This window comes from Thermoactinomyces vulgaris (assembly GCF_005886755.1).
Taxonomy (GTDB): Bacteria; Bacillota; Bacilli; order Thermoactinomycetales; family Thermoactinomycetaceae; genus Thermoactinomyces; species Thermoactinomyces vulgaris.
Map to the genome: position 1 here is coordinate 1,832,601 of NZ_CP039710.1, position 56,411 is coordinate 1,889,011.

Below are 56,411 nucleotides of genomic sequence, written 5' to 3' on the forward strand. Positions count from 1 at the left end.
TCAGCGGGGTATGGCGGACATTCGTCAAACGCCATGATAATGTCTGCTCCCAATGCGTTTTGGATCTCCATTGCCTTCTCCGGACCGATAAACAGCTTTTCCCCGCTGATATGGGAACGGAACGTCACTCCTTCTTCCGTGATGTCGCGCAACTTGCTCAGACTGAACACCTGAAACCCGCCACTGTCCGTCAATATCGGACGATCCCAGTTCATGAATGCGTGCAATCCCCCTGCTTCCCGGACAATATCATGTCCCGGACGCAAAAACAGATGGTAGGTATTGCTTAAAATAATTTGCGCATTCATTTCTTTGAGTTCTTCCGGGCTCATTGTCTTCACGGTTGCTTGCGTTCCCACCGGCATAAAAATAGGAGTATCGATGGTTCCGTGTGGTGTATGTAAGCGACCCAACCGGGCGCCGGACTGTTTGCACGTTTTAGTGAGTTCATATTTTACAGCCAAGGTGTTTCCTCCTATTGAACTAACCATTCTGACAAAAATGTCATACTCCTTCTAAACATTATAGAGAACACCATGAACAAGAACAAGCTTTTCGTAAACTCTTTTTAAAGAATCAGCATCGCGTCCCCGAAACTGAAAAACCGGTATCGTTGGTTCACTGCTTCTTCATAAGCCGACAAAATCAATTCACGGGAGGCAAAAGCGCTCACCAGCATCAGCAAGGTGGACTGCGGGAGATGGAAATTCGTCAAAAGACCGTCCACCACACCGAACTGAAACCCGGGATAAATGAAGATATCCGTCCAGCCCTGATCTTTTTTGATTTCCCCGTTTAATTTCCGGTACACGGTCTCCAAAGTGCGCACACAGGTGGTTCCCACAGCAACCACTTTATTTCCCCTCTGTTTGGCGGCATTGATTTCTCTTGCGGTCTCCCCGCTTATCTCATAGTATTCCGCATGCATCTGATGGTCCTCAATCCGCTTGGCCGTCACAGGACGAAAAGTTCCAAGCCCCACATGCAACGTGATGAAAACCACTTTGACTCCTTTTTCACGGATTTGGGCCAATAACTCCTCCGTGAAATGGAGTCCTGCCGTCGGGGCCGCTGCCGATCCGACCACTCTGGAAAAAACGGTCTGGTACCGTTCCGGGTCGTCCAGCTGTTCATGGATATACGGGGGAAGAGGCATTTGCCCCAGTTGTTCAAACAACTTTTCGAGATCCTCCTCTTCGTACTGCAACGCAAACACCCTTCCGCCCGCCACTTCCGTCTGCTCTTGGGCGACAGCTTTCAACCGGCCTTCCCCGAATTGTATCACGGTTCCCTGTTTGACCCTTTTTGCCGGGCGGACCAATGCTTCCCACCGGTCATTTCCGAGCGGATTTAACAAGAGCAGCTCAATCTTCGCACCGGTTTCTTCTTTCACACCGATTAACCGGGCCGGGCGGACACGGCTGTCATTTAAGACAAGCACATCCCCGGGATTGAGATAATCGAGGATATTTGTAAACTTCGCGTGGCGGATTTGTGATGTTTTCCGGTCCACCACCATTAGCCGGGAGGCATCCCTCCTTTCGGCCGGAGTTTGTGCGATCAATTCTTTCGGCAAATGATAATCGTACAAGGATACATCCATTTCGTCGTTCCCTTCCTTCTTCCATCCAAGCTCAAAGAAAAAAGCCCGTTCCTATCGAAACAGGCGAAACAAATAGCTTAATAACGATAAGACAATGCTGATTACAATGCAAGTGACAATCGGGAAATAAAACCGCGTATTTCCTTTTTCGATCACAATGTCACCGGGAAGTTTGCCCAACTGCAAATACTTCCCTCCCACTTGCCAGAGAAGCCCGATCACCACAAGAACCAAGCCCATGACAATCAACGTCTTTGCAAAAGGATTCATTTCGGCCACTCCATGTTAAAATGCTCGTAACATCGTTTGGTAACCATCCGGCCCCTCGGGGTGCGCTCCAAATAACCGATTTGCATCAAATACGGTTCATATACGTCTTCAATCGTGTGCGCTTCTTCCCCGATCGTGGCCGCCAGCGTGTCCAAGCCGACGGGACCGCCCCGGAACTTTTCGATGATGGTCATTAAGAGCCGGTGGTCCACATGGTCTAACCCCATTTTGTCCACTTGAATGCGATCCAATGCATCCCGGGCGGCTTCTTCCGTAATCAATCCGTCACCTTCAACCTGGACAAAATCCCGGACCCTTTTTAACAGCCGGTTGGCTATCCGCGGCGTTCCCCGCGCCCGGGAAGCAATCTCTCTGGCTCCGTTTCCAACCACCCGGACATTTAACAAATCGGCCGCCCGCTCCACAATTAAGGCCAACTCTTCCACCGAATAAAATTCCAGACGGCTCATCACCCCAAACCGGTCCCGCAACGGCGAAGACAGGGAACCGGCCCGGGTGGTGGCCCCGACCAAGGTGAACGGGGGAAGATCCAGCCTTACCGAACGGGCGCTGGGGCCTTTTCCGATCATAATGTCCAAAGCAAAATCCTCCATCGCCGGATATAAAACTTCTTCCACCGAGCGATTCAGACGATGAATCTCATCGATAAACAACAAGTCATTGGGTTCCAGATTGGTTAAAATCGCCGCCAAGTCCCCCGGACGTTCAATGGCCGGGCCGGAGGTGACCCGGATGTTTACGCCCATTTCATTGGCAATGATTTGGGAAAGCGTGGTTTTCCCGAGTCCCGGCGGACCGTACAGCAGCACATGATCCAATGACTCGCCGCGCATCTTGGCCGCTTCTATGTATACTTTCAGATTCTCTTTTACCTGCTTTTGCCCTATATATTCGTGAAAATACCGAGGGCGCAGACTGTATTCGACCATCTCATCGTCATGGTTCGCCTTGGCAGAGATGATCCTCTCTTCCATGTCCGACCCTCCTACCTGTTCATCATGATCTTCAATGCCTGTTTAATCCATGTTTCGGTGTCCAACTCTTCTTCCGATCCTTTCAACACTTCCTGTACAGCCCATTTTGCTTCTTCTTCATTATAGCCAAGGACCTTTAATGCTTCAATCACATCCCTTTCTTTTGCAGCCGGCACGGACCGGGGCATCGGGGATGCAACCGCAAGATCCGGAAGATGAATCTTTTTCAACTTGTCTTTTAAATCCAACACCAGGCGTTGAGCCGTTTTTTTCCCCACTCCCGGCAACCGGGTCAATTGTTTGACATCCTCCATTTGGATCGCCCGCACCAACTGATCCGGCTTCATTCCGGAAAGCATGCCCATCGCCGCTTTCGGGCCGATGCCGGAGACTTCCAACAGCAGGCGGAACAAATCCCGTTCTTGTTTGGTGTCAAATCCGTATAACAGTTGGGCATCTTCCCGCACCACAAAATGGGTGTACAAAAACACTTCCGCCTCCTGCTCATAGGCATACGGTTTCGTCACATAAACCTGGTAACCGATTCCGCCTGTTTCCACCGCCAAATAATCCTCTTCCAGATAATGAACTATCCCTTTCACAAAATCGATCATCGCTTCAATCCCCACTTTTTGTATTTTTGCACCGTTCCGGAAGAATGCGCTTCACAAATGGCAATCGCTAGCGCATCCGCCACATCGTCCGGTTTTGGCACGGACGGCAAATGAAGCAACAATTTCACCATTTCCTGCACTTGCTTCTTGTCTGCTTTTCCGTAACCCACCACAGCCATTTTCACTTGCAAAGGGGTATACTCCGTGATCGGGATCCCGGCCTCTTCCGCAGCCAGCATCATCACGCCCCTTGCTTGTCCGACGGTAAATGCCGTCGTCACATTCCGGTTGAAATACAATTTTTCAATGGCCACGACGTCGGGCCGGTATTTGGAAAAAAGCAATGTACAAGCATCATAAATTTCCTTCAAACGCGCGGGAACCGGCATCCCGGCCGGCGTTTGGATACTGCCGTAATCGACATCTACCAGCCGGGTGCTCCCCTGTTTGTCAAGGATGCCGTATCCCACGATGGCGATCCCCGGATCTATGCCCATAATACGCATCTCAGTGGTTCCTCCCCAGAACAAAGCGAACATTTATTCTTAAACCATGACTAATTATATCACAAGTCTCCGTACAAATTGGCCAAGGATTTCCACCGCCGATTCCCTCCGGCAAAAAGCCCAATAAAAAAACGCTTCCCGAAGCGGTCAGCGTTTCTTCCATCCCAACATGTCAAAAATTTTTAATTCCCTTTTGGCCTGTTCTCTCACCTCTTTCGGCCATCTGCTTTCCCACTCTTCCCAGGTTCCTTGACCGCTTTGTATCTCCAAAGCTTCTTGAATCGCCTTGTCTAGCACAAAGTTCCAATAGATCCTTCCCATCCAGAAAACCCCTGTTCCAAAAATGGCTTACAGTATATTTTATGGAACAGATGACAAGACATGAACTTTGTTTCTTTTTATTTTCTCCAACGACCAACGTTTTATCAGCCCCCAAACCAACGGCCTCACACCTCCATAGGCGGGAAACCGTCTACTTCCTAGCCTCCGGCAAAAACGTGCGCGGCCGCCCTCCCGCACAAAAAAGAGACCATCGATTGGCAGATGGTCTCCTCCTAAACGGCCGTGTGCATATACACGGCTTCAATCCTGGATGTATTCAGCCAATTCCTCATCGTTCACTTCAAAATTGGCATAAACATTTTGCACATCATCATGATCTTCCAACGCATCAATGAGCGAAATCACGTTTTTGATGATGTCTCCGTGGATTTCTGTTTTGTTGGACGGGACAAAGGTGACTTCCGCCGTGGAAAAAGAAAACCCTTCTTTCTCCAACGCTTCTTTGACCGTTTCAAACTCTTCCGGTGCAGTGGTCACCTCATAGCTTTTCCCGGTGGATTCGATATCCTCGGCACCGCATTCCAAAACGGTCAGCATCAGTTCTTCTTCATCCAGATCGGTTTGATCCCGGACAATCACCAGCAATCCTTTCCGTTCAAACATCCACGAAACACACCCGGACTCACCCAGGTTTCCGCCGTTTTTGGAAAAGATGTGGCGTAAATCGGCAGCGGTCCGGTTCCGGTTGTCCGTCAAAGCTTCCACCATGATGGCCGTTCCGCCCGGACCGTAACCTTCATAAGTAATCGCTTCATAATTCTCGCCTGTTCCGCCGCCTGCGGCTTTTTTAATCGCACGTTCGATGTTTTCATTGGGCATGTTTTTGGCTTTGGCTTTGGCGATTGCAATCCGCAATTGGTGATTGTTCTCGGGATCTTTATCCCCGCTTCGGGCCGCCACATAAATCTCACGTGCCAGTTTGGCAAAAATTTTCCCTTTCAGCGCATCTTGACGCCCTTTGCGATGTTGAATATTTTTCCATTTGGAATGCCCTGCCATCCTCCATCACTCCCCTTGCAAATTACGATCCCCAATCCCGTAAATAACGGAAATCGATGCCGACCGTCCGTTCGCTCAATTTGATAATCACCGGCATCGTCCGTTTATACTGATTGCGGATGATCCGTTTACTCACCTGACGAATAAATGCATCATCAAACTGGAGGGCTTGCAATTGCTCCAGGGTATATTGCCGGTCAATCATGTAATACAAGAGCCGGTCAACGTCCAAATAGTTAAACCCGAGTTCGTCTTCGTCGGTTTGGTCTTCCCATAAATCAGCACTCGGCGGCTTGACGATGATCGGCTCCGGCACGCCCAGGTAAGCCGCCAGCTGGCGGACTTGGGTTTTGTACAAGTCCCCGAGCGGGTTGACGGCCGAGGCCGAATCTCCGTATTGGGTGCCGTAACCCAACAACAATTCCGTCCGGTTGCTTGTGCCGATCACCAGTGCTTCGTATTGAGCGGATAAGTCATATAAAATGGACATGCGTTCCCGGGCCATCTTATTGCCGCGCCGCAAAGGCGTCGCATCCGGAACGCGTTCAAAATACGCATCAATCTGCGGGGTGATATCAATGGTCAAGCTTTCCACACCGGTATCGTCAATAGCCAGTTGCGCATCTTCCAAACTCGCCGGACTGCTTGTCTTATACGGCATCCGCACGGCGATCACGTTTTCCGCGCCGAAAGCTTTGACACACAAATACAAGGACAAAGCAGAGTCGATTCCCCCCGACAAGCCGACAATGACTTTATCGAATCCAGCCTTGTTCACTTCTTCACGCAAAGCGGTTGTCAAGAGACGGGTCGCCACTTCTTCATCCAAGCGCAAAAAAGGCGCTTTTTCCAACATCTCATCAATCATTTGCATGATCAGCTTCCCCCTCCAGTCCGCTTTTGCCTGATGCGATTTAATTCACGAATGGTCAAGTCCAAATTTTCATCCCGCAACACGGGAAGTTGAAAACGGGCTTTCCGGATCTTGTCAAGATCCAAGTCAACAATCATGAGATCCTCTGTAAACAGTTCCGCTTGCGCTTCCACTTCCCCAAACGGATCCACCACTTGAGAACCGCCGAAGAAAGTGACTCCGTCCTCGGTTCCCACGCGATTGCAATAAATCATGTAACTTCCGTGGCAAACAGCGTTGTTTCTCAGCATCAAATCCCATGATTTTTGGGAACCCGGTACCGGGCTGCTGACATCCCGCACCGGGGCATTGGACAACACAATCATTACCTGCGCCCCGTCCTGAGCCAGCAGATAAGGGGCAGAGCTGTGCCAAACATCTTCACAAATCAACAAGCCGAATTGTCCAAACCGGGTCGGGAAGCTGCGAATCCATTCGCCTTTTCCAAAATAACGAGCTTCATCAAACATTCCGTATGTAGGCAAATACACTTTTCGATACAAATAATGCAAATTTCCGGCCGTCGCATAAATTGCAGAGTTATACAAAATATGTTCAGGGCTGTGCTCCACGAAACCAAACACCAGATCCATATCACCGGCGGATTGGATCAGCCCTTGTATTTCAGGACTAAAAGGATCTCTGGCCATTTCGTATGTCAGATCCAACAACTGGTATCCTGTCAGACTGAGTTCCGGAAAAATAAGAAGATCCACCTGTTCCTCCCGGGCCCGATGGATCATTTCCTCATGCAATTCCAGATTTAAATCCACTCGCCCCAAGCGTGGTCTGATTTGTGCAAGTCCTACTCTCATTCTTTTGCCTCCTCAAGCAAGAACAAGGCTTCGATAAAATCACTCTACATCATAACATAAGCGCGATCGGACTACCAATACAAGAATTCGGCAATTTGTTTTTTCCATTTCTTTCTATTGACTGCGATTTGTTTGAGGTATGGATAAGAAGCCTTGATTTCATATCCTCTTTTTCTTTCCACCAACCCGATCATTTCCCGAAAAAATTCATTTGGAAACAAAAATAAACAGGCCAGAATCTCTTTTTCCATGGCCTTTAAAGGGCGAACAGACTGGTAAGCCTGAAGAACCGTCGCCAATCCTTGATCCGGAAATTGGTTTGCAGCCAGGATTCGCATCGTCATTTGCCAGAGATCCCCCACTTGCGCATCATAATCCGCCGTTTCAAAGTCGATCAGCCACAATCTTCCCGCTTGGTCCATCATCCAATTATGACTCGCCAAATCGCGGTGGGCCAGCATGTGTTGCATCCGCTCATGTTCCACCCATTCCTGAAAGGGGATTTGCTCCAGCCGCTCCCAAGCTTTGATGCCGTCCAAATAAAAATCCGTTCCGGCTTCGCACAAAAGATCCCGCAACCGTTTGTCTTCGATTTGATCCATTCGTGTGAGGATTTGATAAAATTTTTGCAACCGCCTTTGCAACCGGTGAGTCAAAAGAAACGCCGCCCCTGACGGCGGCGGCGTTTTCAGATATCGGCCCGCCTGATGGAAAAACGCCAAAGTATGAATCATCCGGATGACTTCACTGACATTGTTATAATTGCATGTTTTTCCCTGAATAAACGGGGTAAGAATCCAACTTTCACCATCGGTTATCATCGGAAGCATCGACTGAAAGCCGCGCTCTCTCAGTTCACGATCCACTTGTATCAGCCAACTGGCTTTCAAGCCGTCAAAAGGCTTTGCAATCCACCACATAAAATCGGTCTCAATACACCAATTATTACGGTAAGGACTGATGCGCCGCACTGGTGTATGTAATAACTTTTGTATATGAAGTGGATGGGGTTGAATCATCGGCTCTCCCTCATTCTTTATCCAACACTTGAAGAACTTTCTTTCCATTCCCGGTATTCCATGGCGATATGGTTGCCATAGGCATCGGGATGGTTCATCGGGACAGGCGGCGGATAAAAAGGTTGCAAAGGCCATGCGCTGCTTATCATAAAGGGCTCTTGAAACACCGGAACCGGGAGCATCGGGGCAAAACCTTGCCAATAAGCAGGATAAGGGGCCGGCGAATCCAAATAGGAAAGATTCGGTTCAGCATCATAATACGACGAATCCGTCACAAACGAGGAAGAATCGTCCAACACCGTCGGCGACCACTCCGAAAATTCACCGACAGACGGCGGCTTGGGTAATTCTTCTGTCACAACACCGCTACTTTCGGCGGACTCCTTTTGGAAAGGCGGATCTTCTTCCTCTTGGATATGCGGTTCTTTCTGCTCCCCCTTGGGTAATTCCTTCACTTCCGACGGTCCGGCGGTTTCCCGGGTGTCCTGTCTGGAAACGGCCAGGGGAATTTTGCCGGTGGGAATCCGGATTTTCTCACCTCTTTGCAATTTCTCCGTATCCGCCAAATCCGAATTCCATTCTTGTAACCGTTCCAGCGGTATATTATACTTTTGAGCAATATCCCACAATGTCTCCCCTTCACGGGCAATATGGATTTTCATTGGACAACCCCCTTCATAAAGGCTGAATCAATATCATCCTATGCATGAACAAACACTTTCTTGCTTAAAGAAATAAGGCGTTTCATAAAAAGTCTTTTGCAATCACCAATAAGGAGGAGCCCGGAATGAAATCCATGTCCATTTGGTTGAAGTCCATCTATATCCTCACCTGGGGGTCCCTGTGTCTCATGCTGGCCGGTTTTGGATGGGCCATCCGCGAGATGGTAAAACCGCCTGAAAAAAACAACCCCTGCCGGAAACGGCCTCCCTTTCTCTGGAACCGGGCAAAAAGCTTTTGCTAGGCCTCGGCGATTCCTTGACCCGCGGAGTCGGCGACCACAGCGGACAAGGTTACTTCGGGATCATCCAAAAAAAGTGGCAACACCATTTTCCCCGTTCCCAATCCATCAATTTAAGCGTCCGGGGACAAACTTCCCAACATTTGCGGGATCAATTAAAAAGAGCACACATCCGGGAATTTGTCAAAGAAGCGGATGCGCTGGTGATCACCATCGGCGGCAATGATTTGTTCCACGGAAGCGAAGACTTGAAAAAAACCGACCCCCAAGCCATTTCGAAAAGGGAAAACCGTTTCCGGAAAAATCTCGTGTCCATCTTGTCAGACATTCAGCAGTTGAATCCGGACGGTTCCGTTTATCTTCTCAGCCTCTACAATCCGTTTGCCGATTTAAAAGGGAATGAACTGACATCCAAAATCGTGGCAGATTGGAATGATACCCTGACGGCCACCGCCCAATCTTTTCCGCAAGTCACTGTCATTCCGGTGTATGATTTGTTCTGGAAACATCCTGAAACGTATCTTTACAGCGATCATTTCCATCCAAACCAACAAGGATACAGACAAATTGCCGATCGGTTGTGGCAAGTGATGACCCTTGAATCCCCGGAGGTGGGAAAATCCCATGCAGAACAAGCTGACTCATGAGACGGTGCTGTCGATCCAAGGATTGGGCAAAATCATCCGCGGCCGGCACATTGTCCAAAATCTTTCCTTTGAAGTCCGTGCGGGAGAAATATTCGGTTTTTTAGGCCCGAACGGCGCCGGAAAAACCACAACCATCCGTATGCTGGTCGGACTCGTCCGCCCGAGTGAAGGAAGCATCCACATTGCCGGCCACGACCTGAAAAAATCGTTTACCAAAGCCATTTCCCATGTCGGGTGTATCGTGGAAAATCCCGAATTGTACCCATCTTTAACCGGGTATGAGAATCTGGAATTTTTCGCGCGCATGGCCGGCCTTCCAAAAAAACGGATTGATGAAGTGATCGAACAAGTGCGGCTTTCCGGACGGATTCACGATCCGGTCAAAACCTACTCGCTGGGAATGAAACAACGGCTGGGGATTGCCCAGGCTTTGTTAAACCGGCCAAAGCTGTTAATTCTGGATGAGCCGACCAACGGGCTCGACCCGTCCGGCATTCACGACTTGCTGTCTTTCATCCGGCGGCTCGCCCATGAAGAAGGAATCGGCGTATTTCTTTCCAGCCACATTTTGCATGAAATCCAAGCCCTCTGTGACCGGGTGGCCATTATCCAAAACGGACAATTCATTTACACCGGTCCGGTCCATCCCCCCGCCGGCGACCTTGAACGGGTGGAGTGGAAAGTGACCCCTTGTGACCTAGGGATGCATTGTTTGAAACAACTTCCCTATGTTACAAACATCGAGAAAAAACCCGGTCCCCGTTTGTCGGTGGAGATGCCTGCCGGGAAAATCAGCGAAACCAACCAATATTTATTAAACCACCAGATTCAAGTGTGGGAAATCACGCCCCGAAAACAAACATTGGAGGATCTTTACATGAACCTGACAAAGGGGGATGCCTCTTGAACCGTTTGATTTACAATGAAGTCGTGAAAATGATAAAAAACAAACGGATTTTGGTGATTTTGCTGATTTTGCTTATTTTAATCCCTCTTTTCACTTACGCGCAATACCGAAATACAGCGGAACAGATCAAACAATCGGGAACCGACGACTGGCGCTTGTTATTACAACAACAAATCGTGGATCAGCAAAACCGCCTGGCATCCAGCAGAATTCCGGAAGAGTGGAAAACATGGGCCAAAATCAATATTGAACAGCAACAATATTATTTGGAACACAACATCAATCCGGCAGCTCCGGGTGCCCCCACATTCCTCAGAAAATTCATCGAACAGTCCTCTTCCCTGTTCCTGCCGTTATTGGTGGTCGTATTGGCTTCTGACATCGTTTCCGGGGAATATGTGCGGGGAACCATCAAACTGCTTTTAACCCGGCCGGTTCCGCGGTGGAAAATTTTACTCAGCAAATATATTGCTCTGTTACTGGGGATTTCGCTTTTGTTATTGCTGACGGCGGTCATCGGATACGTCATCTCCGGCATCGCCTTTGGCTACCGGGGATGGTCCCTGCCGGTTTTAACCGGTTTTCAAATCCAGGGGGATCAGCTGCTGACCGAACATGTCCGTCTCATTCCGCAATGGAAATACATTTTTATGGCTTTCGGGCTCGTTTGGTTTTCCAGCATCGTGGTTGGCACCCTATCTTTTATGGTCTCCGTTTTGGTAAGAAGTACAGCGGCCGGCATCGGCATTTTGTTGGCCGGCATCATCTCCGGCAACCTGCTGATGCAAATGGCTCCGTCGTGGAATATCCTCAAATACTTCGCATTCACGCATTTAAGCCTGACGGATTATTTGGCCGGAAAACCGATGAAGATGGAAGACATGAGTTTCCCCTTTTCCCTGTTCATTTTAAGCATCTGGGCTTTGGCCGCTTTGTTCATCTCATGGATCACCTTTGTGCAAAAAGACATTTTGTCTTGAAAAAGCAAAGCCATGCTCAAAAGAGCATGGCTTTGCTTATGTCCGGCATTGATTGAGCAGGGGATATTATCCCACGACTCCGAATTTTTTGTTTTCGTAGACGGGAACCCCTTCCTGGCGGGCATATTGCGCAAACGCTTCTTTTAGTTCTTTCGTCACCTTTCCGGGAACCCCTTCCCCAATGGTTCGTCCGTCCACTTCCACAACCCCGATGACTTCGGCAGCCGTTCCGGTCAGGAACACTTCATCCGCCACATACACATCATGTCTTGTAAACGGCTGTTCTTTGACCTCATACCCTTTTTGCCGGGCCAAATCCATAATGGTGGCACGGGTGATCCCTTCAAGCGCCCCGATATAACTGGGCGGTGTATATAAAACGTTGTTTTTGACGATGAAAATGTTGTCTCCGGATCCTTCCGCGACATACCCTTCAGAATTCAACATCAAAGCTTCGGAAACCCCGGCCAAATTGGCCTCGATTTTCACCAGAATGTTATTGAGGTAATTGAGCGATTTGATCTTGGGATCCAGGGCATCGGGAATGTTTCGCCTCGTGGGAACAGTGATGATGGAAATTCCCTGTTCATAATATTCATTGGGAAATAACCGGACCTGATCGGCGATAATGATGACGCTCGATTGGGAGCATTTATTCGGATCCAGCCCCAAATCCCCCACTCCCCGTGACACCACCAAACGGATATAAGCATCCCGGAGCTGGTTCCGGCGCACGGTGTCACAAACCAAGCGGCTCATTTCTTCCTTCGAATATGGAATCGTCAACAAAATGGATTTGGCTGAATCATATAAACGGTCAATATGTTCTTTCAACTTAAAAACTTTTCCGTCATAAGCGCGGATCCCCTCAAAAACACCATCACCATACAAAAAACCGTGATCAAAAACGGAAATGAATGCTTCTTCTTTTCGTTTGTATTCCCCATTCATGAAAATCCATCGTTCAGTCCCCGTCAAAATAAACACTCCTTATGGAATGGATGTTATGATAAAAAGCCCCTCAGAGGCAAATTCCAATCCTTGAGAATCAGAACCTGCCGCTGGAGGCTTTTATCCCCACGGTGTACACCGGTTGGTGTTGGTGCCGCTCGGTCCAGACTTCTTCAACCGAAGAACGGAACCCTAGGCACCCTTCTGATTAAACTGAAAATTCATTATCGATAAATTTTTAATCATTATACCCTGCCGGTTTACAGATGTCAAACAATTTCTCAACTTCTCTTGTGGATCGCTAATGTTTTTCCGACTCCCTTGAAAAAACAAGGGAACGACCCCAGAACACGAACTTGGCATCCCAACGCTTCAATCTCTTTGATGGCTCCCTGCATCAAGACATGTTCAACCGGCAACTCGGCATCGATCCAGAAGAAGTAATTTCCCAGCCCCGTTTTGGTCGGCCTGGACTCAATATGCGTCAAATTCACTTTGCGCCAGGAAAAAGCCGCCAACACTTGATACAGCGCCCCCGGATAGTCGGAAGGCAAGATGACCTGCAAGCTGGTTTTGCGGGTGTCGGAATCCGGGAACGAAGAGGATTCTTCACGGCTGACAACAAAAAAGCGGGTAAAATTGTTCGGATGATCTTCTGCATGTTCCTGTATGATTTGCAACCCGTACTCTCGGGCGGCAGCTTCCGGACCGACGGCAAGCCACGGTTCCCCGGGATGCCCCGCAACCATTTCCGCCGCTTGCGCCGTGCTTTCCATCATCTTGTACCCGGCACAAGGATACCGTTTTCTGAGGGTCAACTCGCATTGGGCGATTCCCTGCGGATGGGAATAGATGCGCTTGATCTCATGCGGATCCCGGTTGATGACAGACGGATGCCCCATGATACACTGGGTGATCGGATAAACCAATTCAGCGCAAACCGGCAGATCCACATGGTGAATCAGCCAATCCAGTGTGGAATTCACCGATCCTTCAATGGTATTTTCAATCGGAACGACAGCCCACCGGGCTTCTTTTTCTTGAGCGGCCTTCAGGCAATCGGGAATCGAAGCATAAGGCATGAATTGAATGTCTTTTTCATGCGCGAACAAAGCTTTTGCAGCCATATAACTAAACGTTCCGACAGGTCCAAGATAGGCAACACGTTTATCCATGCACAAACTCCTTATATTTTTCAAATGAATTTACTATGTTTTTCTTTGGCTGTCAACTCCACTGCCGCCCCTTGACCAGCCGGAAACATCTTTTCCATCCGGACTGGCACATTCAGATCATAAAACAACCGGCGGAAAAACCGTTCCAGCTCCATCCAGTCATTCACGAAAGCCACCATGGTCGGTCCCGCCCCGCTTAAAGCAATCCCATAAGCACCGTGGGAAGTTGCTTGGTCTAAACTTTCTTTCAAACCGGGAATCAACGTTTCACGGTAGGGCTGATGAAAAGCATCCTGCATGGCCGTTTTCAGCAAGTCCCACTGCTTCAAAAACAGAGCCGCCACCAGCAAATTGGCCCGGCTGCTTGCCAACACCGCATCATCCCGGGGATATTGATCCGGCAGCGCCCGGCGGGCCGTTTGGGTCAACAGGGATTGTTCCGGAATGATCGTCATCACGGGCATATCCGGTGGTTCGCATGCCACCGCCTCCACCCGCCGGCCATCCCAGGAGGCAATCACCACCCCTCCGAAAAGGGAAGCCCCGACATTATCCGGATGCCCTTCCAACAGCGTGGCCCTTCTCAACAATTCTTTGCGGCTCCAGTTCATGCCTAGCAGATGATCGGCCGCCATGAGGCCGGCCACAATCGCCGCTGCACTGCTTCCCAAACCTCTGGCCACCGGAATGTCATTTTCAATATGCAACTTAAAAGTCGGAAGAAAGACGCCCTGTTCCCGGGAGACATCCCGGATGACACGGACAATCAGGTTATCCTCATCCCGGGAAACTTGACCGGCATGCTTTCCCCCGACTGTGATCTCCCAACAGGGTGACGGTTCAAAATAAAGCGTCAGATAACAATTCAGAGCCATCCCGATCGAATCAAATCCCGGACCCAGATTGGCCGAGCTGCCCGGAACTTTCACCCTAAACGGAGAGAAACTCATGACGGAAAACTCCCTGATTTTTGTTTTTTTCAAACAGACAATCCAAAATCGCTTCCTTTTCACAAGCGATGACTCGCGGCTTTACTTGAACCGTGTCCAAGGCGGTGTGCGGATCCTTGAGGCCGTTTCCCGTCAACACGCACACCACTGTTTTTTGTTTCCCTTTTCCCGAACGGAGCATTTTCATCACGCCGGCCACGGAAGCGGCAGATGCCGGTTCACAAAACACTCCTTCTTTTTTGGCGATCTCTTGATAGGCAAACAACATTTCACGGTCTGTAACGGCCGAAATCAACCCTTTGGATTCATCCGCAGCTTGAACCGCCTGTTTCCAGCTGGCCGGATTTCCGATCCGGATTGCGGTCGCCACCGTTTCCGGCTCGGCAACCGGTTCCCCTCGGACAATGGCGGCTGCCCCTTCTGCTTCAAATCCCCACATTTGCGGGAGGTTTTGGATGATTCCTTTTTGGTGATACTCTTTGAATCCTTTCCAATACGCCGTGATATTGCCGGCATTTCCGACCGGAATCGCCAACACATCCGGGGCTTTCCCCAACTGTTCCGCAATTTCAAATGCCGCGGTTTTTTGTCCTTCGATCCGGTACGGATTGACCGAATTAACCAAGGTGACGGGGTGGGTTTCCGTGATGTCACGCACCACTTTCAGCGCTTGGTCAAAATTTCCTTTCACGGACAAAACCGTGGCCCCGTACATGACCGCCTGCGATAGCTTGCCCATGGCCACATGCCCGTCCGGCACCACTACAAAACATTGAATGCCCATTTTGGCGGCATAGGCTGCTGCCGATGCGGCCGTGTTTCCCGTCGATGCACAAATCACAGCCCTGCTTCCCTCTTCTTTTGCTTTGGCAATGGCCAAAACCATGCCACGGTCTTTGAAGGAACCGGTCGGGTTTGCGCCTTCAAATTTCAAATACAACCGGACTCCCCATTCCTTGGATAATGTTTCAGCATAATAAAGCGGGGTCTCTCCTTCGTACAAAGTCAACTTTGGCGTCTCCGGGTTGATCGGCAGATCCTCTCTGTACTTTTCCAAAATTCCTGTTCTCATCTTTGCTCCTCTCCTCACTCACTTTTTACTCGCCGGATCCGACAACGGCGGCCCGCCGCACACCATCCAAACGGGAAAGCCCGTGCAAAACGGTTTGGATATCGGCTTCCATCTGCGTGGTATCCACGGACATCGACACCGTGGCTTCCCCTTGCAAGGGAATGGTCTGGTTGATGGTCAGGACACTGGTGTTCATACCGGCCATATATTGGAGCACTTGGGACAAAACCCCTGCCCGGTGTTCCAGCGTCAAGGCAATGGTGACAATCTTTTCTTTCACCATCGCGTTAAACGGAAAAACACCGTTTTTATATTTGTAGAACGAACTGCGGCTCAAGCCCACTTTTTCCACTGCTTCCTGCACCTTGGTCACTTCTTTGGTTTCAAGCAATTTTTTCACTTCCAATGTTTTCTGGATGGCTTCAGGAAGCATATCCACACGAACCAATGCGAATATATCTTCTGACATACCCAACTGTCCCCCATTAAAAAACAAATGTTTTCTATATACGGACATTTTAATCTTTGAGAACGTTTTCAAGCAAGCTTTTTTCATATATTTTTTCGTGTTATGATAAAATCTGCGATCATTTGCAATCAAAAGGAGCGATTTGTCAATGATTTCAGTACTGTTTGTCTGCCTGGGCAACATTTGCCGTTCCCCCATGGCCGAGGCCGTGTTCCGCCATCTGGTCAAAGAAGAAGGGCTGGATCAGGAAATCCAAACAGACTCAGCCGGCACCGGGGACTGGCATACCGGAGAACCCCCTCACCGTGGAACGCAAAAAAAATTAACCGAAGCCGGGATCTCCTTTGAAGGCATCTCAGCTCGTCAAGTAAAGCGGGACGACTTTTCCGCTTTCACCTATATCATCGGCATGGATAACCATAACGTGCGCGATTTGAAGCGTTTGGCTCCGGACCCGGATCACAAAATTTACCGGTTTGTCGACTTTATTCCCGGGACTTCTTACACCGAAGTGCCCGATCCGTGGTACACCGGCAATTTTCAAGAAACCTATGATTTAGTCAGCGAAGGATGTAAAAATTTACTTAATTTCATCAAAAAGGAACATAACCTTCACTAAATTTTCGGGAAACTGTCCGGTTTCCCTTTCATATTCCATCCAATCCTGCTTATACTAAATAGAGCAAGGTGGTGATGAAATGCAACAACTCTGGAAAACAAAAATTTTCTCCATCCTCTTACTCGTTTGTTTTTCAGTAGGCTTTTCATTTCCGGTTGAACATTCTTTGACATTAACCCCGAACCAGTCCCAGCCCTCATCCTGGACCGATTGGTTTCACCTTGAAAAAGGAACCATGACCATGGAAATACAAAATGACGGCCCTTCTCCGATCTATTTCTATGTATTTACCTACTGTGACCATTTGGAATGTCCGACCATCGCCGAGGGAGAGGTCCCGCCGGGCACAAAGAAAATACAAAAGATTGCGCATGATGAAGGTAAATTCATGTTCAAACTGGATCAGACCTCGGACGAAAACGCCCGTCCTTCCCATGCCACCGGGATCATCCGCCAATAAAAAAGCAACCGGATCACCGGTTGCTTTTTTAATAATCCACGGCATCATTCAATTCAAATTCCATGTCCCCGATCCGTACCGTATCTCCATCTTTTGCCCCGCGTTTGCGGAGCGCTTCTTCCACTCCCATATTCCGGATGATTTTTGCAAAGCGCATGATGCTGTCATGATAGGAAAAGTTCGTCCGCTGAACCAACGCTTGGATCCGCTCCCCTTCCACCACGTAAACTTCATTTTCTTTGCGAATGGTAAATGCCGGTTCATCCTCTTCTTTGTTCCGGTAGACCTTCCTCTGTGCAGGCAGTTCCATCGATTTCCCGTAAGCCGGCATCTCTTTTTCCACTTTCTCCAACAGCTGAACAACCGCATAAATCAACTCTTTGACTCCTTCGCCGGTCGCTGCGGAAATCGGATAAACCGGCACTTCTTCTCCCACTTGCTCTTTAAACAATGCAAGGTTTTCTTCGGCATCCGGCAAATCCATTTTGTTAGCCGCCACAATTTGCGGGCGCTTCTCCAATTCCTGGCGATATTGCTTCAACTCTTCATTGATCTGCAAATAATCCTGATAAGGATCCCGTCCTTCGGAGCCTGCCATGTCAATGACATGGACGATCACCCGGGTCCGTTCAACATGGCGCAAAAATTGATGCCCCAAGCCGACTCCCTGATGGGCGCCTTCAATCAATCCGGGAAGGTCCGCCATCACAAAGCTGCGTCCGCTTTCGACATGAACCACTCCCAGGTTGGGAACCAACGTCGTGAAGTGGTAGGCGGCCACTTTGGGTTTGGCTGCAGAAACAACAGATAACAAAGTTGATTTTCCAACGCTCGGATACCCGACAAGGCCGACATCCGCCAATAATTTCAATTCAAGCTCAATCCAACGTTCTTCACCCGGTTCCCCGTTTTCTGCAATTTGCGGCGCCGGATTGACGGGGGTGGCAAACCGGATGTTTCCGCGGCCGCCACGGCCTCCACGGGCAACGACTGCTTTCTGGCCGCTTTCCGTCAGATCCGCAATCAATTCACCGGTATCGGCATCACGAACCACCGTTCCCGGAGGAACTTTCACCACCAAATCTTCTGCATTGGCACCGTGTTGTGATTTGGAACGCCCGTTTTCTCCCCGTTTGGCCTTAAAATGCTTTTGGTACCGAAAGTCCATCAACGTCCGCAAGCCTTCATCCACGATAAAAACGACATCTCCGCCACGGCCTCCGTCTCCGCCTGCCGGCCCGCCTTTGGGTACATACTTTTCCCGGCGGAATGCCACCATGCCGTTTCCACCATCCCCGCCTTTTACATAAACCTTGACCTTATCCACAAACATTGCTTCGTCACCTTCCCAGTCCATTCGGCTTCAGTTGATATGTCAACACGAATGCATTCTCCAGGTTTTGGATCGCGATCGATGGTTCCACCGTTTTCAGACGTTCTTCCAATAACGGCAACCATTTTCCGGAACAAAGGGAAGCCTCGTTTGACCGGACCCCGACCCGCACCTGGTTTTCCTCTTTTTCCAAAGAAAAAGAGACCCCGGTATACGCATCCGTTTGTTGATGCCTGTTTTCGATCATCGTCATCAACTGCTGCCAAATTTTTAAAAATTTCTTTTCTTCTTCCACCGATTCAAACCGGAACTGATCCGAAACATCCAAAGACAGCTCCCACTCTTTCAGACGATGGCGAATGTCAAGCAAAGCAACCGCCAGCGGAGCATAAGACAGATTCGAGATGATGCGCTCGTTTTGGGCTTGTTTCACCAGCCGGTTGAAGTAATCTTTCATGGCCTCTTCTTTTTTCATCATCAAATATCCCATCAAAACCTGAATATGATTCATCCATTCATGCCGCAAATCGGACAACATTTTCTTGATCCGGCCGGCTTCCCGGATTTCATTTTGGTGTTGCCAATAAAAGATCCCTCCCAAAAGAGCACACCATGAAGCGAGGAAAAAGAAAACATCCCCCGATTTTCCAAACGGATGCACAAGCCACCCGGTCATCACCAACATCAACGGAACAAACGGCTTACTGAGCATAAACCCCCGCTTCAAAATAAACCTCTCCCATCTTATGTATATCCGAAATTTTGCTTTGCCATTTATTGTACAAGATTGCCCCTGAAAGAAAAACCCATAAATAAAAGGTAAGCACTTGCCCGACGACGAACAATGCTTACCTTTCATTGGAATGCTATTTGAAATTCAATCTTACGCACGTGCAGCGGCTGCTTCTTTTTCTGCAACCGGAATGATGCTGACGCGTTTTTTGTTGCGTCCCATACGCTCGAAACGTACGATTCCGTCAGCTTTCGCAAACAAGGTGTCGTCTCCGCCACGGCCGACATTCAAACCCGGGTAAATTTTGGTTCCGCGTTGACGAACCAAAATATTTCCAGCCAATACGAATTGGCCGTCTCCGCGTTTTACACCCAGACGTTTGGAAATGCTGTCCCGACCGTTTTTTGTGGAACCCACACCTTTTTTCGAAGCAAAGCATTGCAGGTTAAGTTTCAGCATCATGTCCACCTCTTTCTGTTCATTATGATTTCCAATCACTTATTCTAACATAAGAAGAATAGGCTTCTGCCACGTTTTCGAGTGAGACGACCATCGCTTCCAGCAACAAGCCGATTTTTTCACGAGTATCAGGATCTTTCACCTGATCCGGCAAAAAACAATCAATTTTCCCGTCTCCATCATCATCACGATGAACCTGGACACCAAACATTTGTTCAATGGCATTCACCATGCCGATGGAAATGCCGGAAACAGCGGCACACACAATATCTTTTCCATACTCGCCATAATCGGCATGCCCGGTAATCAACACCCGTTTCACACGGTTTTGGCCGTCACGCTTCACCCGAACCTGGATCATTGGGCTTCAATGCCGCTGATGACCACTTTGGTAAACGGCTGACGATGCCCTTTTTTCCGTTTGTAATTCTTTTTCGGTTTATATTTAAACACGGTGATTTTTTTTCCTTTTCCATGTTTCAATACTTTACCGGTTACTTTTGCACCTTCCACCAGAGGGGTTCCCACTTTGACTTGTTCACCGTCATTCACCAGCAAAACTTTATCAAAGGTGACGGTTTCCCCTTCTTGTGCATCCAGTTTTTCAATGTAGAGAACACTGTCTTTCTCCACGCGATATTGTTTGCCACCTGTTTCGATTACAGCGTACATTTCCAATCCTCCTCTTAAATAGAGACTCGCCACCAGCAGGAAAGGCATCAAGCCTTTTGGAATCCTGTTGTGAGCGGTGATAACAACAACGCTTATCTTAGCACATTCCAATGGAAATTGTCAAAGTGTTTTCGCTTCCAACTCCACCCAATTTCATGACGCAAACCATTCCTTGATGGTTGTTTTGCCGTACGGACAAGACATGTAAGCATCGAGCAGCCATTCTTCGGGCAAAATACTTACCAGTTCCCCGTTTTGATCCACAATCTCCAAAACATGGTATTTTTCTTTACAGAGCTTTAAAATCACCTCATTCAAACGGGTGTCGGGTTTCATGCGCAACTTTTTGACCGGGCGGGACAGATCGGGATGATGACGCCGAAAGAGAAGAAAACGGACAAAATGGATATTTTTCTGCCTGAACATCCGCAAATTGGAATAAAACAAAAAGATGCCGAGGATCAGCAAGTGAACCAAAATCCCCCCGGGTGACCAAAAAAGGGCCAGCACGCACAATGCCAGCGACCCGGCCATTCCCGTCCACAGTGTAAAGTGAAGGCAAAACCGGTACGGGAAAAAATAACTGAGCGCCGAAAGAAAAACACGCCCCCCGTCCAAAGGATAGACAGGCAACAGGTTAAACCCGGCGATCATGAGATTCCCTTGGATAAAATATTCTGTCCACTCCTTTGTCCACCATCCTTGCCGGAAGAAAAACAAACTGATGAGGATCATCAGGATATGTTGAAACGGTCCGGCCAAAGCGACGGTCATCTCTTCCCGGGACGGCACCGTTCCCCATTCATCGGTTTTCACCACACCGCCAAACGGCAACAGCTCAATGGAATCCACCCTCCAGCCGAATGCACCGGCAGCGGCGGCATGGCCCAATTCATGAATCAACACCAGCACAAACAAAGTGATGATCTCAATAAAATAGCCTGTCCATACCGCTGAACAGACAATGAGCCAAAACAAAGGATGAATTCGAACGGGCACCGGAACCATCCGCTTAATCAAACGGAATCACGCTCACCGGATTGATGAATGCTTTATTTTTCCGGATGGCAAAATAGAAAAAGGATTGATTCTCCATCTTTTTGACCGTACCAATCTCTTTTCCTTTTTGAACCCAGTCTTTTTCTTTTACTTTCATATCTTCCAACCAGCCGTACCATGTTTCGGTCCCGTTGGCATGCTGAATAATGATGGTGTTGCCAAGTCCTTCTTTATACCCTGTAAATTGAACCCTTCCCTCTCCCGCAGCCACCACTTTGGCCGACTCCGGGGTGACGAGAACCACTCCTTTTCGTTTCTCATCAAACGGCAAGGCTATTTTCCCCGCCACCGGGGCAGTCCACTGCTCCTCTTTTTTTTCTTGATGGTTCCCCGAAAAGGCAGGCAACAACGCCGGGGATCCGGCGGCATATTTTTGATACCAGTCCAACACGGTTGCGAATTGAAATTCCTCTGTGAGCGACCGGGATATCCAATGTTTCACAGGAGCGGTCCGGGCAGACGGCAACGAATAAACCGCGGCGGTTGCCAAAAACAAAATCATCACAATGATCCACTGATTCAAAAATGATTGGAGCGGTTTGCGTTTGGCTTTGTTTTCCTCCGGCTGTTTCACGGATGCCTGATACCACGGGACCGAACCGGATTCCAAGCGGTTTCCGGCAAGATTCCGTTCTCTGATCTTATTCATCTGACGCCATTGTTGCTCCCGTCTTTTTCGAATTTGCCGAACCCACTCATGTTCACTGGCCATAGGTTATCACCCGTTTGTCCATTTTTCATCAATATATGTCCAACCCATCCGGAATATGAAAAAAGCAGACCGTCCCGGCCTGCTTCGTTTGTCGCATCAAGCAAATCCCAACCATTTTTTCATTTTGGTGAACACGCCGGCTTCTTTTTCCAAAACCATGAGGGGAACCATTTCCCCCTGAATCCGGCGCGCGATATTCCGGTATGCTTTTCCGGCTGGATTCCGATGGTCATAAACGATCGGTTCGCCCGTGTGCCCGGCCCGGATCACCTGCTCATCATCGGGAACCACCCCCAGAAGATCCACGGCCAGGACCGCCACGACTTCATCAACATCCATCATGCTTCCGTCTCTGGCCATTTGCTTGCGCAACCGGTTTACCACCAATTTCGGTGCCGCCACTTCCTCTTTTTCCAATAAACCGATCACCCGGTCCGCATCCCGGATGGCCGCATTTTCGGGTGTGGTGACGACAATTGCCGCATCCGCACCGGATACGGCGTTTTTAAAACCGACATCAATGCCCGCCGGGCAGTCAATGAACACATAATCAAATTGCTCTTTTAATTCGGCAATCAACCAACGCATTTGTTTTCTGGAAACGGCGGTTTTATCCCGCGTTTGGGCGGCCGGCATCAAATAAAGCTCATCACAACGCTTATCCTTGATCAAAGCCTGTTCAATCCGGCATTTCTTCTCCAACACGTCAATCAGGTCATAAATGATCCGGTTCTCCAATCCCATCAATACATCCAGATTTCGAAGACCAATATCTGCATCGACCAAACACACTTTTTTCCCGGACAAAGCAAGGGCGGTTCCAATATTGACCGAAGTCGTCGATTTCCCCACGCCCCCTTTGCCCGAGGTTACAAGAACACTCTCTCCCAATGCTCACCCTCCAAACCATCTGTCATCTATAAAAAACGCCGTCTGTTTGTTTTCCACTCGAATTCCGGACGCAACTGCCCCAGAAGATGAATTTTCTCCACAGCAATTTGATGATCCGACAAATAAGCAAAACGCATTCCCACTTCGGCCTCGTCCCAACGATCCGGCGGGCGGGAAATCACATCTGCAATGCGAAGCTGTGTGGGACGCAAAACCGATGCGACGATGATGGCATTTTCATCTCCCTCACATCCGGCATGGGCCAGCCCCCTCAACGCCCCCAATACATAAATGCTTCCCGTGCATTGAATCGTTCCGCCCGGATTCACATCCCCCAGAAAAAGGAGATTTCCGCTATGTACCAACACTTGACCGGAACGCACCGTCCCCGATTTGACTTCAATCTCATCTTCTTCCCTTTGCAGATAATGCTTTCCTTCCGACTGGAATTCGTGAATAATCAAGTTCTTTCGCTTGGAGAACAATGCGCGTATCGACTTTTCTTCCGTCCGGGTAATCTGCCGCTCCCCCAGTTTGATGATGACTTTCATGTCAGGACCATCCCAAATATTTGCGGCTTGCGTGTTTTCCAGCTTATGTTTTAACTCTTCCAATACAGCTGAAAAGGGACGCGAATCATCGAGATAGAAGAGAAGGCCGTCTTTGGTGCCTTTGATCGTTACGCCCGGTTTTAACACTTTACCCATCTTGACGTCACCCGCCTCACTATTGATTTCGCTTTCTCCCTTTATTTTCCTTCCATCCGTGTCGCGCTTTAAAGGCTTAACGCAAAATCGTGTCAAAGATAATGGAGCGATTTCGTTTTTTCTGATAGATCCAGCGGATCGGCTGATGAATGAGATAGGCCAGCAACAAATTCAACAGGATGGACGGAACGATATGGAGCCAAAAGGCATAAGAAAAATCCATCTTTGCAAAACCAAACAACCAATACCATCCATAGAGGATGATAAAATATGCGGATTGCCCCAAAAAGAAGGTGATCCCTGCGATCCATTGATACAACGAGAAAGCGCCGGATAACAGATAAGTGCCGTATGCGACAAGAGGGAACGTGAACGCTTTGATCCCGATGGCCGGCCCGTAAACAATATCATGGAACAATCCGAAGATAAAACTGATCAATAATACATAACGGCGCGGCAAATAGAAAGAAATAGAAATCAAACCACTTACCACCAATGCCGGAATCATGACAAAAGTGCTCCCCCAAGATTGAGGGAGCAATAACTGCAATTTGGATCCTTCCAATATAAATAGGAAGGAGAGAAAAGCGACGAAGTATTTTTTCATCGATTTTCCCCTCCTGTTCCCGGTATGTTTTTATTTCTGAAGCTGATTTAATTGTAATTTCTCCGGATCTTTCACCACCATGACAAAATCCAGATTCTCAAACGATGCGGACGGTTTGACGTAAACCACCTGTTCAACTTTTCCTTCACTCATTTTCACATCGTCGACGGTACCGATCAAAATCCCCCCCGGATAAACATCCGATAACCGGGAAGTCACCACCATTTGTCCTTTCTTCGGCCGGGCGGTGACGGAGACTTTATTTAAAATCAAACATTTTTTCCGGGGATCATACCCCTCGACAATTCCCAACACTTCCTCCGAACCGGTCTGAATCACCGCTGCAATCCCGGGGCCTCCTTCGGAATCCGTCAACAGCTGAATTTCGGACATGTACTTTGTCACATTTTCCACCCGTCCGATCAATCCCTCGGAAGTGATGACCGGCATTTTGGGCTCGACACCGTCTTCCGAGCCCCGGTTAATCACCAGCCGGTTATTCCAACGGTCCGGATTGCGGTAAGCCACCCGGGCCGTAATGGTATCCATCGGATGCTCTTTTTTGTAGCCGAGAAGCTTTTTCAGCTCCTCATTTTCCTTTTCCAGGTTTTGCGCTTGAACTTTCAATTTCATCATGGCGGTTTCGGGGCTTTCTTCTTCATTTCCCGCCGCAAGAAGGGGTTGGACAGGGAGATGAATCAAGGATTGGATCCATCCGAAGCCGTTGATGAACCAGCTTTCCGGTGCCGTAAGCGTTCCCCTTTCCCCCCGTGTCACATTGACAGTCAGAAAGATCGCAACAACAAGGGCCATCACAATTAGAAACCGATTGGTACTGCGCCTCATCCATTTCACAACCCTTTAATAAAAACGTTTCCGAAACGACTCCAGATAACCGGATTGATTTTTCGGATTCAATTTATCAAGATGCTCCAAAGAAGCACCCGTCCCAATCGCCACGCAATCCAGCGGGTTTTCCGCGATCATCACGGGCATGTGGGTCTCCTGATGCAAACATTCATCGATATTGCGAAGCAAAGCCCCTCCCCCGGTTAACGTAATCCCGCGTTCCAAAATATCGGCCGCAAGCTCCGGCGGGGTTTCTTCCAAAGTCAATTTCACGGCATTGATAATCTCTCTGACCGTTTCGGACAAGGCTTCCGCAATTTCTCTCGAAGTGATGGAAATTTTTCTGGGAAGACCGGTGAGCAAATCCCTTCCTTTGATTTCCCGTTCTTCCTTGCCGGAATCATCATCGGTCGGAATCGCCGAGCCAATCTCCAATTTCAGCATTTCCGCCGTCCGCTCGCCAATCAATAAGTTATGCTTCCGGCGGATATATTGGATGATCGCTTCATCCATTTTGTCGCCGGCCACCCGCAACGACTGGCACGTCACGATTCCCCCGAGGGAAATGACCGCCACTTCGGTGGTGCCGCCGCCGATATCCACCACCATGCTCCCGGTCGGCTCCCATACGGGCAGACCGGCCCCGATGGCCGCCGCAAAGGGTTCTTCAATCGTGTAAGCCTCTTTGGCTCCGGCCCGCGTCGATGCTTGTTCCACCGCCCGCTTTTCAACGGGGGTCACCCCTGACGGAATGCAGACCATCACATTCGGCTTACGGGGAATGATCATCTTTTGATCCATCGCTTTTTTGATAAAATACTCCATCATGGTTGCCGTGGTGGTGTAATCCGCAATCACACCATCTTTCATCGGGCGGATCGCAACAATGTTACCGGGGGTGCGCCCGATCATGAGTTTGGCTGCATTTCCCACCGCTTTGATTTCTCCGGTTCCCGATTCCATGGCCACCACGGACGGCTCCCGGACCACGATTCCTTCCCCTTTGACATATACCAAGGTGTTGGCCGTCCCCAAATCAATTCCCAAATCTTTGACAAAACCGCCAAACATAAAATTCCTCCTCCCCATGATACCTGATCTGATTCATCGCCGGTCATTCCTCCGGAATCATGCCGTGCTCACGCATGCTCATATACAATTGATCCCCGATAATCAGGTGATCCAGAATTTCAATCCCCATTAATTTCCCAGCTTCCACCAACCTCTCCGTCACTTCGAGATCTTCCGGGCTGGGGGTCGGGTCCCCGCTGGGATGATTATGTACACAAACGATTGCCGCAGCACTGAAACGGATCGCTTCATGGAAGATTTCCCGGGGATGTACAACAGAGGCATTTAAACTCCCTTTAAAAATGCACTGTTTTCCGATGACTTGATACTTGGTGTTTAAAAAAAGGCAAACGAAATGTTCCTGTTTCAGAAAACGAAGCTCTTCCATGACGTAGCGGGCAGCATCTTGCGGGGAATGTATGGCATACCGTTCCTCAGGCAGCAACCTTGAAATCCGTTGCCCGAGTTCAACCCCTGCCATGATTTGCACGGCTTTGGCAAGGCCGATGCCATGAATTTGCATCAATTCTTGGAGTGAGATTTGTGTGAGGGCTTTCAGACCCCCCGTTTTGCTCAACACACGTTGCGCCAGCACCATGACCGATTCTCCCGTGCTTCCCGTCCGAAGCAAAAGAGCCAACAACTCCGCATTGGACAACTTCTCCGGCCCGAAGCGCAACATCCGCTCACGGGGTCTTTCTTCCTCCGGAACATCTTTTAACATCGGCAAAGAATTTTTCGGTTCCTTCATCTTCCATCCTCCTCTGCCGGCCGCTCCACTCCTTCCTCCCGGAGGATTGAACCAAGTTGTCAAAGGGCAGCAGAGATGAATCTCCGACGTTAATCCTGTGCAAGGGTATAACCGGTTTCGGTCAGCATTTCATCCAAGAGGGACAAAGACATGCCGACCACATTAAAAAAGCATCCTTCAATCCGGTCCACCAAACAAGCTCCCAACCCTTGGATTCCGTAAGCTCCAGCTTTATCTAAAGGCTCTTTCGTGTTCACATACCATTTGATTTTCTCATCGGAAAGCGGTCGCATCCAAACACGCGTCATCCGGTGCGATACAACCTCTCTCGTGATTTCTCCCTGATCAACGGTGATCACAGAAAGACCGGAATAAACCTGATGCTCTTTTCCTGACAACATCCTCAACATGGAAGCGGCATCCTGTTCATCTTTCGGCTTTCCCAAAATGTTTCCGTTAAACACAACCACTGTATCTGCTCCGATAACCAATGCATCCCGGCATCCGGCGGCAACCGCCTTCCCTTTGCGCCTTGCCAGTTCTTCCACAACTCTTTCCGGCAAACCGGGTAAATCCTTGTTCTCATCAATGTGGCTTGTTTGAACACGAAACGGAACTCCAAAACGAGCAAGCAATTCTCTTCTGCGAGGAGATCCGGAAGCCAAAACGATTTCGCGTTTCATATCCATCCATGAACACCTGCCTGAAAACAAAAACCAGCCAACGTTATAATCAATTTCCAAAAATTTACAGATTGTCTTATCAAGGAAAAAAGCACCCGCTTTCGCGGGGTGCCGTCAATTCATATATCATTTTTTAGTTTATCAGATGGCAAGCTCTACAACAAGATTCCAAATGCCCTTGGAGCCATTCGACCAAAAAATTTCATTGTTCTTTTAAGGATTGAATCAATTTCTCGTAACCAACCGTATACCGGATCAACCCCTCTTGCATCTGCCACAGAAGCGCCTGTCCGGGATTTTTTTGTGCAGCCAACCCGCTTTGCACGGCCTGATCCAACGCTTGGATCATCTTGTCTGCCGATTCCTTGGCGTCACCCGGGAGTTTTCCTTTCACCGATTGCATCCGGACGACGAAGTTTTGGAATTGTTCAGATAACCCCCCCGGCACCTTCAGCGGTGTTTCCTGCTGTGCCTTCCCCCGGATGGCATCGGCTGACAGGCTGCTTAGTTGTTGCACCAGGTTGTTTCCTTGTTTCAATGTATCCAGAAGTACTTGGTTCACTTCCGGATCCAATGCCGCTTCTCCTTGTAATTGGACTTCCTTCAAATAGACGGAGACATCCTGTTCCTGATAAATCGCCGACAATTTTAACGCCAAATCCCGGTCAGGCGCCATCCCCAGATAAATCCGGTACGGAGCTTGTTCCGACATCACGGCGGCCAACCCTTGCACCCGGAATTGATTCATCGCTTTTTCCGCTCCAGCTTTTTCTTCATAACTTCCCGCCTGCAACATCACGGTCTGAAGCGGGGGAAGAGACTGGGAACGGCCGGTTGGTTCCGGTACCGGCGTTTCTTTCCTCCCCGCATCCGCCGGCGGATTGAGATGAGAATCAATGGTTCGGTTGGAAAACGTGGCATTTTCGTTAAAAAACAAATTCAACACGGAAAGTCCCATGACGGTGCCGATCACCAGCGCGGCCCCGGCCGAACATATCATTTGCCAGGCAGGGCTGAACCGCCTTTTTTTCCCGGTTCTTTTATGATGAAACGGATTGTTCGGGGAAGCCCACTGAATCACCCGTTTTTCATTCTTTGCCTTTTCCCACGGCCACACGCTTCCTGCCGTCAAATTTTTCATTTTCAGCCATGGTTCCAAAAACGGCTTTTGCGTTTTTGTTTTCGGCTTGTTCAGCGGTTTGGTTTCCGCTGTGACGGAACAGTCATGCTTCGGCTTTGCAGCTACCGGTCTGGTTTGGAGCCTTACCTTTAATCCGGTTTTATGCACTTGCACTTGAGATTTTCTCAGTTTTTCCATGGATTGACTGCCCCCTCTCTATCATCCTGTTAATATAGTTTATGAATTCATAGGAACGATAGAACCAAAACAGGGCAGGAAAATTGCAAAAACTGTTCCCCGTACCAATCCCGGAGCATATCCCCGCACAATAAAGAAAGGATCATTCCGACGGCCAAATGAGGACCGAAAGGAAGCGGTTCACGGATGGCCGCCCTCCCCCGGGTTTGGAGACGTCCGGTCACATGAAGCATGGAACTCAGTGTAGCTAACCAGATGGACAACAAAAGTTGCGGCCATTCAATCACCCAGGATGCCATGGCGACCAGCTTGACATCGCCCCAACCCAGCCCGCGGCTGATCCAGCTTACCAGAGACAACCCCGACGTGATGAAAAATCCTCCGGCCAAATAAACGGGCACATGGGTTCCATCCATAAAGAAACGCCACGACATAAAAAGGAAAAACCCGCTGTAAGTGACCACATCGGGAATCAGAAAAAACCAGATGTCGGTCAATGCTATCACCAATAACAACCAAACCAGCACCGTCGCCATCCAACTTTCCCAACCGGTCCCCAGCTTCCATTGAACCACCCATGACAAGCCGGCGGAAAAGATGGCGAAGAAAACCCGGTACAATGGTTTCAAACGGAATGAATAACGCACTGGCTCCCCGACTTTTCCCGATCCGATCCAATAAGCCAGCCCGGGAATCCAATAAGCAACAATGCCGCTCAAGACCGCCGTCATCCATCCAAATTCATTCAATGCAACTGATTCCTTCCTCTTGCAATTTTCTCAATTCCATTTCCATGGTCTGCATGCCTGAAGCCTGATGAGCCTGCATCACGGAAGGGAGCTGGTGGATCTCGCCATTTCGAATCAGATGGGCAACAGAACGATGGTTCAACAAAACTTCAAACACCGGCCGCTTCTGCCTGCCGTTTGGTCCGGCCATCTTTTGTGCCACCACTGCCGACAGCGAAGCAGCCAGTTGTGACCGCACCCATCTTTGCCGATCCGCGGGAAAACTGTCAATGACCCGGTAAATCGCTTTTTCCACATTCCCGGCATGGAAAGTGACCATGACCCGTTTCCCCGTTTCGGCAAGGTGAAGGGCGGCCATGATGCTTTCAGTGTCTCTTAACTCCCCGACCATGATCACATCCGGACCTTGCCGCAAAGCGGACAACATGCCGCTTACATAACTTTCGGTGTCTTTCCCGATTTCCCGTTGGATGACCAGCGACTTTTTTGACGCATGGAGATACTCGATCGGATCTTCCAAAGTCAGGATATGTAAGGCTTCCGTACGATTCAATTCCTGGATCAAGGAAGCCAGCGTTGTCGTTTTTCCGCTTCCGGTCGGCCCCGTGACCAACAGCAAACCGGTTTGAAACATCACTTTTTGATACAGCACCGGGGGAAGATGAAGCTCTTTCGGAGTCGGAATGCGATCCGGCAAAAAGCGGATGGCCAGCGCCAGCCGTTCTTGTTTTTGATAACAATGGACCCTCGCCCGGTGATGACCTGAATACCATGTGAAATCCGACTCCCTCGCCGGATCGGCCCCGGATGCCATGCACTTTTCAATTTCTTCTCTTTTTCCCCGGCCGGCACACAAAACAAAGACCTTCCCGTTCACCCGCACACAAGGATGCTCCCCCTCAATGTAATGCAAATCGGTCGCGCCTTCTTTCAAGGCAAGATGAACGGCTTCCTCCAAAAGCATCCGCTTCCCTCCTCCCGCAAAAAACATCAACAATTTTTACCAATTCTACTTTATTTTGAAATTTCCTTTCCATCCGCGGATCATTTCCCTGCTTGCAATCCTTTCTTTTTTCACGCAAACTAATGGTAAACCATATCCATTTTTCAATGCATAAAGGAGTATTTTATGCTTTCAGTCAAACAACTTTACGGTGGATATGCCCGTCAACATCCGGTCATCAAAAATGTCAATTTTTCGGTGAAACCCGGTGAAATGGTGGGCCTCATCGGATTGAACGGCGCCGGAAAGAGCACCACCATCAAAAATATCCTGGGCCTTGTCACCCCTTTTTCCGGCACCGTCACCATCAACGGGCACACGTTGTCAGAAAATCCGAAATCGTTCCGGTCCCAACTCGCTTATATCCCGGAAACCCCGCAATTTTATGAAGAACTCACTTTATGGGAGCACCTGGAACTGACAGCCGGTGCTTATCAATTGTCTCGGGAAGAGTTTAAACAGCGCGCAGGGGCCTTGCTGGAACGTTTTCGGATGAACAAAGTGAAAAACTGGTTTCCGGACAATTTTTCCAAAGGAATGCAGCAAAAAATCATGATCTTGTGCGCTTTCTTGGTCCGCCCCCGTTTTTTGATCATCGACGAACCCTTTGTCGGGTTGGATCCGCTGGCCATCCGTTCTTTGCTCCAATTGTTGGAAGAAGGAAAAAAAGAGGGGATGGGCATTTTAATGTCCACACACATTTTGGAAACGGCCGAAAAACATTGTGAGCGCTTTGTATTGCTTCATGAAGGCGAAGTGCGCTTCTCCGGAACCTTGTCCGAGATGAACCGGCAGGCAGGAACCCGAAACAAGGCATTGGATGAATTGTTTATGTTGGCGATAGAAGGGAAGCGATCATGAATACCGGTAAACTTTTTTATGACCGAATGAAAAATTCCTGGTTGGCTGCCATGCAACGCATCCGGATGGTGGCCAGCGGCGGGGGGACGCCCCTTTTTCTGGGAATCTTATTCATTGCTGTGTATTTTGCTTACGAACAATTCCTGATCTGGCTGCCCCCCGATTTTCCGATCGAACTTTTGTTAACCCTTCCTTATGCCTTGCTCTTGACATCCAGCCGGATCCGCACATGGATTCAACCGGCGGATTCCGTTTTTCTTCTGCCTCTGGAAACCCGGATGAAGCCATATTTTCGGGCCGGATTGATCTACAGCACAGCCATCCATCTGATTCACCTGGCCATTTTCACCCTGCTGGTTTATCCGGTTTATCTCGCGGTTTGGAAAAGCCATGGGTTCTTTTTTGCCTCCTTTATCTTTTTTGCCGTCATCCAAGTGGCAAACATCTTCGCCGAATGGTGGCAAATGCGGTTAACCGTTTTGCTTCCCGTGCATCAAGTGCGTCTGGTGACCGGAATCCGCTTTCTTTTCAACGGCGGGGCCGCTTATGCTTTTTTGCATCAGCAGGGAATCCTCGCGTCAGGCATGCTCATCGGCCTTGTGCTTTTAGCCTTTGCCATTTACCGAAAGGCTCCCGCCTATCCCTATCCCTGGCGGTTGATGCAGAAAACGGAAACAAAAACGTTAGCCCGTTATCATTCGCTGGCCGGCCTGTTTATGGACATGCCGCGGCTCAAAACCCCTGTCAAGAAACGGACATGGCTGATCCGGCTCCTTCCCAGTTGGTCTTGGCAAAAAGCATCTTCTTATTTGTATTGGCGCACCTTTTTTCGGAAAAGCGAGCTGTTTTCCATTCAGATCCGCCTGCTCATCTGGGCCATGATCTTGATCGGGATCTTTCCAAACCGATGGGTGAGCGCGGGCGTCTATGTCGCCTGTGTCTGGATGTTCATCAAGCAATTGCCGCAATTGGCAGATCCGAAACAATACCCGGGCATTCGCCGGTTATATCCCCTCTCAGCCGCTCAATGGGCAAAAGGGTTGACGTTCATCGGATGGGTAAACCTGGGAATCCAAACCTTATGGATTGCGTTATTCGCTTGGGGGGTTGATGCATTGTCAACCCTGGAATGCTTGTTGTGGATCATCGCCGGTGCCTTGTTCAGCTCGGCGCTCAGTTTTCTTTATTTGCCCCGCCAAGGGGAACGTCTCATCAACTCCCGTTAAAAAAAAGGCTTGAGAATCATCTCAAGCCTTTTATTTTTGCAAGTTTTTAATATCCTGAATGATCCGGTCAGCGTCCGGCTTCAATCCGTCATAAAATTTCACGACTTTCCCGTTTTGGTCAATCAGATAAAATTGTGTCGGGTGATTGATCAAAAGCGGAACATCGGGGGACGGCCCTTCCTGCTGAGAGATGGAACCCTTAAAAGCCTCCCGGGTCAGCTTTTGGATCTCCTCCAGGGAATAACCGGTCAAAAAGTGCCATGAATTCAAATCGGCATGGTGCTTTTCGGCAAACTCCCGCAACTGTTCCGGTTGATCATGTTCCGGGTCCACCGTGAAAGATACGATTTCCGCTTCCACCCCGGCTTGTTTCAGAGCTTCTTGAACTTTGGACATGTTTGCTGTCATCGGCGGACAAACATTGGGACAACGCGTGAAGATAAGGTCGGCCAGCCATACTTTTCCCTTCAAATCATCCAACCCGACGGTTTCGTTGTTTTGATTGGTATATGTAAATGAAGGGACCCTCCAATTCAGATCGGACACATCATTATCGGATGCGGCACTTTGTCCGGTTTGGGTTTCTTCTGCCGGACGATCGCCGGCACTGCATCCGGCCAAAACGGCCAACATGCCGATCAAAATCAACGTAAGCCATTTTCCTGACTTCATCGGTCTCTCCTCCTTCCTCATGCAAAGCATAGCATAAATCCTTCCTGCAGAAAAAGAGCCGATGAAATACCGGCTCTTTTCCGACTCCGCTATGAATTGTTACTCATTCACCCGTTCTTTTTGCAATTCATCTTTCAGCATGTGAGCCACCCGCCAAATATCGCCGGCTCCCATGGTCATCACCAAATCGTTGGGCTTCAGATGTTGAACCAGATATTCAACCACTTCTTCTTTGGTGGCCAAAAACCGTGTATTGGCATTGCTGTTTTGCTTGATCAGTTCGGCCAAACGCTCGGCGGTGACGCCGGGAATCGGTTGCTCGCCGGGCGGTGCATAAATTGTATTGATGATCACTTCATCTGCATCGTAAAAAGCCTGGCTGAATTCATTCATCAATAAATGCGTGCGTGAATACCGCTGCGGCTGGAAGACCACAACCATCCGGCGGTCGAGCGCCTTTGCCCCTTTTAATGTGGCTTGGATTTCGGTCGGATGATGGGCATAATCATCCACAATCAAGATGTCTTGTTCTTCGCCAATCACTTGGAAGCGGCGTTTGGCTCCCTGAAAACGGAACAACGCTTTCACAATTTGCTCAAACGGCACCCCGGCTTCCAAGCAGACAATGACGGCCGCCAAAGCATTGGCCACATTGTGGCGTCCCGGGATGTTTAACAGCACATCCCCCAAAACTTCCTCCCCGCGCACAACGGTAAACTGAATCTGACGCAAATTTTCGCGGATGTTCACCGCCCGGTAATCCGCATCGCGTTCAATGGCATACGTGATGATACGGCCATTTACATCATCCGCCATTTCCCGGACATATCCATCGTCCCAAAACAGCACTGCCGCACCGTCCGGCCTTACCTGATTGAGGAAGGAACGGTACGCCTTTTTCAAGTTTTCAAAATCGCCGCCATAATTTTCAAGATGATCCGCTTCAATATTGGTCACGACAGCCAGATGCGGATAATACTCCAGGAAAGACCCGTCGCTTTCGTCCGCTTCGGCGACGACATAATCGCTCCGGCCGGCTTTGGCATTTCCTTTCAAGGCAACAATCTCTCCACCGATGATATAGGTCGGATCCACTCCGCACAATTCCAGCGTCTGGGCAACCATGGAGGAAGTGGTTGTTTTTCCATGAGCCCCTGCAACAGCGATCCCTTTTTTGTCATTTAAAAGGCGAGCCAACATTTGAGAACGGTGAAGCACTTCAATCCCTTGTTCTTTGGCCGCCACCCGTTCCACATTGTCCGGAGAAATGCTTGAAGAATAGACAACGATGTCCGCCCCGTGAACATGCTCAGCCGAGTGCCCGATCGAAACCTCGGCTCCGCGCTCCATCAGGTTTTTCACCAATGCGTTTTCGGCCACATCCGAACCGGACACCTGATAACCCAAGTCCAAAAGAACCCGTGCAATGGCACTCATGCCATATCCGCCAATTCCTACAAAGTGAACCCTTTTTTGACTATTCATCGTGAAATCACCAACCTTCATGTAAGTCCCTGTCTTCCCCCATGGTTCATCAATAACGGCCGCACTGCAGAAACCAAATACAGCGATCCGGCCACAATGCCTAAATCATCATCATCCAATTGGTTCAGGAATACGTGAAGTGCATCTTGTTCTCCTTGGACGGGCACCACATTTAAATCCGGATTGATTTCTTTCAACATGCGAGCCAGTTCCTCCGCCTCAAGGGAACGAGCATGCTCCTCAAGCGAGGTTGTCACAACAAAGTCAGCTGTTTGCGCAAGGTGCTCCAACATTTCCCTGACCGGTTTGTCTTTCATCATGGCAATCATAAAACCGATTCGGCGATAACGGGATCCATATTTTTTTATGGTTTGAACCAGCGCCTTGATCCCCTCTGTATTGTGAGCGCCGTCCAGTCGGATGTGCGGCTGGTCACCCGCTTTTTCCAACCGGCCCGGCCACGCTGTTTTTTTCAATCCGTTGATGTAATGCTCCGGCTCGATGACCGTTGCATAATTTTGGCGCAAAATTTCCAACGTCATCAATGCCGTTGCCGCATTTTGCAACTGATGATCCCCGGCCAGCGGGAGCGAAAGATTTTCCAGCTCGCGATACACATTTTGAAACGTGAATCTTTGTTCATCCAGATCCTGATGATGTGCGATGACAGAAAAATCTTCATTATACATATATAATCGGGAATGTTTGTCTTTGGCAACACGTTTGATGACGGACAGTGCTTCTTCTTTTTCGCTGCCGCATATCACAGGCACTCCGGGTTTGATAATCCCCGCTTTTTCCGTTGCGATCTCTTCCAACGTTTCGCCCAGCCACTTTTTGTGATCATAACCGATTTCGGTGATCACGGATACCAACGGGTACACCACATTGGTGGAGTCAAATCGTCCTCCCATCCCGGTTTCCCACACCACAAACCAAGGGCAGGCTTCTTTTGCAAAATAACATAATGATACCAAAGTCCAAAATTCAAAATGAGACGGGGCCCCCGGCCCTTCTTCCGCCATTTTTTCGATCAGCGGCTTTAATTCATTGACCCAGCGAACAAAAGAAGATTCATCCATCGGTTGTCCGTCAAATTGAATTCGTTCATGCCATGAAAGGACATAAGGAGAAACAAACATCCCCACCGAAAAACCGGCTTCTTTTAGTACCGATGCAATCATGGCAGCAGTTGAACCTTTCCCGTTGGTACCTGCAATATGAATAAATTTCAACCTACGTTCAGGATGATCCAACCGCTCCAGCATCCATTCCATGCGTTCCAGTCCCGGTTGAATGGTTTTGGCACATGTTTGTTCCATCCAAGCAAATACTTCTTGAGCTGTTTCGAATTGAGTCATTCTCCCTCAGCTTCTTTCCAAAACTATTTTAATTAATAAGAATACATTCACTTTGTCCATTTTGCCTGTTATCCGGCCATCCGTCAATATGAAACGGGGAGGGGAGAACCCTCCCCTTTGTCATCCTTCCATTTCCTTCAAACGGGCGAGCACTTTCTCTCGTTTTTCTTTATACTCTTCACCTTTTTTCCGTTCTTTCCCGACCACTTCAGCGGGTGCTTTGGAAACAAAGCCGGGGTTTGCCAGTTTTTTCTCCACTCTTTCCACTTCGGCATTTAATTTTTTCAATTCGGCTTTCAGACGGGCAATGGTTTGTTCCACATCCACCATTCCGGCAAGCGGCAAGAATATCTCGGCGCCGGTCACCACATCCGTCATGGATTTTTGCGGCCGTTTGAGACCGGAATCAATCGTTAACCGGTCGACACCGCACAATTTTTTAATCGCCGATTCGTGCTTCCGGATGGTTTCTTCCATGTCACCGTCCGGACGGATCAAAAGCTCGATTTGCCGTTTGGCCGGAACGTCCATTTCCGCCCGGATATTGCGCACCGACCGGATGATTTCAATCAACACCCGCATCTGCCGAACCGCTTGCGCGGATTCGAACTGTTCATCTTCCACCGGCCACGGGGCGATCATAATGCTTTCGCCTTTCACCGGCAAATGCTGCCAAATTTCTTCCGTGATGAACGGCATCATGGGATGCAACAATTTGAGGGATTGGTCCAGAACATGAACCAACACAGACCGGGTGACTCTTTTCGCCTCTTCATCTTCACCGTAAAGAGGAAGTTTGGCAAACTCGATATACCAATCACAAAACTCATCCCAAATAAAGTTGTACAGCACCCGTCCCGCTTCTCCAAAATCAAAACGATTCAAGAGCCTGGTCACATCCCGGACCGTTTCGTTCAGGCGATGCAGAATCCACTGGTCGGCCGTTGAAAACGGGCCGGTCAAGGAAAGATCATCTTCTTCGACTCCCTCCAGGTGCATCAGGGCGAAACGGGAAGCGTTCCAGATTTTGTTCGCAAAGTTTCTTGCCGCTTCCACGCGTTCAAAGCGGAAACGCTGATCATTTCCCGGCGTGCAACCGGTCGACAACATGTACCGCATGGCATCGGCACCGTATTGGTCAATCACTTCCATCGGATCGATCCCGTTCCCGAGCGACTTGGACATTTTCCGACCTTCCGCGTCCCGGACCAAGCCGGTGAACAGGACATTTTTAAACGGAATGTCATCAGTGAATTCCAGTGCCAAAAAGATCATGCGGGCAACCCAGAAGTAAATGATATCATATCCCGTCAATAAAACATCCGTCGGATAGTACCGTTTTAAGTCCCCGGTTTCTTCCGGCCACCCCAATGTGGAAAACGGCCAGAGTCCGGAACTGAACCATGTATCCAGGACGTCTTCATCCTGCTTTAACTGATCGCTTCCGCAATGCGGGCAAGTCTTTGGTTCCTCACGTGCCACCGTCATCTCACTGCATTGGCCGCAGTACCATGCCGGAATCCGGTGTCCCCACCACAGTTGCCGCGAAATGCACCAATCCCGCACATTTTCGATCCAGTTGAAATAGATCTTTTCAAAACGTTCTGGTACAAAACGGACGCCTTCGCCTTTTTTCTGAGCCTGAATCGCCCGTTGTGCGAGCGGCTTCATGGCCACAAACCATTGGGTGGAAAGATACGGTTCCACCACCGCGCCCGAACGTTCGCTGTGCCCGACCGAATGCACATGTTCTTCCACCCGGATCAGGTACCCTTCGTTCTCCAGATCTTTGACGACTTGTTTGCGGCAGTCAAACCGGTCCATGCCTTGGTACTTGCCGGCATTTTCGTTCATTTTCCCGGATTCATCCATCACCAAAATCCGTGGCAGTTCGTGGCGATTGCCCACTTCAAAGTCATTCGGGTCATGGGCCGGCGTGATTTTGACAACCCCGGTCCCAAATTCCTGATCCACATATTCATCGGCAATCACCGGAATTTTGCGTCCGGTAAGCGGCAGAACCACTTCCTTGCCGATCAAATGTTGGTAGCGCTCGTCATCCGGGTGAACCGCCAATGCCGTGTCCCCGAGCATCGTTTCCGGTCGGGTGGTGGCCATTTGCACCGATCCGGAACCGTCTGCCAGCGGATACCGGATGTGATACAAGGCGCCTTGCACCTCTTTGTGAATCACTTCAATGTCCGACAGGGCCGTCTTGGCAACCGGATCCCAGTTGATAATGTATTCCCCGCGGTAAATCAGGCCTTTTTCGTACAACTTGACAAACACTTCTTTGACCGCTTCCGAAAGCCCTTCATCCAGCGTAAAGCGCTCCCGGCTGTAGTCCAACGACAACCCCATTTTCCGCCATTGATTGGCGATGTTTTTGGAATACTCATCCTTCCACCGCCATACAACGTCCAAAAACTTTTCCCGTCCCAGCTCATGGCGGCTGACTCCTTCTTCCCGGAGTTTCGCTTCCACACGGGATTGAGTGGCAATTCCCGCGTGATCCATCCCCGGCAACCACAATGCATCATATCCCTGCATCCGTTTAAAACGGATCAAAATATCTTGTAAGGTGTTGTTCAAGGCATGGCCGATGTGCAAATTCCCCGTTACGTTCGGCGGCGGAATCACAATGGTGAACGGTTCTTTATCCGGGTCTTCTCCCGCTTGAAAATACCCGCCTTTCATCCAATAATCATACCATTTGGATTCTGCCTGTTTCGGGTCATACGTTTTTGGCATCGTCGACATTTTATCAACCTCCTGCTCGCCTTTCTTCCGAAAATAAAAAAAACCTTCGCCAACAAAGGACGAAAGGTCTTTTCGCGGTACCACCTTTATTCACTAATTAAAAAATTAGTGCACTCTGACCAGATAACGGCTGGAACCGGGTTATCTTACACGGTTTCGTCAACCTTTCAGACAACCTGCTCAAGAGCGACGTTCAACGGTTAAATGCAGAAGAAACCTTTCAGCCAAGGGTTTCTCTCTCTGACTGCTTTAATCCGTCTACTCTTCTCCGTCTTCGCATTTCCCATTCACATCAGATATTGACTATTATATTACACGTTTTCCAACTTTGCGTCAAACTATACCCCATTTGAATAAAAAACGGCGATATCGCCGTTTCAAAAAGACAAATCCATGATTCCCTTTTATGAACGGACGCCAAACGTTTGTTTAATAAATTCATACATCGCCTGGGGATCAGCCAAAAAAGCCAAAAGCAACACTGTGCACAACAACAGGATACTGAGAAAAGTTAAGAACAACACACCTTTGTAAGTTTTTTTCACGATCATTTTAACTGCTCTCAAGTGAATAAACCCCTTCCTGTCAGCATCCGAAGTCTTTTCATTGTAACATATTCCTATTCTCCACATTTTGTACGTATCTGTCCAGCATCCGAAACAAATTCCTTCGCTTTTAAACGATTGTATCTTAAATCGGTCTTCCATGAGATGCAAATGACTGATAATAAGTTTATCATCAAAAGAGCGCTTGAATAGTGACAAAAAACAAAAAACCGGGAGATCCCGGATTTATTCTTCGTTTATCTGCGTATTTCTTTATTTGCCTTTCCTTTTTTTCTGTTCGTCCACAACCGGCGAACCAAAACCTTGTTTTTTTCATACCGGGCCATCTCTTTTTCCAAGCGTGAAACTGCTTCGGGCTCATCATTTAAAAGCTTGGGATCATGATAATAAATCCGGAGAGTCTTTAGAAGCCGTTCCGGATAGGACAAATATAATCCGAGCAGCTTTTTTTCCTTGGGCCGGAGGGGGCAAATCTCTTCATAGGCCTGAATCAGTGCCGAAGGCGAATTTTTCGGATCGGACGGATCACTGAGGCGTTCCACCGCCAGTGCCAGGTCACGCACCGGCGAATCCACCCCGGCATGGTCAAAATCAATAAAATAAAAGTTTTCTTGATCCGCGACAATGTTGCTTGGATGAATGCGGATGTGGCAAAGGGCGTAACGCGGGGGAGCACCATCTTCCGATTCCAGATAGCGCTTCATGCCCCGGATCGCAAACGAGAGCGATTGGTCCAGCTGTTTGAAGATTTGCTCTGCCGACTGATCAAAGGGGGACGGAAATTCCCTTGCGCGGATTTGTTCCTGGTAACTTTTCAAATCCCGCCGTTTCTCCTCCCACTCGTCGATCAACCGTTCGTCCGTTTTTCCCGCCAATTCCGGATAATCTTTCAAGACCGGCTCCGAAAAGCGATGCAAATGCGCCAATCCCATGACCACATCCTGTGCGGATACTTCGTCCGCCCCTTTTTCTTTCCACGGAACCGCATACCAACAGCTTGTACGGGTGCGTACGACGGGCTCACCTTCCGGGGTCAACTCCCAAGGCAACGTGTGCACAAACCCCTGATGGTTCATTTTTTCCAAAATCCGGTGAAGCAGCATCAATTTTTCATATGAGGCCCCCGATCTTTTCAGCCCCAATTCCCGGTCCGGCAACGTCACTTTGAAGACCCGCCCGTCTCCTTCCACCCGGACCGGTTGCCAACCATACTGGTCACAAGCCATTTTCCATTCATCATTACGGGTGAAATCCAATCCACATCCTCCTCTCCCCACTCCAAACGAATACCGAAAACCGGTTTGGAAATTCTTCATCGGCACAAGAAAATGAATTTCCCGGGCTTTTCGGGTTTTCTTGTTTTTTCCGGCACTAAGCTTCCCTTTTTTCGTGCGATTCGGTCGGTTTTACGGGGACTTGCAAGATTTGCCCGGGCTCCAGCCGGTCCGTTGTCAACCGGTTTTTATTCACAATCTCGTCGGCAGACACCTCATACTTGCCAGCCACCTGGTCAATGGTCTCATCTTCTTGCACGATCACCATTTTGATCGGAACAAAATGTTCTTCCTTTCCATGAACCAACCAGCGGATCCACTCGGCCTTGCTCCGGGCTTCACCAGATTCATCCCTTTCTTCCCCGTCAGCAGAATCTTCCGTAGTGCCTTCCTCTTCTACAGTGCCTTCCTCTTCGGCAAGAACCGGTTCCGGTGTGTCATCTTCCTGTTTCGGCACCTCCACCTTCTCTTGGACAGGGTGTTCCTCTTCCGCTGTTTCGGCGGGGATCAAATCTTCCTCCGGTTTCAATTCCATTTGCTTGGATTTTTGTCTTTCATACCAGAAATCTTTGGGTGACAGTTTAATTTCCTGTACAACCTCTTTGCTTTCTTTCTCTTCCGGTTCTTTTTCCGGTTGTGCCAGCTCGTGCAAAGCCGGTTCCGAAACTTCTTTCGTCTCCTTTACTTCCTCCTTGGCTTTTTCTTCTCTTACATCCTCAGCCTTTCTTTCGCCGGTTTCACGGGCCGGTTCCTCTTCCTGTGCTTGCCGCTGTGCAACAGCCTCCGAAGGATCCTCCTCTTTCTCTGCCGCCTCCTTGTTCCCGTCTTCCCCGGCAATGGTTAAAGGTTGAGCCGTCGATCCGGAGAAAACCGGATATTTTTGCACATTTTCCCCGCTTTGCTCTTCTTCCTCATGGCTGCTTTCGGGAAGCAAACCGTCAATCATTAAAATCGCTTCAATCTTCAATTCAAATGGAGACAGGACTTCATAATCAAATGTCTCCACTTCCGCGGAAATCCGGGACTGCTCTGCTCTGTCGGCAGGAAGCGTGATTTCCACCGGAATCACATAAGCCAGTTCATTGGTTTCTTCCTCCACTCTCCCGTTATGTAAGGCCCCGCTTTCCTCTTCAGCGGTTTGTTCTTCCCCTACATAAACGCCGTTTAAACGCAAATAACCTTGGATTTTTAAATGTTGACCCTCGTCTTTTATCTCTACGTCCGGATATAAGTCCAGTTCCAGGAGGGTATCGATTCCCGGTTGTTGCGGATGTAAACGCACCTTCTCCGAAATGTCGAAGCGAAGCTGAGTGAATTGATCTTCCATTTGATTCCCTCCTTTTGAGGATTTTCTTCACCAAACGACATCACAGTACCCGTCGTTTGGGATATTAGTAAACTATATGCAATTCCTTTCCGGTTATAACCGGTTCTTTTGGACAGGAGGTTGAAAAAACAAAAAAAGAGACGTCAATTCTTCTGCAACTGCCGTCTCTTCACGGTTCAATGTTTTTTCAAAAACAAAGGCTGCCGGCCTCATTCCGGCAGCCTTGGGATCATATTCATTTGGACAGTTTTTTCAGTGCACGCCGGTTTGCTTCGATGGTGCGCTCAATGTCCGATTCGCTGTGGGCCATCGAGACAAACATGCCCTCGAATTGGGAAGGCGCCAACAAAATCCCTTCTTCCAGCATGTTTTTGTAGTACGAAGCAAACAAACCGGTATCGGACGATTTGGCCTGTTCATAGCTGGTCACTTTTTCATCGGTAAAGAAGAGACAAACCATGGAACCGACCCGGTTGATATGATGCGGCACGCCGGCTTCTTCAGCATTTTGTTTCATTCCTTCTTCCAACATGGCCCCTTTCTTCTCCAGCTCCTCATAAGCTTGCGGGGTCATGGCTTCCAAGGTGGCCGTACCGGCTGCCATGGCCAACGGGTTTCCGGACAAAGTGCCGGCTTGGTAAACCGGGCCGACCGGAGCAATCATCTCCATGATCTCGCGTTTGCCGCCGAAAGCCCCCACCGGCAAACCGCCGCCGATCACTTTCCCCATGGTGGTCAGATCGGGCATGACGTTATAACGCCCTTGGGCGGAGTAATAATCCACGCGGAAGCCGGTCATCACTTCGTCAAAAATCAGGACGGTTCCATATTGTTCGGTGATTTCCCGGATTCCTTCCAAAAAGCCGGGCTGAGGCGGAACCACGCCCATATTGCCCGCAACCGGTTCGACAATCACCGCGGCAATCTCTTCGCCGAATTTTTCAAAAGCCAGCCGGACACTGTCCAAATCATTATACGGAACGGTTAACGTCGATTGGGCCAAATCCATCGGAACACCGGGGCTGTCCGGAAGCCCGAGCGTGGCCACCCCGGAACCTGCTTTAATCAACAAACTGTCCGAGTGCCCGTGATAACTTCCTTCAAACTTCAAGATTTTCGTCCTTTTGGTATAAGCGCGTGCCAAGCGGATGGCGCTCATCGTGGCTTCGGTTCCGGAATTGACCATGCGCACGATATCCACGGAAGGCATCCGCTCGGTAACCATCTTGGCCATTTTCGTTTCCAGTTCCGTCGGCGCCCCGAAACTGGTTCCTTTTTCTGCCGTTTCTTTCACTTTCCTGACAACATCGGGATGGGCATGTCCCAAGATGAGCGGCCCCCAGGAACAAATATAGTCGATGTACCGGTTCCCGTCGACATCCGTCACCACGGAACCTTGCCCTTGTTCAATAAAAATCGGGTTCATATCCACCGATTTAAAAGCGCGAACCGGGCTGTTGACACCGCCTGGGATCACTTTCACCGCTTCCTGGTAATCGGCAACGGATCGTTCAAAAGAAAGACGCATAACGGACCCACCTTTTTTCATGTTCTTGAGCGATATGTAAAAGCGCTGTCTGTATTGTAACGCAAAACCCGCATCCGGCAAATCAACCAGCCGGATGGACCGGCTGGTTGAAACCCGGCATGCGAAAAATCATTCTTTCAGCCAACGGGCCAAATCTTTGGCATGATAAGTAATGATCAAATCCGCACCGGCACGTTTAAATGCCAGCATGCTTTCCATCACCACTTCTTTTTCATTGATCCAACCGTTGATGGCCGCCGCTTTGACCATGGAATACTCCCCGCTTACATTATAAGCCACCACCGGCAGATCAAAACGTTCACGAACCCGTTGCAGCACATCCAAATAAGCCAATCCCGGTTTTACAATGAGCAGATCGGCGCCTTCTGCCACGTCGGATGCGGCTTCACGCATGGCTTCCCGAATATTGGCCGGATCCATCTGGTAAGAACGCCGGTCCCCGAATCCCGGAGCCGATTGTGCCGCATCACGGAACGGTCCGTAGTAACCGGAAGCATACTTGACGGCATAGGACATGATTGGCACGTTTTCAAATCCGGCTTTGTCCAGCCCTTCACGAATGGCATAAACAAACCCGTCCATCATATTGGAAGGAGCAATCATATCCGCTCCCGCCTCGGCTTGCGAAACGGCCGTGGAAACCAACCGTTCCAGGGACGGATCGTTTAGCACCTGCCCGTTTTCCACCACTCCGCAATGGCCGTGGGAAGTATATTCACACAAGCAGGTATCTGCAATCACATACAGGGACGGGTATTCTTTTTTCAGATACCGGATCGCTTCCTGGACAATCCCGTGCTCATCATCAGCTTGAGATCCGCATTCATCCTTATGTGCCGGAATGCCAAAAACCAAAACCGAACGGATTCCAAGTTTCACCACTTCATCCATTTCCTCGTGAAGACGGTCCAAAGAATATTGATAAACGCCCGGCATGGAGGGGACTTCCTGTTTGATCCCCGTTCCTTCGATAACAAAAAACGGATAAATCAAATCATCGATTTTTAAATGTGTTTCTCTCACCAGAGACCGGATGTTTTCATTCATGCGCAAACGGCGATGACGAATAAATGAAGCCACTGATTTCATCCTCCTTCTAACAACCTTATGGCAACTGCTTCAATACTTCCACCAATCCTTCAATGGTGTACTCTTTGGCAATGCCGTCCACTTTCAATCCCAATTCCCCGGCCGTTTGAGCCGTAATCGGGCCGATGCAGACAATGTGCACCCCTTTTAGTAATGAAGGCACATCTTTTTCCACCGTTTGCAGGGACCGGACAAAGTTCCGGACCGTGGAAGGACTTGTGAAAGTAATCACATGAATCGTTCCTTCCCGTAACCCCTCAACGATTTCACTCACATTTCCAGTTTCTGTCTCCGTGTCATATGCATCGGCATCGGTCACTTCACAACCCATCTCAGCCAGCTTGACCGCTAAAATTTTGCGGGCGATGTTGGCACGGGGCAATAAGATTTTTTCTCCCGCTTTGACTTGGTGGCGAAGACTTTCAATCAACCCTTCCGCCTGGTATTCTTCGGGAATCACGTCAACGAGCAACCCTTTTTCCCACAAGGCTTCTGCCGTTTTCGGGCCGATGGCGGCGATCTTCGCTTTGCCCATTTGACGGATATCGATCTTTAACTCGCGCAGTCGCGAAAAGAAAAATTTCACCCCGTTGACACTGGTAAAGATAATCCAATCATACTCATGAAGGCGGCGGAGGGATTGATCAAGAAAGTCCTGGCGTTTCGGGCGGGTGATTTTGATCACCGGAAACTCCAGCGATTCTCCTCCCAATTCATGAATCTTCTCCGACAAGCTTTGGCTTTGCTCACGCGCCCGGGTAACTAAAACCCGTTTGCCAAACAATGGTTTTTGTTCAAACCATGCCAGCTTTTCACGCAGGCGGACCACTTCCCCGACCACAATCACCGCCGGCGGGCGGAATTTTCGTTCTTCCGCCTTTTCAACAATATCCTCCAGCGTGCCGGTCAAAGTTTCCTGTTCCATTTTGGTTCCCCAACGGATCAAAGCCACCGGCGTATCGCCGGATCTTCCGTATTTTCTCAACCGTTCAACGATATAGGGAAGATTTTTGACCCCCATCAAAAAAACCTGGGTTTCGGTTGCTTTGGCCAGGGAAGCAAAAGAAACGGAGGGTTCATTTTTTTCTTTCCGTTCATACCCGGTGACTACCGAAAACGATGCATTCATATCCCGATGGGTGACCGGAATCCCTGCATAAGCCGGAACGGCAATGGCAGAGGTGATGCCGGGGATCACTTCAAAAGGAATGCCTTCTTCCACGCAACGTTCGGCCTCTTCCCCGCCGCGTCCGAAAACAAAAGGATCCCCGCCTTTCAGCCGGACCACCGTCAATCCTTGTTTGGCCTTTTCAACCAGCAGATCATTGATCTCTTCCTGGGTGTGTGTATGATGGTCGGATGATTTTCCCACATAAATCCGTTCGACATTCTCTTTTGCATGATTCAAAAGCTGGGGGTTGGCCAACCGGTCATAAATGATCACATCCGCTTTTTTCAGCGCCTTTAATCCCTTGACGGTGATCAGGCCCGGATCCCAGGGACCCGCTCCAACCAGATAAACCATACCGGTCATATCTTAAGCCCCTCCCGCACGGTTTCCAACAGACGACCGGCCCCTTCTTCTTTTAAAGATGCCGCCAAATCTTTTCCGAGCTTTTCGGGATCTTTCCCACGGATGCTTTTTTTGATCACGTCTTGTCCCCCGGGATCGGCAACCAGACCGGTCAAATGAATTTCATCTTGATCCAATACAGCATGAGCCGCAATCGGCAAATGGCATCCGCCTTGAAAAGCATGCAAAAAAGACCGTTCGGCAGAAACGGCTTTGTTCGTTTCCTCATGATTCAACCGCTGTAAAACAGACAAAAGCTCTTCATCATCCGCACGGCACTGGACAGCCAAAGCCCCTTGCCCGACCGCCGGCAGCATGACATCCGCGGTTAACTCCTGGCAAATTTTGTTTTCCCAGTCCATCCTTTTCAATCCGGAAGTCGCCAAAATAATGGCATCAAACTGGCCTTCTTGCATCTTGCGGATTCGCGTTTGCAAATTGCCCCGCACCGGTTCCACTTTCAAATCCGGACGATAAGCCAGAATTTGCGCCTGGCGCCTCAAACTGCTGGTTCCCACCACCGCTCCGGACGGGAGTTCATCCAATGTTCTTCCGTCGATGGATAACAGGGCATCTGTCGGTGTTTCCCTTACCGGAACCGCCCCGATCACCAATCCCGGAGGCATTTCAGAAGGCATGTCTTTCATGCTGTGTACGGCAAAATCAATTTTCCCATCCAACAAAGCTTGTTCAATTTCTTTTACAAACAATCCTTTGCCGCCCACTTTGGACAAGGTGACATTTAAAATGCGATCGCCTTTAGTTACAATTTTTTTCACCCGGATATCCAATCCCGGTTCCAATTCCTTCAAGTGTTCCATCACCCAATGGGTTTGTGTAAGTGCCAACTCACTTCGTCTTGTTCCTGCCACAAGCGTCCGCATGCCACAGACCCTCCTTTCTCCTTCGCTCCGCTTAAAATCATGTTTTCCAACCATTCCGCCATTTCACGGTGAACCCCGTCCGGATTTCGGCGGCAAGCTTCAATCCACCGGTCCGATGCCAATTCTTTGTACAGCTGGTACCGGATCCGTTTCTCCGTGACTTGGACTTGAATTTTCTGCCGCATCTCTTGCACCAGGTCCAAATAAAGCTCATATTCCTCGCCATAGGCATCTTCCAGTTCGCGGCGGATTTTCTTGGCCACGGACGGGCTTGCCCCTTGCGTGGAAATGGCGATTTGCAGTTTCCCCCGTGTCAATACCGCAGGGATCGTAAAATTGCAAAGCCCGGGCTGATCAACAACGTTAATCCATTGATCGCGCATCTTTGCATGACAATAAACAGTCCGGTTGACACCCGGATCATCGGTGGCGGCAACCACCAAAAATTGGCCTGCACCATCCTCTTGTTGGTAAGGCCGGGCGAACCATTCCACTTTTCTGGAAAGCGCCCAATATTTGATCATGGGCGTGATTGCCGGACTCACCACTTTGACATGAGCCCCGGCATCGATCAACGTCTTCACTTTGCGCCCGGCCACTTTTCCTCCTCCCACCACCAAACAGGGCTTTCCTCTCAGATCAATCATCATGGCATAGGGTTGTCTCATCTTTGTCGTGCTCCTTCCGCTCTCAGAACCATTGATGAAAGGAAACACCTGTCCGGGTAATGAAATAATTCAGCAAGATGGATAAAAAAGAAAGCGAACTCCACCAAGCCAGGCGCCGGCCGGTCAACCGGGTGCGCGTCCATTGCCAGATGATCCAGCCGTACAAAATCATTACCCAAAACGTTCCCCATAATTTCGGATCCAACCAAAGCCGGTTGCCAACCGTTTGGTAACCATAAATGATACCTAATAACACGGAAATTAGCAAGAAAACGGCACCGGCGACAACCGACCAAACGGAAAATGACTCCAACCGGTCCAAGCTGGGCAAGATGCGCAACAAACGATTCCACTTTTTCTCTTTCAGCAAATGATTGCTGACCAGATAAAGCCCTCCGCTGATACAGGCCAGCGAAAATGCGGCATAGGACATCATTGCGATGGTCACATGAATGAAAACCAGCTCCGTCAACAACAAATATTCAAAAGCTGCGGATTGATGACGAACAAAAAACAGATTCAACACCAAAACGACAAACCCCATCAGATTGGCCAGGAAATAATAAACCGGCATGCGATAGACCAGATGCATTACCAGTGTAAAACTGACCAAAATCCATGAGTAAATAAAAAAAGCATCAATCCAAAACGGCAGTTGTTTGGGCCACCAGTTAAGAACCACCAGGATGAAAACTGCCGTTTGGATCAACCATACAATCCCCAAGAACAAATACGATATCTTCTCGGAGCGCCTGTTTCGGTGCAACAGATCAGCAAAAGAAAACAAGATGCTGAACGCATATAAATAAATGATGAAGTCATAAATCCAACGCTCCGCAAACATCAAGGTTTCCTCCTTTAAATGCGGGCCCAAGCCTCTTGACCAAGCGCTGGATTTTTCACTTCCACTTTGGCCGGTTCTTCCTCATCTTCCTGTTTTAAAAGCTCTTCCAAAGCAAACAAATAAACAAACATTTCCTGTGCTGCTTCTTTTTGTGGCGTGGTGGCCAGTTCCTTCAGGCGGACAATCGGATCACGCATCATTTGGTTCACAATGCTCTTGGTATGTTTGCGAATGACCCGTTTTTCCCGCTCGGTCATCTCCGGCAACTTCCGTTCGATTTTGTTCACGGCATCTTCCTGAATGGACAGCGCTTTTTCCCTGAGCGCCGAGATCAGGGGAACCACACCCAAAGTGTCCAGCCATGTGTTAAATTCCCGAACCTCTTCCTCAATCCAGCCCTTGATTTTTTCGGCTTCTTTCTGCCTGAGGGACATGTTGGATTCAGCAATTTCACGTAAATCATCAATGTCATATAAAAACACGGACTCCAGCCCGGCAATGGACGGTTCGATGTCCCGGGGCACGGCGATATCGATCAAGAAAAGCGGGGACCGGCGGCTTTTTAAAACCGGTTCCACCATGGAACGGGTCAAGACCGGCTCCTTGGCTCCGGTGGAACTGACCACGATATCCGCTTCTTTCAGGCAAGCAATCAAATCTTCCCATGGCCTTGCTTCCCCGTGAAACTTTCCGGCCAGCTCCTCCGCTTTCGAAAAGGTCCGGTTGACAACTTGTACACGCTTTGCCCCGTTGGAATAAAAATGTTTCGCCGTCAATTCGCTCATTTCCCCCGCACCGACCAAAAGAATCGTTTTATCCTCAAAGGAGTCAAACATTTTCTTGCCCAATTCCACAGCAACATAACTGACGGATATGGCATTTTGTCCGATCTCGGTTTCTGAATGAACGCGTTTTCCAAACGTGACGGCCTGTTTAAACAATGTATTGAATAACGTTCCGGTTGTTTTGCTTTCCATCGCTGTGAAAAAGGCTTGTTTCACCTGTCCCAGGATTTGGGTTTCGCCCAGCACCAAGGAATTCATGCCGCAAACGACATGAAACAAATGCCGGACGGCATCTTCGTTCTTTTTCACATAAAGGTAATCGCAAAACTCTTCTTTGGGGATACGAAACCAGTTCTCAATAAAAGTTTTGGCGTAATATTCACCGGTGTGGAGCTGGTCACAAACCACATAAAGCTCCATACGGTTACAAGTGCTCAAGATCACGCATTCCATAATGCTTTTCATATCCCGCAACGTTCTTAAAGCATAATCCAAGCGGTCTTCCGAAAAGGCAAGCCTTTCCCTCAATTCAACCGGAGCTGTCTCGTGATTCAGTCCAATGGTCAGTATATGCATGTTGCTCTTCACCTCGAATCCCAACACTGGGCACAAATCTGCGATGAATCAAACTTCATTATAACATACTGTTGTAATCCCCGGAAAAACGGGTGTGAACACATTTTGAAGCCACCGGAATCCCATTGAACAAATATTGGCAATCTTATTATATAATGGAAATATAGATCCATGCCTAATTTAAATGAGGTGATCGACTTGAAAAGGTCTGTCAAGCGGCTTCCTAGTATCCTGCTCGTTCTTTCTCTTGTCTTTTTGTCAACGGCATGCACATCTTCCTCTGACAATAAATCCAACATCCGGCTGGTCGAGGTGACTCATTCCATCTTTTACGCACCGCAGTATGTGGCCTTAAGCCAAGGCTTTTTCGAACAAGAAGGATTGTCGGTTGAACTGGTCAACGGAAACGGCGGGGACAAAACCATGACCACCCTCCTGGCCGGGGAATCCGATATCGTTCTGGTCGGCGTGGAAGCCGGCATCTATGTCACCGCCCGTTCCCGTTCCGATACGGTCAAAGCCTTTGCACAACTCACCCAAACCGACGGATCGTTTTTGGTATCCCGCAAACCCGTCCCGCAATTTGATTGGCAAATGTTAAAAGGCCAATCGTTGTTGGGGCAACGGCGGGGCGGCATGCCGGAAATGGTCAGTGAATATGTACAACGGAAAAATCAATTGATCCCCCATCAAGATGTGCGAATCATCCAAAATGTCGATTATCAAAATTTGGGAAATGCGTTTTTGGCCGGAACCGGCGATTTTGCCCAACTGTTTGAACCCGTTGCTTCCAAAATCGAAGCCGAAGGCAAAGGATACATCGTCGCATCGTTTGGAAAAGAAAGCGGCCGTCTCCCCTACACCTGTTACTTGGCGAAAGAGAAGTGGCTCCGCGAAAATCCGGATATTGCCCAAAAATTTGTCCGGGCCGTGTACAAAGGACAAATCTGGGTGAAGAACCACTCCCCCGAAGAAATTGCCTCCGCCATCCAAAGTTATTTTCCCGATACCGACCGCTCCATCTTGATTCGTGTAATCAAACGCTATAAAGATCAGGATTCTTATGCAGACAATCCCGTCATCGATCCGGATGAATACGGGCATTTCCTCCGGATTATGTCCCAAGCCGGCGAATTGCCCAAAAACGTCCCTTATGAACAACTGATCGATCCTCACATCAGCCAAAAAATTGTGGATGAACTCAAAGGGGGGACACCATGAAACCCACACCGGCCATCCAGTTTCAGAACGTGACGCATACCTTCTTCAGCAAAGAAGAAGAAGTCACCGCCATCCGGGACATCAATTTCACCGTCGAACAAGGAGAAACCCTGGTTTTAGTCGGTCCCAGCGGGTGCGGAAAAAGCACTATCCTCTCGCTTCTGGCCGGCATTTACAAACAGACGTCGGGGCAAATTCGGTTGTTCGGCAAAGAAGGGAAAACCCATGCAGCCAAATACACCGGTTACATGCTGCAAAAGGACGGATTGCTGGAATGGCGCACCGTCCTCAAAAACATGATTTTGGGCTTGGAATTCCGGAAACAAAACACGCCCGAGCGCATTGAGTACGCCCTTCATCTGCTCAAACAAATGGGTCTGGAACATACATCCCATCAATATCCGTCCCAATTGTCCGGCGGCATGCGGCAACGGGTGGCGCTGGTCCGCACATTAGCCGTCAATCCGGAAATCCTGCTGTTGGATGAACCCTTTTCGGCTCTGGATATTCAAAACAAAATCGCTTTGGAAGACTTGTTGATGGATGTCATGAAACGACACAAGAAAACTGCTGTCCTTGTGACCCATGACCTGGAAGAAGCCCTGGCGGTGGGCGACCGGATATTGGTGATGGGCGGACGTCCCGGAACCATTCAAAAAACGATGGTCGTTCCGGAAGAAATCCGCGCTTTGTCTGCGCTCAAATCCCGCAGCCATCCTGTTTTTCGCCGGCTGTTTGAACAGTTGTGGCAGGAGGTGGAACAACCATGAGCTTCTTTTCATGGAAAAAGTGGTTGACCAAGGGGGCCAAGAGCCCCTCACATGCCGATTTCCTGCGCCGGTTGCGGCTCCGGCAAATCGGGGTTTGGTTCTTGCGCTTCCTGATCCTGGTCGGTTTTGTCTTTGCATGGGAATGGGGGGCCCGGGCCGGTTGGATTGACTCCTTTTTATTCAGCAGTCCTTCGCTCATGATGAAGCAAGCGGCCGAATTGGCCCGTTCCGGGGAATTATATGCCCATATCGCAATCACATCGATGGAAACCATCGCCGGCTTTTTGATCGGCACCCTATCCGGGGTCATCCTGGCCACCATTATATGGGCTTCGCCGTTTTTATCCCGTGTTCTGGACCCCTATCTGGTCGTTTTAAACAGCATGCCGAAAGTGTCGCTCGGCCCCCTGTTCATTGTTTCGTTTGGTTCCGGCTTCATCTCCATTCTGGCCATGGGAATCGCCATCACCGTGATCATTACGACCATCGTCATTTACACCAGTTTTCAAAGTGTGGATTCCAGTTATCTCATTTTGGCCCGTTCGTTTGGGGCCAGCCGCAGCCAAATCTTTTGGAAGATCATCTTTCCCGCCGCCATTCCCGATATGATTGCCGCCTTGAAGGTCAATGTCGGGTTGTCATGGGTGGGGGTCATCGTCGGCGAGTTTTTGGTCTCCAAACAGGGACTCGGTTACTTGATGATTTACGGTTTCCAAGTGTTTAATCTGCATCTTGTGATGTTAAGCCTGATGATCGTGGCGGTCATCGCCACCATCATGTATCAGTTGATCGCGATCATTGAAAAACGGCTCGTTTCTAAAGGACAGCAGCAAAACGGCTAACCAAAGCGTATGTTTTGTCCCGCTTTTATTCAGCCGTTTTCTGCTTCCCAACCCTTTCTTCATTTTTTCTTCACGGCCGGCAGGATAAAACCGGCCGGATCGATAAATCTGTACCTTGCTCCTGCTGAAATTGTGATAAGATGTAAAAGGAAAATTCTACTTATTGACAAAGGGAGAAGGGGTTATGCAAACAAAGATTATCGGTTTTATCATCACACTGGTCGGAATCATCCTTCTGCTTGTCCAAACCGATCTCACTTCTCTTGCTTCCTTGATCACTTGGCCGTTTCTCATATTCTTGTTCAGTGTCCTTTTGCTTTATGTCGGAATCTTGAAGAAAATCAGCACGTTGACCTTATGGGCCGGTTTCGCCGCCACCATCAGTGTCACGGCCTGGGGATTGAAATACGTCAACGGCTGGCCCAAACATTGGAGCATATTGGTTGCTCTTTTCGGATTGGTCGTTTTGTTGCAATTTACCATTAATAAAAGCAAAATCACGGCTTTGGTCGGGGTGATTTTGATATTGACGGGAATTTTTGCATACCCGGGCATCACCGAACTTCCTTTGGTTTCCCCGATCACTTCGGTCTTTCATGCTTATTGGCCCGTCTTGATCGTGATCTTGGGACTGGTTTTTATCTCCAAAAAATAATCCGGTCATGCAAGCGACGTTGGACAAACGTTCCGGAAACCCGGTCTTCATCAGGTCAACCGGAGATTCCCGGCGGACCGTTTACCGGAAATGGGAAGGGCATGATGAATCATCGCCGGCCAAATCCACCGGCCCCGGTGCATGAGGATGGGACAACCGGGGATGCCGGTGGTTTTCTTGCTGAAACCGGTCTGTGAAACCGCCCCTTTCTTATGGGAATTGCAATCCCTCAATGGTTTGTGAATAACTTAATGGTGAAAAACGGTACACATTCCGATGAAGAAAACAAGGGAGAGATCGCGGGATGATTTCATTAAAAAGCCCCCGGGAAATCCGTAAAATGCATGAAGCGGGAAAACTTCTTGCCCAATGTCATCAGCACTTGAAGAAACGGATTCAGCCGGGAGTGACAACACTTGAGATTGACGAATGGGTGGAACAGTTTTTGAAGCAACACGGGGCCACCCCGGAACAAAAAGGATACATGGGCTATCCTTATGCCACCTGTGCTTCGGTCAACGATGAGGTGTGCCACGGTTTTCCCCGGAAAACACCGCTGAAAGAAGGAGACATTGTTTGCATTGATATGGTCGTCAACCTGGACGGCTGGTTGGCCGACTCGGCTTGGTCTTATGCAGTGGGGGAGATTTCCGAAGCGGCCCGAAACTTATTAACCGTCACCAAAGCCGCATTATATAAAGGCATTGAACAAGCCAAACCCGGCAACCGGATCGGGGACATTTCCCATGCCATCCAGTCTTATGCCGAGGAAAACGGAATGTCGGTGGTCCGTTCGTTTATCGGACACGGGATCGGCCGGCGCATTCATGAACTCCCCGAAGTTCCCCATTTCGGCCCGCCCGGCCAGGGGGCCGAATTAAAAGAAGGAATGGTGATCACGATTGAACCCATGCTGAACTTGGGTAACCATTTGGTCAAAATCATGGAGGACGGATGGACGGCCAAAACAGTGGACGGAAGTTTGTCGGCGCAATACGAACACACCGTGGCAATCACCAAAGACGGGCCGCTCATCCTGACCCGGCAACCGGATGAAACCTTTGATTTTTAAGCGAAAGAAAAAGGGCTGTGCGGATCGCGACAGCCCTTTTTTGCTTAAAGGTCAAAAACAGTTTTCAAATTGGATTTTTCCTCATAACGCTGAAGTGCCAACTCAATCAGTTTGGAAATTAATTCCGGATAAGAAACCCCCGAATGCTCCCACAATTTCGGATACATGCTGTAAGGCGTAAAGCCCGGCATGGTGTTAATCTCATTGATCAACACTCGGCCGTTGTCTTTGCGGATGAAAAAGTCCACCCGCGCCAGGCCGCTGCAATCAATGGCTTTGTATGCCTGAATCGCCAGTTGCCGGACCTTGCCGGTTGTCTCTTCCGGAAGTTCGGCCGGAATCCGCATCACGGATTTCCCGTCAATATACTTGGCTTTATAATCATAAAATTCATTGGAAGATACGATTTCCCCCGGCATGGAAGCTTGCGGTTCATCATTTCCCAACACGGCCACTTCCACCTCATGCGCGGGAATAAACTCTTCCACAATCACCTTCCGGTCATATTGGGCAGCCAACTGCAAAGCCTCCGTCAATGCTTCACGGTCTTTTGCCTTGGAAATCCCCACACTGGAACCCAGATTGGCCGGTTTGACAAAGCAGGGATAGCCAAGCGCTTGTTCCACTTTTTCGATCACGCTCTCGATGTCTTTCTCAAGCTCTGACTTCAAGAAATAAACATATTTGCCTTGCGGAAGACCCTCTTGTTCAAACACTTTCTTCGCCAACACTTTATCCATGCCGACAGCCGATGCCAACACCCCGGCTCCGACATAAGGAATCTGTGCCACTTCCAACATGCCCTGAATGGTCCCGTCTTCACCGTATGTGCCGTGCAAAACAGGAAACACCACATCCACTTCATGCGGGGCAAACGCAGGCAAGGTTCCGCTTCCTTTGGACACAAGCGCCGGCAGATGGTTTTGCAATTGCTCGCAAACTTCTTTTTCAAGCGTGCCGGCAATGGCGGGAATCGCTTTTTCCCCGAAATGCCATTGTCCTTCATGCGAAATCCAAACGGGAATCACTTCGTATTTGTCCCGGTCAATCGCCTGGATCACGGATGCGGCCGAATTTAAAGAGACTTCATGCTCCCCGGATCTTCCTCCGAACAAAACCGCAACACGAACTTTTTTCTCCATTCTCCCACCCTTTCTTCCGTCTAATCCTGATTTGCGTTCACTTGTTCCTCAATCAAGTTCCACAACCGCTCTTTACCATATGCAGTTTGCGCGGAAAAGAGAAGGAACGGATCTTCTTTTTCCATATTCAAAGTTTCCCTGATGATCTTGGCATGCTTTTGCCATTTTCCCTTCGGAACTTTATCTGCCTTGGTGGCCACGACCCATGTCGGGATGGAATAATACGTTAAAAACTCGTACATATTCTGATCATCTTTCGAGGGTGGGTGTCGCAAATCAACCACTTGGATCACCGCCTTGAGCGGTTCCCGTTTCAGCAAATAAGTTTCCATCATTTTTCCCCAC

Annotated in this window: 62 protein-coding genes and 2 other annotated features (2 of these 64 cut by a window edge); of the genes, 12 read left to right on the forward strand and 50 right to left on the reverse strand. The window is 49.2% G+C overall.

From position 1 onward, the window contains the following. From tgt to FA954_RS09365, 12 genes are all read right to left on the reverse strand, one after another. Positions 1-464 carry the start of a tRNA guanosine(34) transglycosylase Tgt gene (gene tgt / locus FA954_RS09315; RefSeq protein ID WP_175413188.1) on the reverse strand. The gene continues 673 nt to the left of window position 1, outside the view, so only the first 464 of its 1,137 coding nucleotides appear in the window; it begins with the start codon at positions 462-464; its stop codon lies off the left edge, out of view. A gap of 104 nt (positions 465-568) precedes the next feature. Continuing rightward, the gene (gene queA / locus FA954_RS09320) at positions 569-1,603 is read right to left on the reverse strand and encodes a tRNA preQ1(34) S-adenosylmethionine ribosyltransferase-isomerase QueA (protein WP_121874016.1); all 1,035 of its coding nucleotides are present in this window, start codon (positions 1,601-1,603) and stop codon (positions 569-571) included. A 51-nt stretch (positions 1,604-1,654) separates the two neighbouring features. Continuing rightward, a complete protein-coding gene (locus FA954_RS09325) occupies positions 1,655-1,873 on the reverse strand; it encodes a DUF2905 domain-containing protein (RefSeq protein WP_037993971.1) in 219 nt (72 codons plus the stop codon). Next, positions 1,870-2,868, reverse strand: coding sequence for a Holliday junction branch migration DNA helicase RuvB (ruvB, locus tag FA954_RS09330; RefSeq protein ID WP_037993972.1), 999 nt, complete (start codon positions 2,866-2,868; stop codon positions 1,870-1,872). Before ruvB ends, FA954_RS09325 begins: the two co-directional genes overlap by 4 nt. Before the next feature lie 11 nt (positions 2,869-2,879). Beyond that, entirely contained in the window at positions 2,880-3,482 is a 603-nt protein-coding gene (ruvA, locus tag FA954_RS09335) for a Holliday junction branch migration protein RuvA (RefSeq protein WP_037993974.1), read from the reverse strand. After that, positions 3,479-3,988: a crossover junction endodeoxyribonuclease RuvC gene (gene ruvC, locus FA954_RS09340; protein WP_037993975.1), complete on the reverse strand. Its 510-nt coding sequence runs from the start codon at positions 3,986-3,988 to the stop codon at positions 3,479-3,481. The genes ruvA and ruvC overlap by 4 nt, the downstream gene beginning before the upstream one ends. Positions 3,989-4,135: 147 nt before the next feature. Next, complete coding sequence (locus FA954_RS13705; RefSeq protein WP_156097712.1) at positions 4,136-4,309, reverse strand: hypothetical protein; 174 nt, start codon at positions 4,307-4,309, stop codon at positions 4,136-4,138. A 261-nt stretch (positions 4,310-4,570) separates the two neighbouring features. Continuing rightward, positions 4,571-5,329 (reverse strand): YebC/PmpR family DNA-binding transcriptional regulator, encoded by a 759-nt coding sequence (locus tag FA954_RS09345; RefSeq protein WP_138615036.1) that lies wholly within the window; start codon positions 5,327-5,329, stop codon positions 4,571-4,573. A gap of 22 nt (positions 5,330-5,351) precedes the next feature. Beyond that, a complete protein-coding gene (locus FA954_RS09350) occupies positions 5,352-6,203 on the reverse strand; it encodes an NAD+ synthase (RefSeq protein ID WP_231564571.1) in 852 nt (283 codons plus the stop codon). Between the two features lie 2 nt (positions 6,204-6,205). Further along, positions 6,206-7,057 carry a nitrilase-related carbon-nitrogen hydrolase gene (locus FA954_RS09355; RefSeq protein ID WP_037993979.1) on the reverse strand — a complete coding sequence of 284 codons (852 nt, stop codon included), beginning with the start codon at positions 7,055-7,057 and terminating at the stop codon, positions 6,206-6,208. A 71-nt stretch (positions 7,058-7,128) separates the two neighbouring features. Beyond that, complete coding sequence (locus tag FA954_RS09360; RefSeq protein ID WP_170151220.1) at positions 7,129-7,977, reverse strand: phosphotransferase; 849 nt, start codon at positions 7,975-7,977, stop codon at positions 7,129-7,131. 116 nt (positions 7,978-8,093) lie between these two features. After that, positions 8,094-8,738 (reverse strand): LysM peptidoglycan-binding domain-containing protein, encoded by a 645-nt coding sequence (locus tag FA954_RS09365; protein WP_037993984.1) that lies wholly within the window; start codon positions 8,736-8,738, stop codon positions 8,094-8,096. 295 nt (positions 8,739-9,033) lie between these two features. On the opposite strand from FA954_RS09365, the gene FA954_RS09370 reads away from it, so the two are divergent. The 3 genes from FA954_RS09370 to FA954_RS09380 are packed head-to-tail and all read left to right on the forward strand — an operon-like array spanning position 9,034 to position 11,571. Further along, on the forward strand, positions 9,034-9,684 hold the full coding sequence (locus FA954_RS09370; RefSeq protein ID WP_175413189.1) for a GDSL-type esterase/lipase family protein: 651 nt from the start codon (positions 9,034-9,036) through the stop codon (positions 9,682-9,684). Next, entirely contained in the window at positions 9,662-10,591 is a 930-nt protein-coding gene (locus FA954_RS09375; RefSeq protein WP_138615038.1) for an ABC transporter ATP-binding protein, read from the forward strand. The genes FA954_RS09370 and FA954_RS09375 overlap by 23 nt, the downstream gene beginning before the upstream one ends. 29 nt (positions 10,592-10,620) lie before the next feature. Further along, a complete protein-coding gene (locus FA954_RS09380; protein WP_244932715.1) occupies positions 10,621-11,571 on the forward strand; it encodes an ABC transporter permease in 951 nt (316 codons plus the stop codon). A gap of 66 nt (positions 11,572-11,637) precedes the next feature. Here FA954_RS09380 and ilvE read toward each other — a convergent pair whose 3' ends face one another. The 5 genes from ilvE to FA954_RS09405 form a co-directional block, all read right to left on the reverse strand. Beyond that, a complete protein-coding gene (gene ilvE / locus FA954_RS09385) occupies positions 11,638-12,522 on the reverse strand; it encodes a branched-chain-amino-acid transaminase (RefSeq protein ID WP_037994051.1) in 885 nt (294 codons plus the stop codon). A 281-nt stretch (positions 12,523-12,803) separates the two neighbouring features. Next, positions 12,804-13,697: a prephenate dehydratase gene (gene pheA, locus FA954_RS09390; protein WP_121874010.1), complete on the reverse strand. Its 894-nt coding sequence runs from the start codon at positions 13,695-13,697 to the stop codon at positions 12,804-12,806. A 20-nt stretch (positions 13,698-13,717) separates the two neighbouring features. Further along, positions 13,718-14,647: a homoserine kinase gene (thrB, locus tag FA954_RS09395; protein ID WP_037993992.1), complete on the reverse strand. Its 930-nt coding sequence runs from the start codon at positions 14,645-14,647 to the stop codon at positions 13,718-13,720. Then, positions 14,628-15,719 (reverse strand): threonine synthase, encoded by a 1,092-nt coding sequence (gene thrC / locus FA954_RS09400; protein WP_037993994.1) that lies wholly within the window; start codon positions 15,717-15,719, stop codon positions 14,628-14,630. The genes thrB and thrC overlap by 20 nt, the downstream gene beginning before the upstream one ends. Before the next feature lie 25 nt (positions 15,720-15,744). Continuing rightward, positions 15,745-16,188, reverse strand: coding sequence for an ACT domain-containing protein (locus FA954_RS09405; RefSeq protein WP_037993997.1), 444 nt, complete (start codon positions 16,186-16,188; stop codon positions 15,745-15,747). 148 nt (positions 16,189-16,336) lie between these two features. Here FA954_RS09405 and FA954_RS09410 point away from each other — a divergent pair, with 148 nt between their 5' ends. Together FA954_RS09410 and FA954_RS09415 are read left to right on the forward strand one after the other, a co-directional pair. Then, on the forward strand, positions 16,337-16,807 hold the full coding sequence (locus FA954_RS09410; protein ID WP_037993998.1) for a low molecular weight protein-tyrosine-phosphatase: 471 nt from the start codon (positions 16,337-16,339) through the stop codon (positions 16,805-16,807). A gap of 79 nt (positions 16,808-16,886) precedes the next feature. Continuing rightward, entirely contained in the window at positions 16,887-17,267 is a 381-nt protein-coding gene (locus FA954_RS09415; protein ID WP_049719907.1) for a hypothetical protein, read from the forward strand. 28 nt (positions 17,268-17,295) lie between these two features. Here FA954_RS09415 and obgE read toward each other — a convergent pair whose 3' ends face one another. The 17 genes from obgE to FA954_RS09500 form a co-directional block, all read right to left on the reverse strand. Then, a complete protein-coding gene (obgE, locus tag FA954_RS09420) occupies positions 17,296-18,600 on the reverse strand; it encodes a GTPase ObgE (protein WP_037993764.1) in 1,305 nt (434 codons plus the stop codon). Between the two features lie 7 nt (positions 18,601-18,607). Next, positions 18,608-19,327 (reverse strand): Spo0B domain-containing protein, encoded by a 720-nt coding sequence (locus FA954_RS09425; protein ID WP_049719906.1) that lies wholly within the window; start codon positions 19,325-19,327, stop codon positions 18,608-18,610. A gap of 156 nt (positions 19,328-19,483) precedes the next feature. Further along, the gene (gene rpmA, locus FA954_RS09430) at positions 19,484-19,792 is read right to left on the reverse strand and encodes a 50S ribosomal protein L27 (RefSeq protein WP_037993495.1); all 309 of its coding nucleotides are present in this window, start codon (positions 19,790-19,792) and stop codon (positions 19,484-19,486) included. A 22-nt stretch (positions 19,793-19,814) separates the two neighbouring features. Continuing rightward, a complete protein-coding gene (locus tag FA954_RS09435) occupies positions 19,815-20,153 on the reverse strand; it encodes a ribosomal-processing cysteine protease Prp (protein WP_037993497.1) in 339 nt (112 codons plus the stop codon). Next, the gene (gene rplU / locus FA954_RS09440; protein WP_037993499.1) at positions 20,150-20,464 is read right to left on the reverse strand and encodes a 50S ribosomal protein L21; all 315 of its coding nucleotides are present in this window, start codon (positions 20,462-20,464) and stop codon (positions 20,150-20,152) included. The genes FA954_RS09435 and rplU overlap by 4 nt, the downstream gene beginning before the upstream one ends. Positions 20,465-20,476: 12 nt before the next feature. After that, positions 20,477-20,549: a sequence feature (ribosomal protein L21 leader region), on the reverse strand. Between the two features lie 68 nt (positions 20,550-20,617). After that, positions 20,618-21,463 carry a M50 family metallopeptidase gene (locus FA954_RS09445; protein ID WP_165489750.1) on the reverse strand — a complete coding sequence of 282 codons (846 nt, stop codon included), beginning with the start codon at positions 21,461-21,463 and terminating at the stop codon, positions 20,618-20,620. 13 nt (positions 21,464-21,476) lie between these two features. Next, on the reverse strand, positions 21,477-22,235 hold the full coding sequence (locus tag FA954_RS09450) for a M23 family metallopeptidase (RefSeq protein ID WP_121874009.1): 759 nt from the start codon (positions 22,233-22,235) through the stop codon (positions 21,477-21,479). A gap of 96 nt (positions 22,236-22,331) precedes the next feature. Continuing rightward, positions 22,332-23,126 carry a septum site-determining protein MinD gene (gene minD / locus FA954_RS09455; protein ID WP_037993501.1) on the reverse strand — a complete coding sequence of 265 codons (795 nt, stop codon included), beginning with the start codon at positions 23,124-23,126 and terminating at the stop codon, positions 22,332-22,334. Between the two features lie 26 nt (positions 23,127-23,152). Next, positions 23,153-23,833 (reverse strand): septum site-determining protein MinC, encoded by a 681-nt coding sequence (locus FA954_RS09460; protein ID WP_037993502.1) that lies wholly within the window; start codon positions 23,831-23,833, stop codon positions 23,153-23,155. A 76-nt stretch (positions 23,834-23,909) separates the two neighbouring features. Then, the gene (mreD, locus tag FA954_RS09465) at positions 23,910-24,440 is read right to left on the reverse strand and encodes a rod shape-determining protein MreD (protein ID WP_037993505.1); all 531 of its coding nucleotides are present in this window, start codon (positions 24,438-24,440) and stop codon (positions 23,910-23,912) included. A gap of 30 nt (positions 24,441-24,470) precedes the next feature. After that, positions 24,471-25,286: a rod shape-determining protein MreC gene (mreC, locus tag FA954_RS09470; RefSeq protein ID WP_082240566.1), complete on the reverse strand. Its 816-nt coding sequence runs from the start codon at positions 25,284-25,286 to the stop codon at positions 24,471-24,473. Positions 25,287-25,301: 15 nt separating this feature from the next. Beyond that, complete coding sequence (locus FA954_RS09475; RefSeq protein ID WP_037993509.1) at positions 25,302-26,360, reverse strand: rod shape-determining protein; 1,059 nt, start codon at positions 26,358-26,360, stop codon at positions 25,302-25,304. Between the two features lie 43 nt (positions 26,361-26,403). Further along, positions 26,404-27,111 (reverse strand): RadC family protein, encoded by a 708-nt coding sequence (radC, locus tag FA954_RS09480; RefSeq protein ID WP_037993511.1) that lies wholly within the window; start codon positions 27,109-27,111, stop codon positions 26,404-26,406. Between the two features lie 89 nt (positions 27,112-27,200). Beyond that, positions 27,201-27,800 (reverse strand): Maf family protein, encoded by a 600-nt coding sequence (locus FA954_RS09485; RefSeq protein ID WP_037993512.1) that lies wholly within the window; start codon positions 27,798-27,800, stop codon positions 27,201-27,203. A 196-nt stretch (positions 27,801-27,996) separates the two neighbouring features. Continuing rightward, positions 27,997-29,112 (reverse strand): SPOR domain-containing protein, encoded by a 1,116-nt coding sequence (locus FA954_RS09490; protein WP_138615040.1) that lies wholly within the window; start codon positions 29,110-29,112, stop codon positions 27,997-27,999. Positions 29,113-29,159: 47 nt separating this feature from the next. Then, positions 29,160-29,861: a prepilin peptidase gene (locus tag FA954_RS09495; protein ID WP_037993517.1), complete on the reverse strand. Its 702-nt coding sequence runs from the start codon at positions 29,859-29,861 to the stop codon at positions 29,160-29,162. Then, on the reverse strand, positions 29,854-30,825 hold the full coding sequence (locus FA954_RS09500) for a type IV pilus twitching motility protein PilT (protein ID WP_175413190.1): 972 nt from the start codon (positions 30,823-30,825) through the stop codon (positions 29,854-29,856). Before FA954_RS09500 ends, FA954_RS09495 begins: the two co-directional genes overlap by 8 nt. Positions 30,826-30,990: 165 nt before the next feature. On the opposite strand from FA954_RS09500, the gene FA954_RS09505 reads away from it, so the two are divergent. Together FA954_RS09505 and FA954_RS09510 are read left to right on the forward strand one after the other, a co-directional pair. After that, positions 30,991-31,725, forward strand: a complete 735-nt coding sequence (locus FA954_RS09505) for an ABC transporter ATP-binding protein (RefSeq protein WP_037993519.1) — start codon at positions 30,991-30,993, stop codon at positions 31,723-31,725. Next, positions 31,722-32,951 carry an ABC transporter permease gene (locus FA954_RS09510; protein ID WP_037993520.1) on the forward strand — a complete coding sequence of 410 codons (1,230 nt, stop codon included), beginning with the start codon at positions 31,722-31,724 and terminating at the stop codon, positions 32,949-32,951. Before FA954_RS09505 ends, FA954_RS09510 begins: the two co-directional genes overlap by 4 nt. Before the next feature lie 30 nt (positions 32,952-32,981). On the opposite strand, the gene FA954_RS09515 is transcribed toward FA954_RS09510, so the two are convergent. The 14 genes from FA954_RS09515 to hemA all read right to left on the reverse strand — a co-directional run bounded on the left by FA954_RS09515 (position 32,982) and on the right by hemA (position 50,364). After that, positions 32,982-33,623, reverse strand: coding sequence for an SCO family protein (locus FA954_RS09515; RefSeq protein ID WP_037993522.1), 642 nt, complete (start codon positions 33,621-33,623; stop codon positions 32,982-32,984). Positions 33,624-33,722: 99 nt separating this feature from the next. Beyond that, a complete protein-coding gene (gene murC / locus FA954_RS09520) occupies positions 33,723-35,108 on the reverse strand; it encodes a UDP-N-acetylmuramate--L-alanine ligase (protein ID WP_037993770.1) in 1,386 nt (461 codons plus the stop codon). Between the two features lie 17 nt (positions 35,109-35,125). Next, entirely contained in the window at positions 35,126-36,430 is a 1,305-nt protein-coding gene (locus tag FA954_RS09525) for a bifunctional folylpolyglutamate synthase/dihydrofolate synthase (protein ID WP_175413191.1), read from the reverse strand. Between the two features lie 159 nt (positions 36,431-36,589). Further along, positions 36,590-39,229: a valine--tRNA ligase gene (locus FA954_RS09530; RefSeq protein WP_138615043.1), complete on the reverse strand. Its 2,640-nt coding sequence runs from the start codon at positions 39,227-39,229 to the stop codon at positions 36,590-36,592. A gap of 52 nt (positions 39,230-39,281) precedes the next feature. Beyond that, positions 39,282-39,513: a binding site (T-box leader), on the reverse strand. Between the two features lie 120 nt (positions 39,514-39,633). Beyond that, complete coding sequence (locus FA954_RS13710; RefSeq protein WP_156097702.1) at positions 39,634-39,795, reverse strand: hypothetical protein; 162 nt, start codon at positions 39,793-39,795, stop codon at positions 39,634-39,636. 236 nt (positions 39,796-40,031) lie between these two features. Further along, entirely contained in the window at positions 40,032-41,051 is a 1,020-nt protein-coding gene (locus FA954_RS09535) for a phosphotransferase (protein ID WP_170151217.1), read from the reverse strand. A 115-nt stretch (positions 41,052-41,166) separates the two neighbouring features. After that, the gene (locus tag FA954_RS09540; protein WP_121874004.1) at positions 41,167-42,396 is read right to left on the reverse strand and encodes a LysM peptidoglycan-binding domain-containing protein; all 1,230 of its coding nucleotides are present in this window, start codon (positions 42,394-42,396) and stop codon (positions 41,167-41,169) included. A 235-nt stretch (positions 42,397-42,631) separates the two neighbouring features. Then, positions 42,632-43,924, reverse strand: coding sequence for a glutamate-1-semialdehyde 2,1-aminomutase (gene hemL / locus FA954_RS09545; protein WP_037993531.1), 1,293 nt, complete (start codon positions 43,922-43,924; stop codon positions 42,632-42,634). 129 nt (positions 43,925-44,053) lie between these two features. Then, positions 44,054-45,034, reverse strand: a complete 981-nt coding sequence (gene hemB / locus FA954_RS09550) for a porphobilinogen synthase (RefSeq protein WP_037993532.1) — start codon at positions 45,032-45,034, stop codon at positions 44,054-44,056. Between the two features lie 16 nt (positions 45,035-45,050). Continuing rightward, complete coding sequence (gene cobA / locus FA954_RS09555; protein ID WP_049719898.1) at positions 45,051-46,568, reverse strand: uroporphyrinogen-III C-methyltransferase; 1,518 nt, start codon at positions 46,566-46,568, stop codon at positions 45,051-45,053. Next, positions 46,565-47,491 (reverse strand): hydroxymethylbilane synthase, encoded by a 927-nt coding sequence (hemC, locus tag FA954_RS09560; RefSeq protein ID WP_037993535.1) that lies wholly within the window; start codon positions 47,489-47,491, stop codon positions 46,565-46,567. Before hemC ends, cobA begins: the two co-directional genes overlap by 4 nt. Beyond that, positions 47,428-48,159, reverse strand: a complete 732-nt coding sequence (locus tag FA954_RS09565) for a precorrin-2 dehydrogenase/sirohydrochlorin ferrochelatase family protein (protein WP_121874002.1) — start codon at positions 48,157-48,159, stop codon at positions 47,428-47,430. The genes hemC and FA954_RS09565 overlap by 64 nt, the downstream gene beginning before the upstream one ends. 22 nt (positions 48,160-48,181) lie before the next feature. Next, positions 48,182-49,003 carry a cytochrome C assembly family protein gene (locus tag FA954_RS09570; RefSeq protein ID WP_121874001.1) on the reverse strand — a complete coding sequence of 274 codons (822 nt, stop codon included), beginning with the start codon at positions 49,001-49,003 and terminating at the stop codon, positions 48,182-48,184. 14 nt (positions 49,004-49,017) lie between these two features. Continuing rightward, on the reverse strand, positions 49,018-50,364 hold the full coding sequence (gene hemA, locus FA954_RS09575; protein WP_138615044.1) for a glutamyl-tRNA reductase: 1,347 nt from the start codon (positions 50,362-50,364) through the stop codon (positions 49,018-49,020). A 171-nt stretch (positions 50,365-50,535) separates the two neighbouring features. Here hemA and FA954_RS09580 point away from each other — a divergent pair, with 171 nt between their 5' ends. The 5 genes from FA954_RS09580 to map all read left to right on the forward strand — a co-directional run bounded on the left by FA954_RS09580 (position 50,536) and on the right by map (position 54,924). After that, positions 50,536-51,585: an ABC transporter substrate-binding protein gene (locus FA954_RS09580; RefSeq protein ID WP_121874000.1), complete on the forward strand. Its 1,050-nt coding sequence runs from the start codon at positions 50,536-50,538 to the stop codon at positions 51,583-51,585. Beyond that, the gene (locus tag FA954_RS09585) at positions 51,582-52,355 is read left to right on the forward strand and encodes an ABC transporter ATP-binding protein (RefSeq protein ID WP_037993542.1); all 774 of its coding nucleotides are present in this window, start codon (positions 51,582-51,584) and stop codon (positions 52,353-52,355) included. Before FA954_RS09580 ends, FA954_RS09585 begins: the two co-directional genes overlap by 4 nt. After that, positions 52,352-53,197: an ABC transporter permease gene (locus FA954_RS09590; protein ID WP_049719894.1), complete on the forward strand. Its 846-nt coding sequence runs from the start codon at positions 52,352-52,354 to the stop codon at positions 53,195-53,197. The genes FA954_RS09585 and FA954_RS09590 overlap by 4 nt, the downstream gene beginning before the upstream one ends. Positions 53,198-53,381: 184 nt before the next feature. After that, positions 53,382-53,852 carry a hypothetical protein gene (locus FA954_RS09595; RefSeq protein ID WP_037993544.1) on the forward strand — a complete coding sequence of 157 codons (471 nt, stop codon included), beginning with the start codon at positions 53,382-53,384 and terminating at the stop codon, positions 53,850-53,852. Between the two features lie 304 nt (positions 53,853-54,156). Next, complete coding sequence (map, locus tag FA954_RS09600) at positions 54,157-54,924, forward strand: type I methionyl aminopeptidase (RefSeq protein WP_037993546.1); 768 nt, start codon at positions 54,157-54,159, stop codon at positions 54,922-54,924. A 44-nt stretch (positions 54,925-54,968) separates the two neighbouring features. Here the strand turns inward: map and FA954_RS09605 are convergent, their stop codons facing one another. Together FA954_RS09605 and yihA are read right to left on the reverse strand one after the other, a co-directional pair. Beyond that, on the reverse strand, positions 54,969-56,066 hold the full coding sequence (locus tag FA954_RS09605) for a D-alanine--D-alanine ligase (RefSeq protein ID WP_037993549.1): 1,098 nt from the start codon (positions 56,064-56,066) through the stop codon (positions 54,969-54,971). A 20-nt stretch (positions 56,067-56,086) separates the two neighbouring features. Continuing rightward, positions 56,087-56,411 carry the 3' portion of a ribosome biogenesis GTP-binding protein YihA/YsxC gene (gene yihA / locus FA954_RS09610; RefSeq protein ID WP_037993550.1) on the reverse strand. It continues 272 nt past the right edge of the window, so 325 of the gene's 597 nt are visible here — the last part of the coding sequence; its start codon lies beyond the right edge, outside the window — the gene reads right to left on this strand; it ends in the stop codon at positions 56,087-56,089.

What these genes read in the sequence shown, in the direction of transcription:
- hemC (WP_037993535.1), bottom strand. Translation starts at nt 47,491, where the DNA reads ATGCGGACGCTTGTGGCAGGAACAAGACGAAGTGAGTTGGCACTTACA.
- thrB (WP_037993992.1), bottom strand. Translation starts at nt 14,647, where the DNA reads ATGAGTTTCTCTCCGTTTAGGGTGAAAGTTCCGGGCAGCTCGGCCAAT.
- FA954_RS09380 (WP_244932715.1), top strand. Translation starts at nt 10,621, where the DNA reads ATGATAAAAAACAAACGGATTTTGGTGATTTTGCTGATTTTGCTTATT.
- FA954_RS09360 (WP_170151220.1), bottom strand. Translation starts at nt 7,977, where the DNA reads ATGTGGTGGATTGCAAAGCCTTTTGACGGCTTGAAAGCCAGTTGGCTG.
- FA954_RS09325 (WP_037993971.1), bottom strand. Translation starts at nt 1,873, where the DNA reads ATGAATCCTTTTGCAAAGACGTTGATTGTCATGGGCTTGGTTCTTGTG.
- FA954_RS09435 (WP_037993497.1), bottom strand. Translation starts at nt 20,153, where the DNA reads ATGATCCAGGTTCGGGTGAAGCGTGACGGCCAAAACCGTGTGAAACGG.
- mreC (WP_082240566.1), bottom strand. Translation starts at nt 25,286, where the DNA reads ATGAGGCGCAGTACCAATCGGTTTCTAATTGTGATGGCCCTTGTTGTT.
- obgE (WP_037993764.1), bottom strand. Translation starts at nt 18,600, where the DNA reads ATGTTTGTGGATAAGGTCAAGGTTTATGTAAAAGGCGGGGATGGTGGA.
- FA954_RS09585 (WP_037993542.1), top strand. Translation starts at nt 51,582, where the DNA reads ATGAAACCCACACCGGCCATCCAGTTTCAGAACGTGACGCATACCTTC.
- FA954_RS09500 (WP_175413190.1), bottom strand. Translation starts at nt 30,825, where the DNA reads ATGCTTTTGGAGGAAGCCGTTCATCTTGCCTTGAAAGAAGGCGCGACC.
- queA (WP_121874016.1), bottom strand. Translation starts at nt 1,603, where the DNA reads ATGGATGTATCCTTGTACGATTATCATTTGCCGAAAGAATTGATCGCA.
- FA954_RS09510 (WP_037993520.1), top strand. Translation starts at nt 31,722, where the DNA reads ATGAATACCGGTAAACTTTTTTATGACCGAATGAAAAATTCCTGGTTG.
- hemA (WP_138615044.1), bottom strand. Translation starts at nt 50,364, where the DNA reads ATGCATATACTGACCATTGGACTGAATCACGAGACAGCTCCGGTTGAA.
- pheA (WP_121874010.1), bottom strand. Translation starts at nt 13,697, where the DNA reads ATGGATAAACGTGTTGCCTATCTTGGACCTGTCGGAACGTTTAGTTAT.
- FA954_RS09490 (WP_138615040.1), bottom strand. Translation starts at nt 29,112, where the DNA reads ATGGAAAAACTGAGAAAATCTCAAGTGCAAGTGCATAAAACCGGATTA.
- FA954_RS09505 (WP_037993519.1), top strand. Translation starts at nt 30,991, where the DNA reads ATGCTTTCAGTCAAACAACTTTACGGTGGATATGCCCGTCAACATCCG.
- ruvB (WP_037993972.1), bottom strand. Translation starts at nt 2,868, where the DNA reads ATGGAAGAGAGGATCATCTCTGCCAAGGCGAACCATGACGATGAGATG.
- FA954_RS09475 (WP_037993509.1), bottom strand. Translation starts at nt 26,360, where the DNA reads ATGTTTGGCGGTTTTGTCAAAGATTTGGGAATTGATTTGGGGACGGCC.
- FA954_RS09405 (WP_037993997.1), bottom strand. Translation starts at nt 16,188, where the DNA reads ATGTCAGAAGATATATTCGCATTGGTTCGTGTGGATATGCTTCCTGAA.
- FA954_RS09450 (WP_121874009.1), bottom strand. Translation starts at nt 22,235, where the DNA reads ATGGCCAGTGAACATGAGTGGGTTCGGCAAATTCGAAAAAGACGGGAG.
- FA954_RS09410 (WP_037993998.1), top strand. Translation starts at nt 16,337, where the DNA reads ATGATTTCAGTACTGTTTGTCTGCCTGGGCAACATTTGCCGTTCCCCC.
- FA954_RS09580 (WP_121874000.1), top strand. Translation starts at nt 50,536, where the DNA reads ATGCCTAATTTAAATGAGGTGATCGACTTGAAAAGGTCTGTCAAGCGG.
- hemB (WP_037993532.1), bottom strand. Translation starts at nt 45,034, where the DNA reads ATGAAATCAGTGGCTTCATTTATTCGTCATCGCCGTTTGCGCATGAAT.
- FA954_RS09375 (WP_138615038.1), top strand. Translation starts at nt 9,662, where the DNA reads ATGCAGAACAAGCTGACTCATGAGACGGTGCTGTCGATCCAAGGATTG.
- FA954_RS09595 (WP_037993544.1), top strand. Translation starts at nt 53,382, where the DNA reads ATGCAAACAAAGATTATCGGTTTTATCATCACACTGGTCGGAATCATC.
- rpmA (WP_037993495.1), bottom strand. Translation starts at nt 19,792, where the DNA reads ATGCTGAAACTTAACCTGCAATGCTTTGCTTCGAAAAAAGGTGTGGGT.
- FA954_RS09605 (WP_037993549.1), bottom strand. Translation starts at nt 56,066, where the DNA reads ATGGAGAAAAAAGTTCGTGTTGCGGTTTTGTTCGGAGGAAGATCCGGG.
- FA954_RS09365 (WP_037993984.1), bottom strand. Translation starts at nt 8,738, where the DNA reads ATGAAAATCCATATTGCCCGTGAAGGGGAGACATTGTGGGATATTGCT.
- hemL (WP_037993531.1), bottom strand. Translation starts at nt 43,924, where the DNA reads ATGCGTCTTTCTTTTGAACGATCCGTTGCCGATTACCAGGAAGCGGTG.
- FA954_RS09460 (WP_037993502.1), bottom strand. Translation starts at nt 23,833, where the DNA reads ATGGGTAAAGTGTTAAAACCGGGCGTAACGATCAAAGGCACCAAAGAC.
- FA954_RS09540 (WP_121874004.1), bottom strand. Translation starts at nt 42,396, where the DNA reads ATGGAAGATCAATTCACTCAGCTTCGCTTCGACATTTCGGAGAAGGTG.
- FA954_RS09415 (WP_049719907.1), top strand. Translation starts at nt 16,887, where the DNA reads ATGCAACAACTCTGGAAAACAAAAATTTTCTCCATCCTCTTACTCGTT.
- FA954_RS09530 (WP_138615043.1), bottom strand. Translation starts at nt 39,229, where the DNA reads ATGTCGACGATGCCAAAAACGTATGACCCGAAACAGGCAGAATCCAAA.
- cobA (WP_049719898.1), bottom strand. Translation starts at nt 46,568, where the DNA reads ATGACCGGTATGGTTTATCTGGTTGGAGCGGGTCCCTGGGATCCGGGC.
- FA954_RS09590 (WP_049719894.1), top strand. Translation starts at nt 52,352, where the DNA reads ATGAGCTTCTTTTCATGGAAAAAGTGGTTGACCAAGGGGGCCAAGAGC.
- FA954_RS09525 (WP_175413191.1), bottom strand. Translation starts at nt 36,430, where the DNA reads ATGGAACAAACATGTGCCAAAACCATTCAACCGGGACTGGAACGCATG.
- thrC (WP_037993994.1), bottom strand. Translation starts at nt 15,719, where the DNA reads ATGAGAACAGGAATTTTGGAAAAGTACAGAGAGGATCTGCCGATCAAC.
- FA954_RS09355 (WP_037993979.1), bottom strand. Translation starts at nt 7,057, where the DNA reads ATGAGAGTAGGACTTGCACAAATCAGACCACGCTTGGGGCGAGTGGAT.
- FA954_RS09515 (WP_037993522.1), bottom strand. Translation starts at nt 33,623, where the DNA reads ATGAAGTCAGGAAAATGGCTTACGTTGATTTTGATCGGCATGTTGGCC.
- FA954_RS09565 (WP_121874002.1), bottom strand. Translation starts at nt 48,159, where the DNA reads ATGAGACAACCCTATGCCATGATGATTGATCTGAGAGGAAAGCCCTGT.
- FA954_RS09570 (WP_121874001.1), bottom strand. Translation starts at nt 49,003, where the DNA reads ATGTTTGCGGAGCGTTGGATTTATGACTTCATCATTTATTTATATGCG.
- ruvA (WP_037993974.1), bottom strand. Translation starts at nt 3,482, where the DNA reads ATGATCGATTTTGTGAAAGGGATAGTTCATTATCTGGAAGAGGATTAT.
- ilvE (WP_037994051.1), bottom strand. Translation starts at nt 12,522, where the DNA reads ATGAATGGGGAATACAAACGAAAAGAAGAAGCATTCATTTCCGTTTTT.
- ruvC (WP_037993975.1), bottom strand. Translation starts at nt 3,988, where the DNA reads ATGCGTATTATGGGCATAGATCCGGGGATCGCCATCGTGGGATACGGC.
- murC (WP_037993770.1), bottom strand. Translation starts at nt 35,108, where the DNA reads ATGAATAGTCAAAAAAGGGTTCACTTTGTAGGAATTGGCGGATATGGC.
- FA954_RS13705 (WP_156097712.1), bottom strand. Translation starts at nt 4,309, where the DNA reads ATGGGAAGGATCTATTGGAACTTTGTGCTAGACAAGGCGATTCAAGAA.
- FA954_RS09485 (WP_037993512.1), bottom strand. Translation starts at nt 27,800, where the DNA reads ATGGATATGAAACGCGAAATCGTTTTGGCTTCCGGATCTCCTCGCAGA.
- map (WP_037993546.1), top strand. Translation starts at nt 54,157, where the DNA reads ATGATTTCATTAAAAAGCCCCCGGGAAATCCGTAAAATGCATGAAGCG.
- mreD (WP_037993505.1), bottom strand. Translation starts at nt 24,440, where the DNA reads ATGAAAAAATACTTCGTCGCTTTTCTCTCCTTCCTATTTATATTGGAA.
- FA954_RS09350 (WP_231564571.1), bottom strand. Translation starts at nt 6,203, where the DNA reads ATGCAAATGATTGATGAGATGTTGGAAAAAGCGCCTTTTTTGCGCTTG.
- radC (WP_037993511.1), bottom strand. Translation starts at nt 27,111, where the DNA reads ATGAAGGAACCGAAAAATTCTTTGCCGATGTTAAAAGATGTTCCGGAG.
- rplU (WP_037993499.1), bottom strand. Translation starts at nt 20,464, where the DNA reads ATGTACGCTGTAATCGAAACAGGTGGCAAACAATATCGCGTGGAGAAA.
- FA954_RS09345 (WP_138615036.1), bottom strand. Translation starts at nt 5,329, where the DNA reads ATGGCAGGGCATTCCAAATGGAAAAATATTCAACATCGCAAAGGGCGT.